Annotated in this window: 52 protein-coding genes, 4 tRNA genes and 2 pseudogenes (2 of these 58 only partly in view); 44 read left to right on the top strand and 14 right to left on the bottom strand. The window is 60.7% G+C overall.

The window, feature by feature from the left end:
* The 7 genes from AB4O40_RS27455 to AB4O40_RS27485 all read right to left on the bottom strand — a co-directional run.
* Positions 1-594 carry the start of a bifunctional alpha/beta hydrolase/class I SAM-dependent methyltransferase gene (locus AB4O40_RS27455; RefSeq protein ID WP_460057080.1) on the bottom strand. Its footprint begins 1,161 nt before the window's first position, so only the first 594 of its 1,755 coding nucleotides appear in the window; the start codon lies at positions 592-594; its stop codon lies off the left edge, out of view.
* A 10-nt stretch (positions 595-604) separates the two neighbouring features.
* Positions 605-1,228 (bottom strand): CDP-alcohol phosphatidyltransferase family protein, encoded by a 624-nt coding sequence (locus tag AB4O40_RS27460; RefSeq protein ID WP_460057073.1) that lies wholly within the window; start codon positions 1,226-1,228, stop codon positions 605-607.
* Between the two features lie 101 nt (positions 1,229-1,329).
* Positions 1,330-1,905 (bottom strand): hypothetical protein, encoded by a 576-nt coding sequence (locus tag AB4O40_RS27465; RefSeq protein ID WP_460057070.1) that lies wholly within the window; start codon positions 1,903-1,905, stop codon positions 1,330-1,332.
* Between the two features lie 35 nt (positions 1,906-1,940).
* Positions 1,941-2,555: a hypothetical protein gene (locus AB4O40_RS27470; protein ID WP_460057067.1), complete on the bottom strand. Its 615-nt coding sequence runs from the start codon at positions 2,553-2,555 to the stop codon at positions 1,941-1,943.
* Entirely contained in the window at positions 2,552-4,015 is a 1,464-nt protein-coding gene (locus tag AB4O40_RS27475) for a PAAR domain-containing protein (protein WP_460057064.1), read from the bottom strand. Before AB4O40_RS27475 ends, AB4O40_RS27470 begins: the two co-directional genes overlap by 4 nt.
* Before the next feature lie 292 nt (positions 4,016-4,307).
* Positions 4,308-7,586: a PAS domain S-box protein gene (locus AB4O40_RS27480; protein ID WP_223540980.1), complete on the bottom strand. Its 3,279-nt coding sequence runs from the start codon at positions 7,584-7,586 to the stop codon at positions 4,308-4,310.
* Positions 7,587-7,651: 65 nt separating this feature from the next.
* Entirely contained in the window at positions 7,652-8,542 is an 891-nt protein-coding gene (locus tag AB4O40_RS27485; RefSeq protein ID WP_056722165.1) for a LysR family transcriptional regulator, read from the bottom strand.
* Positions 8,543-8,689: 147 nt separating this feature from the next.
* Here AB4O40_RS27485 and leuC point away from each other — a divergent pair, with 147 nt between their 5' ends.
* From leuC to AB4O40_RS27645, 32 genes and pseudogenes are all read left to right on the top strand, one after another.
* Complete coding sequence (gene leuC / locus AB4O40_RS27490; protein WP_460057060.1) at positions 8,690-10,108, top strand: 3-isopropylmalate dehydratase large subunit; 1,419 nt, start codon at positions 8,690-8,692, stop codon at positions 10,106-10,108.
* Between the two features lie 11 nt (positions 10,109-10,119).
* Positions 10,120-10,764: a 3-isopropylmalate dehydratase small subunit gene (gene leuD / locus AB4O40_RS27495; RefSeq protein WP_056722170.1), complete on the top strand. Its 645-nt coding sequence runs from the start codon at positions 10,120-10,122 to the stop codon at positions 10,762-10,764.
* 144 nt (positions 10,765-10,908) lie between these two features.
* Complete coding sequence (locus AB4O40_RS27500; protein ID WP_056722172.1) at positions 10,909-11,676, top strand: class I SAM-dependent methyltransferase; 768 nt, start codon at positions 10,909-10,911, stop codon at positions 11,674-11,676.
* A 51-nt stretch (positions 11,677-11,727) separates the two neighbouring features.
* Positions 11,728-12,810, top strand: a complete 1,083-nt coding sequence (gene leuB / locus AB4O40_RS27505) for a 3-isopropylmalate dehydrogenase (RefSeq protein ID WP_056722174.1) — start codon at positions 11,728-11,730, stop codon at positions 12,808-12,810.
* A gap of 66 nt (positions 12,811-12,876) precedes the next feature.
* Positions 12,877-13,989 (top strand): aspartate-semialdehyde dehydrogenase, encoded by a 1,113-nt coding sequence (gene asd / locus AB4O40_RS27510; protein ID WP_007975660.1) that lies wholly within the window; start codon positions 12,877-12,879, stop codon positions 13,987-13,989.
* Between the two features lie 208 nt (positions 13,990-14,197).
* Positions 14,198-15,208 carry an aspartate-semialdehyde dehydrogenase gene (locus AB4O40_RS27515; RefSeq protein WP_056722177.1) on the top strand — a complete coding sequence of 337 codons (1,011 nt, stop codon included), beginning with the start codon at positions 14,198-14,200 and terminating at the stop codon, positions 15,206-15,208.
* Positions 15,209-15,414: 206 nt separating this feature from the next.
* Positions 15,415-18,036 carry a FimV/HubP family polar landmark protein gene (locus tag AB4O40_RS27520; RefSeq protein WP_056722179.1) on the top strand — a complete coding sequence of 874 codons (2,622 nt, stop codon included), beginning with the start codon at positions 15,415-15,417 and terminating at the stop codon, positions 18,034-18,036.
* A 276-nt stretch (positions 18,037-18,312) separates the two neighbouring features.
* Positions 18,313-19,137 (top strand): tRNA pseudouridine(38-40) synthase TruA, encoded by an 825-nt coding sequence (gene truA / locus AB4O40_RS27525; protein WP_056722181.1) that lies wholly within the window; start codon positions 18,313-18,315, stop codon positions 19,135-19,137.
* Positions 19,138-19,200: 63 nt separating this feature from the next.
* Positions 19,201-19,827 carry a phosphoribosylanthranilate isomerase gene (locus tag AB4O40_RS27530; RefSeq protein ID WP_056722182.1) on the top strand — a complete coding sequence of 209 codons (627 nt, stop codon included), beginning with the start codon at positions 19,201-19,203 and terminating at the stop codon, positions 19,825-19,827.
* A gap of 217 nt (positions 19,828-20,044) precedes the next feature.
* Positions 20,045-20,965: an acetyl-CoA carboxylase, carboxyltransferase subunit beta gene (gene accD / locus AB4O40_RS27535; protein WP_056722184.1), complete on the top strand. Its 921-nt coding sequence runs from the start codon at positions 20,045-20,047 to the stop codon at positions 20,963-20,965.
* Complete coding sequence (gene folC, locus AB4O40_RS27540) at positions 20,962-22,269, top strand: bifunctional tetrahydrofolate synthase/dihydrofolate synthase (RefSeq protein WP_223540983.1); 1,308 nt, start codon at positions 20,962-20,964, stop codon at positions 22,267-22,269. The genes accD and folC overlap by 4 nt, the downstream gene beginning before the upstream one ends.
* Entirely contained in the window at positions 22,253-22,906 is a 654-nt protein-coding gene (locus tag AB4O40_RS27545; protein WP_223540984.1) for an SPOR domain-containing protein, read from the top strand. The genes folC and AB4O40_RS27545 overlap by 17 nt, the downstream gene beginning before the upstream one ends.
* 98 nt (positions 22,907-23,004) lie before the next feature.
* Complete coding sequence (locus tag AB4O40_RS27550; protein WP_056722189.1) at positions 23,005-23,565, top strand: CvpA family protein; 561 nt, start codon at positions 23,005-23,007, stop codon at positions 23,563-23,565.
* A 41-nt stretch (positions 23,566-23,606) separates the two neighbouring features.
* A complete protein-coding gene (gene purF / locus AB4O40_RS27555; protein WP_056722191.1) occupies positions 23,607-25,112 on the top strand; it encodes an amidophosphoribosyltransferase in 1,506 nt (501 codons plus the stop codon).
* Positions 25,113-25,194: 82 nt separating this feature from the next.
* Positions 25,195-26,406, top strand: a complete 1,212-nt coding sequence (locus AB4O40_RS27560) for an O-succinylhomoserine sulfhydrylase (RefSeq protein ID WP_223540985.1) — start codon at positions 25,195-25,197, stop codon at positions 26,404-26,406.
* Complete coding sequence (locus AB4O40_RS27565) at positions 26,403-27,179, top strand: SDR family oxidoreductase (protein ID WP_056722195.1); 777 nt, start codon at positions 26,403-26,405, stop codon at positions 27,177-27,179. The genes AB4O40_RS27560 and AB4O40_RS27565 overlap by 4 nt, the downstream gene beginning before the upstream one ends.
* 184 nt (positions 27,180-27,363) lie before the next feature.
* A tRNA-Val gene (locus AB4O40_RS27570) sits at positions 27,364-27,439 on the top strand.
* 53 nt (positions 27,440-27,492) lie between these two features.
* Positions 27,493-27,569: transfer RNA gene (locus tag AB4O40_RS27575), tRNA-Asp, on the top strand.
* 94 nt (positions 27,570-27,663) lie between these two features.
* Positions 27,664-27,740, top strand: a tRNA-Asp gene (locus tag AB4O40_RS27580).
* 378 nt (positions 27,741-28,118) lie between these two features.
* Positions 28,119-28,628: a sigma-70 family RNA polymerase sigma factor gene (locus tag AB4O40_RS27585; protein ID WP_056722197.1), complete on the top strand. Its 510-nt coding sequence runs from the start codon at positions 28,119-28,121 to the stop codon at positions 28,626-28,628.
* Entirely contained in the window at positions 28,625-29,575 is a 951-nt protein-coding gene (locus AB4O40_RS27590) for a FecR domain-containing protein (RefSeq protein ID WP_223540986.1), read from the top strand. Before AB4O40_RS27585 ends, AB4O40_RS27590 begins: the two co-directional genes overlap by 4 nt.
* 67 nt (positions 29,576-29,642) lie before the next feature.
* Entirely contained in the window at positions 29,643-32,066 is a 2,424-nt protein-coding gene (locus tag AB4O40_RS27595; protein ID WP_460057047.1) for a TonB-dependent receptor, read from the top strand.
* Between the two features lie 78 nt (positions 32,067-32,144).
* Positions 32,145-33,086 (top strand): ABC transporter substrate-binding protein, encoded by a 942-nt coding sequence (locus tag AB4O40_RS27600; protein WP_223540988.1) that lies wholly within the window; start codon positions 32,145-32,147, stop codon positions 33,084-33,086.
* Positions 33,086-34,075: a FecCD family ABC transporter permease gene (locus AB4O40_RS27605; RefSeq protein WP_056722204.1), complete on the top strand. Its 990-nt coding sequence runs from the start codon at positions 33,086-33,088 to the stop codon at positions 34,073-34,075. The genes AB4O40_RS27600 and AB4O40_RS27605 overlap by 1 nt, the downstream gene beginning before the upstream one ends.
* Positions 34,068-35,099, top strand: coding sequence for a FecCD family ABC transporter permease (locus AB4O40_RS27610; protein ID WP_056722206.1), 1,032 nt, complete (start codon positions 34,068-34,070; stop codon positions 35,097-35,099). Before AB4O40_RS27605 ends, AB4O40_RS27610 begins: the two co-directional genes overlap by 8 nt.
* Positions 35,100-35,111: 12 nt before the next feature.
* Entirely contained in the window at positions 35,112-35,903 is a 792-nt protein-coding gene (locus AB4O40_RS27615; RefSeq protein WP_460057042.1) for an ABC transporter ATP-binding protein, read from the top strand.
* On the top strand, positions 35,900-36,682 hold the full coding sequence (locus tag AB4O40_RS27620; RefSeq protein WP_460057039.1) for an IucA/IucC family C-terminal-domain containing protein: 783 nt from the start codon (positions 35,900-35,902) through the stop codon (positions 36,680-36,682). The genes AB4O40_RS27615 and AB4O40_RS27620 overlap by 4 nt, the downstream gene beginning before the upstream one ends.
* Before the next feature lie 47 nt (positions 36,683-36,729).
* Positions 36,730-36,909 (top strand): annotated as a pseudogene (locus AB4O40_RS27625) (LysR family transcriptional regulator); the annotation flags it as partial.
* Positions 36,910-37,085: 176 nt separating this feature from the next.
* Positions 37,086-39,917 carry a xanthine dehydrogenase family protein molybdopterin-binding subunit gene (locus AB4O40_RS27630; protein WP_223540991.1) on the top strand — a complete coding sequence of 944 codons (2,832 nt, stop codon included), beginning with the start codon at positions 37,086-37,088 and terminating at the stop codon, positions 39,915-39,917.
* Positions 39,910-40,449 carry a (2Fe-2S)-binding protein gene (locus tag AB4O40_RS27635; protein WP_007982256.1) on the top strand — a complete coding sequence of 180 codons (540 nt, stop codon included), beginning with the start codon at positions 39,910-39,912 and terminating at the stop codon, positions 40,447-40,449. Before AB4O40_RS27630 ends, AB4O40_RS27635 begins: the two co-directional genes overlap by 8 nt.
* Positions 40,450-40,451: 2 nt before the next feature.
* Entirely contained in the window at positions 40,452-41,690 is a 1,239-nt protein-coding gene (locus AB4O40_RS27640) for a cytochrome c (RefSeq protein WP_223540993.1), read from the top strand.
* Position 41,691: 1 nt separating this feature from the next.
* Positions 41,692-42,663, top strand: coding sequence for an XdhC family protein (locus AB4O40_RS27645; protein ID WP_223540994.1), 972 nt, complete (start codon positions 41,692-41,694; stop codon positions 42,661-42,663).
* A gap of 132 nt (positions 42,664-42,795) precedes the next feature.
* Here AB4O40_RS27645 and AB4O40_RS27650 read toward each other — a convergent pair whose 3' ends face one another.
* Entirely contained in the window at positions 42,796-44,079 is a 1,284-nt protein-coding gene (locus AB4O40_RS27650; RefSeq protein WP_056722218.1) for an NAD(P)/FAD-dependent oxidoreductase, read from the bottom strand.
* Between the two features lie 184 nt (positions 44,080-44,263).
* Here AB4O40_RS27650 and AB4O40_RS27655 point away from each other — a divergent pair.
* Positions 44,264-44,340: transfer RNA gene (locus AB4O40_RS27655), tRNA-Val, on the top strand.
* Positions 44,341-44,655: 315 nt separating this feature from the next.
* On the opposite strand, the gene AB4O40_RS27660 is transcribed toward AB4O40_RS27655, so the two are convergent.
* Complete coding sequence (locus AB4O40_RS27660) at positions 44,656-44,862, bottom strand: hypothetical protein (protein WP_056722220.1); 207 nt, start codon at positions 44,860-44,862, stop codon at positions 44,656-44,658.
* 251 nt (positions 44,863-45,113) lie between these two features.
* Here AB4O40_RS27660 and AB4O40_RS27665 point away from each other — a divergent pair, with 251 nt between their 5' ends.
* Positions 45,114-45,308 carry a hypothetical protein gene (locus AB4O40_RS27665; RefSeq protein WP_056722222.1) on the top strand — a complete coding sequence of 65 codons (195 nt, stop codon included), beginning with the start codon at positions 45,114-45,116 and terminating at the stop codon, positions 45,306-45,308.
* Between the two features lie 75 nt (positions 45,309-45,383).
* Here the strand turns inward: AB4O40_RS27665 and AB4O40_RS27670 are convergent, their stop codons facing one another.
* Entirely contained in the window at positions 45,384-46,136 is a 753-nt protein-coding gene (locus AB4O40_RS27670; RefSeq protein ID WP_223540995.1) for a carbonic anhydrase, read from the bottom strand.
* A 203-nt stretch (positions 46,137-46,339) separates the two neighbouring features.
* On the opposite strand from AB4O40_RS27670, the gene AB4O40_RS27675 reads away from it, so the two are divergent.
* A complete protein-coding gene (locus AB4O40_RS27675) occupies positions 46,340-46,795 on the top strand; it encodes a DUF2214 family protein (RefSeq protein WP_056722226.1) in 456 nt (151 codons plus the stop codon).
* A gap of 184 nt (positions 46,796-46,979) precedes the next feature.
* On the opposite strand, the gene csrA is transcribed toward AB4O40_RS27675, so the two are convergent.
* Entirely contained in the window at positions 46,980-47,171 is a 192-nt protein-coding gene (gene csrA, locus AB4O40_RS27680; RefSeq protein WP_007975691.1) for a carbon storage regulator CsrA, read from the bottom strand.
* 250 nt (positions 47,172-47,421) lie between these two features.
* On the opposite strand from csrA, the gene AB4O40_RS27685 reads away from it, so the two are divergent.
* Complete coding sequence (locus tag AB4O40_RS27685) at positions 47,422-47,787, top strand: SPOR domain-containing protein (protein ID WP_056722228.1); 366 nt, start codon at positions 47,422-47,424, stop codon at positions 47,785-47,787.
* Between the two features lie 89 nt (positions 47,788-47,876).
* Here AB4O40_RS27685 and AB4O40_RS27690 read toward each other — a convergent pair whose 3' ends face one another.
* The 3 genes from AB4O40_RS27690 to AB4O40_RS27700 form a co-directional block, all read right to left on the bottom strand.
* The gene (locus tag AB4O40_RS27690) at positions 47,877-48,566 is read right to left on the bottom strand and encodes an endonuclease (protein ID WP_223540996.1); all 690 of its coding nucleotides are present in this window, start codon (positions 48,564-48,566) and stop codon (positions 47,877-47,879) included.
* A gap of 4 nt (positions 48,567-48,570) precedes the next feature.
* Positions 48,571-48,840: a DUF1654 domain-containing protein gene (locus AB4O40_RS27695; RefSeq protein WP_043302188.1), complete on the bottom strand. Its 270-nt coding sequence runs from the start codon at positions 48,838-48,840 to the stop codon at positions 48,571-48,573.
* A gap of 182 nt (positions 48,841-49,022) precedes the next feature.
* Positions 49,023-50,111, bottom strand: coding sequence for an asparaginase (locus AB4O40_RS27700; protein ID WP_056722233.1), 1,089 nt, complete (start codon positions 50,109-50,111; stop codon positions 49,023-49,025).
* A 351-nt stretch (positions 50,112-50,462) separates the two neighbouring features.
* Between AB4O40_RS27700 and AB4O40_RS27705 the strand changes: the two are divergent.
* The 8 genes and pseudogenes from AB4O40_RS27705 to AB4O40_RS27740 form a co-directional block, all read left to right on the top strand.
* Positions 50,463-50,923 (top strand): annotated as a pseudogene (locus tag AB4O40_RS27705) (hypothetical protein).
* Between the two features lie 193 nt (positions 50,924-51,116).
* Positions 51,117-52,073 carry a sugar ABC transporter substrate-binding protein gene (locus AB4O40_RS27710; RefSeq protein WP_056722237.1) on the top strand — a complete coding sequence of 319 codons (957 nt, stop codon included), beginning with the start codon at positions 51,117-51,119 and terminating at the stop codon, positions 52,071-52,073.
* A gap of 55 nt (positions 52,074-52,128) precedes the next feature.
* Positions 52,129-53,682 carry a sugar ABC transporter ATP-binding protein gene (locus tag AB4O40_RS27715; RefSeq protein WP_460057027.1) on the top strand — a complete coding sequence of 518 codons (1,554 nt, stop codon included), beginning with the start codon at positions 52,129-52,131 and terminating at the stop codon, positions 53,680-53,682.
* Positions 53,679-54,656 carry an ABC transporter permease gene (locus AB4O40_RS27720; RefSeq protein ID WP_056722241.1) on the top strand — a complete coding sequence of 326 codons (978 nt, stop codon included), beginning with the start codon at positions 53,679-53,681 and terminating at the stop codon, positions 54,654-54,656. The genes AB4O40_RS27715 and AB4O40_RS27720 overlap by 4 nt, the downstream gene beginning before the upstream one ends.
* 3 nt (positions 54,657-54,659) lie before the next feature.
* Positions 54,660-55,679, top strand: coding sequence for a LacI family DNA-binding transcriptional regulator (locus AB4O40_RS27725; protein WP_409079131.1), 1,020 nt, complete (start codon positions 54,660-54,662; stop codon positions 55,677-55,679).
* Positions 55,680-55,770: 91 nt separating this feature from the next.
* Positions 55,771-56,688, top strand: coding sequence for a ribokinase (gene rbsK / locus AB4O40_RS27730; protein WP_056722245.1), 918 nt, complete (start codon positions 55,771-55,773; stop codon positions 56,686-56,688).
* Complete coding sequence (gene rbsD, locus AB4O40_RS27735; RefSeq protein WP_056722246.1) at positions 56,685-57,089, top strand: D-ribose pyranase; 405 nt, start codon at positions 56,685-56,687, stop codon at positions 57,087-57,089. Before rbsK ends, rbsD begins: the two co-directional genes overlap by 4 nt.
* A gap of 94 nt (positions 57,090-57,183) precedes the next feature.
* Positions 57,184-57,212 carry the 5' end (the start) of a nucleoside hydrolase gene (locus AB4O40_RS27740; protein WP_223541000.1) on the top strand. 949 nt of this gene lie beyond the right edge of the window, so only the first 29 of its 978 coding nucleotides appear in the window; it begins with the start codon at positions 57,184-57,186; its stop codon lies beyond the right edge, outside the window.

Here is a 57,212-nt window from a genome sequence, read left to right on the forward strand (position 1 = left end):
ATTCACGGAAATGGCCTTGGTGATCAGCGGGTCATTGTCGTAGCTGGCGACGCGTTGCGGGTCATGACTGAGGAACCGCGCCTTGACGTAGCTGTTGACGAAAAAGTTGCCGCGCCACTTGCGCATCAGCGCCAGCCCCTGGCGGGCGAAAGGCACATAGAGCTTGACCCTGAACGCCGGCGACGCCAGCACCAGCGAGCGTATGCGTGGTGCGTAATCGTGGGCCCAGGTGGCGACGATCACCGCACCGACGCTTTGGGCGATCACCGTGAGATTTTCCTCGTCAATCTGGTAAGTCGCCTTCAGGTGCTCGCAGAAGGTCTGCACGTCGCGCACGCTGGTGGCAAAGCCCGGGCTGTCGCCACGGGCGCCCGGCGAGAGGCCATGGCCTCGGGCATCCCAGGCAAAGAAGTCGTAGCCGGGCAAGTCCAGTTCATCCACCAGGTGGGCAATGCGCCCCGAGTGTTCATGGCCGCGATGAAACAACAGCACGGCCTTGCGCGGTTCGTCCGGGGCCCGGGTGCCAGGCCAGTATCGGTAAAACAGTTCCACGCCATCATGGGTGGTGAATGTCTGCTGGCGAGCTTCGCGCATTGCCAATTCCTTAGGCTGAAGAGCCATCTTGTTGTGCTTCCTTGAGGCCCTGGCGGACCCGGTTTACCAGGGTGCAGAGCAACAGCGCCGCGATGATCGCGAACACCCCATTGATCCAGAAAGCGTTGATCCAGCCCACCGCGATGCCGGTGGCCACGACCCCCAGCACGAAAGCCCGGTCACTTTTACCCATGGGCCCGTCATAGCGCCGTGAGGCACCGACCATTGGCCCCAGCACGCCGCTGTACTCGCTGAACAAGGCGAGCAAGGTCGCCAGCAGCACCAGCCACAGGCTGACGTCCGGCAACAGGGCAAAAGGCAGGATCAGCGCACAGTCTGCGGCGATATCGCAAAGCTCATTGAGGTAGGCGCCCAGGCGCGACTGTTGGCCGAATTCCCGAGCCAGCATGCCGTCGATGGCGTTGAGCGCCATGCGCACGATCATCCAGACGGGAACCAGCACAAACACCCAGGGGTGATGCACGAACCCGGCGATCATCGCGCCCACCAGCACCGAGCCAATGCCCGCCAGCACTGTGATCTGGTTGGCGGTGGTGCCGTTGTCGAACAAGCGTCGGACCAGAGGGCGCAGGAGGTTTTGGAAGGCAGGTTTGATCTGGTAGATGCTGGGCACGTTGATGGGGTCTCAGCCAGTGGGGGTGACGGTGATTGAGTGTAGATGGCATCTTGCGAGACCGGGGCTGGGCGCTGTACCGATCAAGCGCAGCCGCAGGGTCAGGGATTCGTCCATGGCCTAGCCAGTGCCAGCGTGATGAGGTAGCGCTCTTGCGTGGGACGCTTTTTGTCCTTGAAGCGATGAACCACCAGCATCACTTGATATTTGTCTTGCGCATGCCAGTAGGAGGTACCGCCCTTGTTCACGTCGCGCAATCGGGCTCGCCATTCTGGTGTGTCGGCGAATGGTGGGTCTTCCTCGATTCGGATCGGAGTCCAGCCGGCTGCGCGCAATTGGTCTTGCAAATCCAGTACGACCTTGAGGGTGTCGTCGAGCAGTAGTGGCTCGATTTGTGGAGACATGCGGACATTGCCGACTCGCTCATCATCGAAACTTACGCTGAGGAAGCGCGCCAATGGGGTCACAAACCCGTATTGAGGGTCTATGAAACGCAGGCGAGCATCAGTACTGGGGATGTCGAACCAATAATGCCCAGGGATAGCTGGACCTATGGTTGCAGTGGAGCGCTGGCGCATATCTTCCCAAGGCTCGCCAATCATCAGGGCTATTTCCGCTTCATCCGACAGGACTTCAATCGCCGCCAACGTCAGGAGGACCGCGCCAGCCAGTGCCAACGCACCCCGTCGCTAGCCTATGCACTGCAGCAAACTCATTGCATGCCCCGTGATCGGTGGATTCCCAATGTGATGAGATAGCGTTCCTCGGTGGGACGCTTGCTGTCCCTGAAGCGACTGACCACCAGCATCAGTTGGTACTTGTCACCTGCTCGCCAATAGGCTGTACCGCCTTTGTTGACATCGCGAAGTTGGGCTCGCCATTGCGGGGTGTCGGCGAAGGATGGGAAGTTCTCGGTTCGGACAGGTATCCAACCAGCGTTGCGCCATTGCTCCTGCAAATCCAGCACGACTTTGAGGGTGTCGTCGAGCAGTAGTGGTTCGATTTGCGGGGACATGCGGACACTGTTTATCACCTCCTTGTTGTAAATAATCGTAAAAAAGCTGGCTAGCGGGGTTACGAAGCCGTACTCGGGATCCATGAAACGCAGACGGGCATCCGTCTTTGGAATGTTGAACGACACCTGCCCGGGAATAGCCGGACCGATGGCCGCGCTGGAGCGCTGACGCATAACCTCATAGGGCTCACCTAGGAGTAGAGCAATTTCCGGTTCATCCGACAGGACCTGAATCGCCGTTGCTGTCAGGAGGGCCGCGACTGCCAGCAACGAGAAGCTGCGGCGCCAGCCCAAACGATGCAACAGACTCATCGCACGCCACCACCGACGGCAATCTCCCGAATCGACTGCTCAATCCGATCGCGCTGGTCGCTATGCAGCAGATCGTCAAACTGCGCCGCGGCCTTGAGCACGAAGGCCATGCGCCGCTCGACGTCAGCCAGGTCGGCGAAGGGAAAGTTGCTAAACCCAACGGTGCGCCCGTCCTCGACGGGACGGCACTGACTGGCCAGGGTCAGTTCAATGGCCTGAGCAGCCCCGGAAGGAAGGTTGGTGACGTAGGAGAAATGGTTACCGCGCAGCAACCATTTCAGTCCAGTGTCGTCGTACATCGCCGGTTGCAGGATGTTGACCTGCTCGTGCGTGGCAAGAAACGCCACACTTTCCGCGATATTGCCAGCGTCAATCGCCTCGAAGGCCAGGAGGATTTCATCATGGTCAATCCCGAACTTCAGCGTTTCCTGTCCGACCGGCCACAGTACCGGATGCTCACCAGTGCCATAGATGTTCTTCCGTGAAGCCAGGCAAGCCTTCAACGCCTCCAACCCCCGCTCCGCATAAAACACATGCAACGGATACACATCCAGGAACAGCGTGGTATTGCCCATGGCCAGCATCTCGTGCACGAACCGGTACATCCGTTGCGCGAGGGGCAACGCACTGTCGACACCCCAATGGGTGAAGCCCCACACCGGGTTGTCGCGGTTGGCCTGTTCGTAGTCGCGCTGGCGCTGTTCAAACTCCCGAATCGTCGCCCGCTTTTCCCGCTCGCTGGGGCTGAGCAAACCCACCAGCCCTTGCCTGGCGCTGTCCCTCAACTGCTGCATCGTCTCTTCTTCAGTCTGCATCTTGTCGATCGACTCCGCCGCGTGCAGCAGGCCGCAGCCCACCTGCTTGGAGGCAAAGGCCGCCAGCCCCGCCCACTGGAAGCGCTGATCATGACGCCACAACTGCGCGTACGCTGCGTTGATTGCCTTGTTGCGCGCTTTCGGGTCGGTGATCAGCCTGCCACCCGGCGCCACGACGTTTTCGACCCGTTGCTGGTAGCCGCGCCAGAGGTTCTCGCAGGCCGTTCCCGGCCGTTCGCTGAAGGTCGGCGTGGCAGTCTTCGCTGCCGAAGCAGGCCCGGACTGGCGAGGCGCGACCGGATTGGCAGGGGCAGGAGGAGTCGCGGGTTGAGGGACGGCCCTGGCTGTGGGGGGCGCTGGAGTAGCCTGAGAGATATAGCTGGTTATCGTAATCGAATGCTGCAGCGTGGCTTTGCAGGGACAACTGCTGACACTGTCCAACGTGCCGGCTACGGGCCTGCCGTGACTATCAATGAACGAGACACCACCCTGGATTTGAAAGAATTCGCTGCTCTTGCCGCAAGACACCCGGTCCCCTTCGCGGGCATGGGCGAAGCCAAACATCGTGATGCGGGTATCGCCCTCCAGCACCTCGCCGCCGCAGCTGGTCTTATCGCCCTTGCGAATGAAATATCCCTTGGCCATTGCATCAACTCCTGTTTTTTCGCGACTTGAGCGAGCCGCCCCAAGGGCCCGCCAGCAAGCACATGGTGCCGGCTCCCGAGTGAAAATCGAGGCATGGCAACGTGCGGCGCACAGGGTCAGCGCCGGAGAAATAAACGTAAATAGGATGTTTCCGAGATGCGTGTAGGAAATGGGGATGAATGGCTTTTTTCAACGGTCGTACGACGATTAGGGTGATGGAGCCGCGTTTTTCCAATCAGCCCGCGTCATCGTTAGCGTGCATCGCAAGCAAGCTCGCTCCTACAAGGGGGTGTTATTTCAATAGTTTTTTAAACTCCTCCACCGGCAACGGCTGGCTGTGCAAGTACCCCTGATAGAAATGGCACTCCAGCCCCTGCAGGAACTCAAGCTGCTCCGCTGTTTCCACCCCTTCGGCAATTACCTTCAAATCCAGGCTGCGGGCCATGGCGACGATGGCGCGGATGATCTCGGCGTCGTTCGGGTCGCTGGTGGCGTCGCGGATAAACGACTTGTCGATTTTAAGGGTATCGACCGGCAAGCGCTTGAGGTAGGTCAGTGAGGAGTAGCCGGTGCCGAAGTCGTCCATGGCGAAGCTCACGCCGAGTTTTTTCAGGCGACGCATTTTGTTGATGGTGTCTTCCAGGTTCTGGATCACGATGCCTTCGGTGATTTCCAGCTTCAACAGGGAGCAGGGCAGGCCGTAGCTGGCCAGGCTTTGTTCAATTCGTTCAACGAAGTCGTTCTGGCGGAACTGGCGCGGGCTGATGTTCACGCACAGGCTGAATTTGTACGGATTCACCAGACCGTTGTCGATCAATTGCTTGAAGGCCTGGCAGGCTTCGTCGAGGATCCAGTTGCCGACTTCCAGAATCAGCCCGCTGTCTTCCAGCACCTTGATGAACTCGTTGGGTGACTGCGCGCCGAGCTCTGGATGACTCCAGCGCACCAGCGCCTCGGCACCGACGATGCGGTCGCCCCGGGCGTCGACCTGGGGTTGGTAATGCACGCGAAACTCGCCCCGGGAAAGCGCCAGGCGCAGGTCGGTTTCCATGCGCAGGCGTTCGCTCGCGGCCTTCTGCATGGTGTTGTGGTACATCTGCGCGGTATTGCGCCCCGAGTCCTTGGCGCGATAGAGCGCGATGTCGGCGCGCTTGAGCAGGTCGGTCGGAGTCGAGCCGTGATCGGGGATCAGGGCAATGCCGATGCTGGGCGTCACTTGCAGGCGCTGGCCGTCGAGGAACATCGGCTCGGACAGCAGCTCGCGGATGGTGTCGGCCACTTCGCGAACCTGATCGCTGACCTCGCTGCGCGAGCCTTCGAGGCCGCTGAGCAGGACCACGAATTCGTCACCGCCCAGGCGCGCAACGGTGTCCTCCATGCGCACGCTGGCCTCCAGGCGCGCGGTGATGATTTTCAGCACCGTATCGCCCACCGGGTGCCCGAGGGAGTCGTTGATGTGCTTGAAATGGTCGAGGTCGAGGAACATCAGTGCGCCGCGCAGGTTATGGCGTTTGAGCAGGGCGATCTGCTGGCTCAGGCGGTCCATCAGCAAGGCGCGGTTGGGCAGGTTGGTCAGTGGGTCGTGGTAGGCCAGGTGGCGGATCTGCGCTTCGGCGTTTTTCAACAGGCTGACGTCACGCGCGGTCAGCAGCAGGCAGGCGGTTTCGTTGAGGGTGATCGGTTCCACCGAGACTTCGACGGTGAGCAGTTCGCCGCGCTTGTTGCGCCCGAGCATTTCCTGGTGATGAACCCGGCCCTTGATCTGCAATTCGGCCAGTAGCGCCGAGCGTTGTTTTTCTTCGGCCCAGATCCCGACCTGATACACCGTGCGGCCCACCACTTCCTCGGCGCGGTAGCCGGTCAGGCGGCAGAAGCCGTCGTTGACCTCCAGATAGCGCCCGGTGTCGCGCTCGGTGATGGTGATGGCGTCGGGGCTGGAGTGGAAGGCCTTGGCGAATTTCTCTTCACTGGCCTTGAGCGCCGCTTCCGAGCGCTGTTGCTGGGTGATGTCGCGCAGCGTGGTGACGATGCAGGGCTGGTCGCCGACGCTGATCTGGCGGCTGGAAATCACGCAAGTCAGGGCCTGTCCGTCCTTGTGCTGGACCAGAATGGCCACGTTGTTCAGGCCTTGTTCGCGGATCACTTGTTCGATCCGTCGCAGGCTTTTCGCCGAAGCGTCCCACAGGCCGATTTCGTCGGCGCTGCGGCCGATCACATCGGCGGTGCTCCAGCCGAAGGTCTGGGTGAAGCTGGAGTTGATCTCAATGAACTGGCCGGAGTCCTGGCGGGTGACGCAGATCGGATCGGGGCTGACCTGGAACAGCGTGGCGAATTTTTCTTCGGAGGCCACCAGCCGTTGTTCACGCTCCACTTGGTCGGTGATGTCGAGCAATGTGCCGGCCATGCGCACCGGCACGCCGCTGTCATCACGGTAGAGGCGGGCACGGCTTTCCAGGTAGCGCGAACTGCCGTCGGGCAATTGCACGCGGTAGGTCAATTGATAGTTGCCGGCCGGGCCTTCACGCAGGCTACGGTAAGCGTCGCGCATGGTGTCGCGTTCTTCGCCGGGCACGCCTTCGAAGAACTCGTCGAAGGACTCGTGGAAAGGTTTGGCGTCCAGACCGTGCAGTTGGGCGGCCCGTGCCGATCCGTAGAGCATGCCGCTGGGAATGTGCCAGTCCCAGGTGCCCAGTTGCGCCGAGTCCAGGGCCAGGTCGAGGCGTTCCTGGCTGTCCTTGAGGGCTTGTTCGGCGACTTTGCGTTCGGTGGTGTCAAGGAAAGTGCTCAGTAGATAGGGCTGGCCTTCGAGCTCGACCTTTTGCGCACTGAGGATGCCGTCGTGGATCTGGCCATTGCTGGCGCGAAACTGCACTTCCATGCTGACCAGGTCGCCTTTGGCTTTGGTGGCCTTGACCAGTTCGTCCCGTTGCTCGGGGTGTACCCACAGGCCCAGCTCCAGGGTGGTGCGGCCGATTGCATTCTGTACCGGCCAGCCGAACAGGCTTTCGAAATACTGGTTGGCTTCGGTGATCAGGCCGTCTTCCTGGCGGGTCAGCAGGACCATGTTCGGGCACAGGTGGAACAGGGTGGCGAAGCGTTTTTCCGAGCTGCTCAACGCCTGTTCGCGCTGGCGCTGGTGGGTAATCTCGCGGATCACACCGATCATCCGTGGCCGGCCGTGCTTGTCGGGCAAGAGGCTGCCGCTGATTTCCAGCCAGTGCAGGCTGCCATCGGGCCAGCGGATGCGGTGGTGCATCATTTGCTCCAGCGGCGCGCCAGCGATGACCGCGTGGAACGCGCGAACGGTTTTCGCGCGATCTTCCGGGGGCAGCAGGTCGAGGTATTCCAGATCCGCTGGCAACGGTTTGCGGGGGTCGAAGCCAAACAACGCCTGCGTACCCCGGGACCAGCTGATCTGCCCGCGCTCGATATCCCAATACCAGGCACCCAGGCGCGCGCCGTTGAGCGCGGCCAACAGTTGCGAGGCACTTTCCCAGCTCTGTTCGGAGTTTTTCGGGTCAAGTGCCTGTATACGCGGCATAGGCGGAATACGATCAACAGATTTGGGCATTGGCAAGCCTTAGGCTGAATGGGCGTTTGGCACGGGAATTCGCGGCTCTATAGGAGTAGCACAACTTAGCCTTGAGTCCCTGGCGGATCGAGTTGAGCATCCAGCAGCGCCATGAAGGCCCGCGCGGCGTTCGACAGTGTCCTTTCCGTGTGCAGGATATAGCCTAGCTGGCGAGTGAGTTGTATGCCCGGCAAAGGTATGCGCGCCACCTGCTCATCGAGCATGGTGCGCGGCAAAACGCTCCAGGCCAGGCCGATCGAGACCATCATCTTGATGGTTTCCAGGTAATTGGTACTCATGGCGATGTTGGGCGTCAGGCCCTGGGCTTCAAACAGCCGCTGCACAATGTGGTGGGTGAAGGTGTTGCCGCCGGGGAAGACCGCCGGGTGTCGGGCGATGTCCGCCAGGCTGACCTTGCCGTTATTGAGCAACGAATGCTCCGGGGCAACCACGAAATCCAGCGGGTCGTCCCACACCGGGGTGGCCTGGACCAGTGCATGGGGTTCCGGTGCCAGGGTAATGACCGCCAGTTCGGCGCGGCCATGGAGAATTTCCTCGTAGGCCACTTCCGAATCGAGGAACTGAATATCCAGCGCCACCTGTGGGTAGCGTCGGGTGAACTCCCTTAATAAGGGCGGCAAACGGTGCAGGCCGATGTGGTGACTGGTGGCCAGGGTCAGACGGCCGGTCACTTCGCCCGTGAGGTTGGTCAGGGCACGGCGCGTATCATCGAGAACATTGAGAATCTGGTAGGCCCGCGGCAGCAGGGCGCGCCCGGCCTCGGTCAGGCTCACTTCACGCCCCAAACGATCGAACAGGCGCACCTTCAATTGCTGCTCCAGCCCGGCGATGCGTTTGCTGATCGCAGGCTGGGTCAGGTGCAGTCGTTCGCCGGCGCCGGAGAAGCTTCCGGTCTCGGCGATGGCAATAAAAGCATTGAGGTTGGCCAGGTCCATGGTTGTATTCCACTTGGTTATCCAAAGCATAAAAAATATGAATTTGAGTTATTTAATGTAACCCCATAGGATCAGCCTCACAAGCCAAAGGGTTATTGAGCACTTCAAGACCCGGGGCATAGAAACAAGCTGATGAGGAACCGTCTGATGGCCGGCAAAACGCTCTACGACAAGCTCTGGGATTCGCATTTGGTCAAGCAGCGCGACGATGGCTCCGCGCTGATCTACATCGATCGTCACATCATCCACGAAGTGACCTCGCCGCAAGCCTTCGAAGGCCTGCGTCTGGCCGGGCGCAAGCCATGGCGCATCGATGCCAACATCGCGACCCCGGACCACAACGTACCGACCACGCCGGAGCGCAAGGGCGGCATCGACACCATCGTTGACCAGGTCTCGCGCCTGCAAGTCCAGACCCTCGACGACAACTGCGATGAATACGGCATCGTCGAGTTCAAGATGAACGACGTTCGCCAGGGCATCGTCCACGTCATCGGCCCGGAGCAGGGCGCGACCTTGCCGGGCATGACCGTGGTCTGCGGCGACTCCCACACCTCGACCCACGGCGCGTTCGGCGCCCTGGCTCACGGTATCGGCACCTCCGAGGTCGAGCATGTGCTCGCCACCCAGTGCCTGGTCGCCAAGAAAATGAAGAACATGCGGGTAGTGGTCGAAGGCCAATTGCCGTTCGGCGTGACCGCCAAGGACATCGTGCTCGCCGTGATCGGCAAGATCGGCACCGCCGGCGGTAACGGCCACGCCATCGAATTCGCCGGCAGCGCGATTCGCGACCTGTCCGTTGAAGGCCGCATGACCATCTGCAACATGTCCATCGAAGCCGGCGCTCGCGTAGGCCTGGTGGCTGCGGACGAAAAGACCGTGGCTTACGTCAAGGGCCGTCCATTTGCTCCGAAAGGCGCGGAATGGGAACTGGCCGTTGAAGCCTGGAAAGACTTGGTGTCCGATGCCGATGCGGTGTTCGACACCGTCGTTGAGCTCGATGCGACCCAGATCAAGCCGCAAGTCAGCTGGGGCACTTCGCCTGAGATGGTGTTGGCGGTGGACCAGAACGTGCCGGATCCTGCGAAGGAAATGGACCTGGTCAAGCGCGGTTCCATCGAGCGCGCCTTGAAGTACATGGGTTTGACCGCCAACCAGGCGATCACCGACATTCAGCTCGACCGCGTGTTCATCGGTTCGTGCACCAACTCGCGGATCGAAGACCTGCGTGCCGCGGCGGTGATCGCCAAGGGCCGCAAAGTGGCCTCGACCATCAAGCAGGCCATCGTCGTGCCGGGCTCGGGTCTGGTCAAAGCCCAGGCGGAGTCGGAAGGCCTGGACAAGATTTTCCTCGAAGCCGGTTTCGAATGGCGCGAGCCGGGTTGCTCGATGTGCCTGGCGATGAACCCGGACCGTTTGGAGTCCGGCGAGCATTGCGCCTCGACCTCCAACCGTAACTTCGAAGGCCGTCAGGGCGCCGGTGGTCGTACCCACCTCGTCAGCCCGGCCATGGCCGCGGCCGCCGCTGTGAACGGTCGTTTCATCGACGTCCGTGAATTGATCTAAAGGAGCGCAGCATGAAAGCTTTTACCCAGCACACTGGTCTTGTCGCGCCTTTGGATCGTGCCAACGTCGACACCGACCAGATCATCCCGAAGCAGTTCTTGAAGTCGATCAAGCGCACGGGCTTCGGCCCGAACCTGTTCGATGAATGGCGCTACCTGGATGTGGGCCAGCCTTACCAGGACAACTCCAAGCGTCCGCTGAACAAGGACTTCGTCCTCAACGCCGAACGTTACCAGGGCGCCAGCGTGTTGCTGGCCCGTGAGAACTTCGGTTGCGGCTCCAGCCGCGAGCACGCGCCGTGGGCGCTGGAAGAGTACGGTTTCCGCAGCATCATCGCGCCGAGCTATGCCGACATCTTCTTCAACAACAGCTTCAAGAACGGCTTGCTGCCGATCATCTTGAGCGATGCCGAAGTCGATGAACTGTTCCAGCAGGTCGAGGCCAATCCGGGCTACCAGTTGCAGGTCGACCTGCAAGCCCAGACCGTGACCCGCCCTGACGGCAAGGTGTTGAGCTTCGAAATCGATGCGTTCCGCAAACACTGCCTGCTCAACGGCCTGGACGATATCGGCCTGACCTTGCAGGACGGCGATGCGATTGCGACGTTTGAAGCCAGGCATCGTGCGAGCCAGCCTTGGTTGTTTCGCGACGCTTGATTTTGCGTAAGGCGTAATGACGCCATCGCGAGCAAGCTCGCTCCCACACTGGATTGCGGCGTTCACAAAACCTGTGGGAGCGGGCTTGCTCGCGAAGACGGTAGCTCAGACGACATAAGGCTAAACCCCAAAAAGGAAGTCCCCATGACCAGCACCGCCCAGCACAGCCAGGTAGTCCAGAAGCAATTCGGTGAACAGGCTTCGGCCTACCTGAGCAGCGCCGTACACGCTCAAGGCACCGAGTTCGCGCTGCTACAGGCCGAACTGGCGGGGCGGGGCGATGCCCGGGTCCTGGACCTTGGGTGTGGTGCCGGTCACGTGAGTTTTCACGTAGCCTCATTGGTGAAAGAAGTGGTGGCCTACGACCTGTCCCGGCAGATGCTCGACGTGGTGACCGCTGCCGCTGTCGACCGTGGCTTGAGCAACGTGACCACGGTCAATGGTGCCGCTGAGCGCCTGCCGTTTGCCGATGGCGAATTCGATTTCGTCTTCAGCCGCTATTCGGCGCACCATTGGAGTGATCTGGGCGTGGCCCTGCGTGAGGTGCGTCGAGTCCTGAAGTCGGGCGGCGTGGCGGCGTTCGTCGACGTGTTGTCACCGGGTAGCCCACTGTTCGACACTTACCTGCAAAGCGTCGAAGTGCTGCGCGACACCAGTCATGTGCGCGATTATTCCGCCGGCGAGTGGTTGCGTCAGGTCAGCGAGGCGGGGCTGCACACCCGCAGTACCACTCGTCAGCGCCTGCGCCTGGAGTACAACAGCTGGGTCGAGCGCATGCGCACGCCTGAAGTGATGCGCGCGGCGATCCGCGAGTTGCAGCAGTCGATGGGCAATGAAGTGCGCGAATATTTCGAGATTGAGGCCGATGGTTCGTTCAGTACCGATGTACTGGTGCTGATGGCTGAACGATAGAATTTTTCCGGGTGCGTCCATGGGCGCACCGACTGATGACATGAGGAAAGCATGAGCAAGCAGATTCTGATTCTCCCAGGTGACGGTATTGGCCCGGAAATCATGGCCGAAGCGGTCAAGGTGCTGGAATTGGCCAGCGACAAGTTCGCCCTGGGTTTCGAGCTCAGTCATGACGTGATCGGCGGCGCAGCCATCGACAAGCATGGCGTGCCCTTGGCCGACGAAACCCTGGAACGTGCCCGCGCGGCTGACGCCGTATTGCTGGGCGCCGTTGGCGGTCCGAAATGGGATGCGATCGAGCGTGACATCCGCCCTGAGCGCGGCCTGCTGAAGATCCGTGCGCAACTGGGCCTGTTCGGCAACCTGCGTCCGGCGATCCTGTACCCGCAACTGGCCGAGGCTTCCAGCCTGAAGCCGGAAATCGTTTCCGGGCTGGACATCCTGATCGTTCGCGAATTGACCGGCGGCATCTACTTCGGTGCGCCACGCGGTACCCGTACCCTGGAAAACGGCGAGCGTCAGTCCTATGACACCCTGCCGTACAGCGAAAGCGAAATCCGCCGCATCGCCCGTGTCGGTTTCGACATGGCCATGGTCCGTGGCAAGAAGCTGTGCTCGGTGGACAAGGCCAACGTACTGGCCTCCAGCCAACTGTGGCGTGAAGTGGTCGAACAAGTGGCCAAGGATTATCCTGAAGTCGAACTGAGCCACATGTACGTCGACAACGCCGCGATGCAGCTGGTGCGCGCACCGAAGCAGTTCGACGTGATCGTCACCGACAACATGTTTGGCGACATCCTGTCCGACCAGGCCTCGATGCTCACCGGTTCCATCGGCATGCTGCCGTCGGCGTCCCTGGACACCAACAACAAGGGCATGTACGAGCCGTGCCACGGTTCGGCGCCGGACATCGCGGGCAAGGGCATTGCCAACCCGTTGGCGACCATTTTGTCGGTGTCGATGATGTTGCGTTACAGCTTCAACCAGCAGGCCGCGGCCGATGCCATCGAGAAAGCCGTCAGCCTGGTGCTGGATCAGGGCTTGCGCACCGGTGACATCTGGTCGGCCGGTTGCACTAAAGTCGGTACGCAGGAAATGGGTGACGCAGTAGTCGCCGCGCTGCGGAATCTGTAATCTCTCGGGCCCGCTGCCAAATTCAAGACAAGGTAGCGGTCCACATTTCAAGAAGGTGTAGTTGCGATGAAACGTGTAGGTCTGATCGGTTGGCGCGGCATGGTCGGTTCCGTGCTCATGCAGCGGATGCTGGAAGAGCAGGATTTCGATCTTATCGAGCCGGTGTTTTTCACCACTTCCAATGTCGGTGGCCAAGGCCCGTCCGTGGGCAAGGACATTGCTCCGCTCAAGGACGCTTACAGCATTGAAGAGCTGAAAACCCTCGACGTGATTCTGACCTGCCAGGGTGGCGACTACACCAGCGAAGTCTTCCCCAAGCTGCGTGAAGCCGGCTGGCAGGGTTACTGGATCGATGCCGCTTCCAGCCTGCGCATGCAGGATGACGCGGTGATCGTTCTGGATCCGGTGAACCGCAAGGTCATCGACCAGCAGCTGGATGCGGGCACCAAGAACTACATCGGCGGCAACTGCACCGTCAGCCTGATGCTGATGGGCCTTGGTGGCCTGTTCGAGGCTGGCCTGGTGGAGTGGATGAGCGCCATGACCTATCAGGCGGCATCCGGTGCCGGCGCGCAGAACATGCGTGAACTGATCAAGCAAATGGGCGCGACCCACGCCGCTGTTGCCGATCAACTGGCCGATCCGGCCAGCGCGATCCTCGACATCGACCGTCGTGTGGCTGAAGCCATGCGCAGTGACGCGTACCCGACTGAAAACTTCGGTGTACCGCTGGCCGGCAGCCTGATCCCATGGATCGACAAGGAACTGCCGAACGGTCAGAGCCGCGAAGAGTGGAAGGCCCAGGCCGAGACCAACAAGATCCTCGGTCGCTTCAAGAGCCCGATCCCGGTCGATGGCATCTGCGTGCGCATCGGCGCCATGCGCTGCCACAGCCAGGCGCTGACCATCAAGTTGAACAAAGACGTACCGATCGCTGATATCGAAGGACTGATCAGCCAGCACAACCCTTGGGTCAAGCTGGTGCCGAACAGCCGCGAAACCAGCATTCAGGAGCTGAGCCCGAACAAGGTCACCGGCACCCTGAACATCCCGGTTGGCCGTCTGCGCAAGCTGAACATGGGTTCGCAATTTGTCGGCGCGTTCACCGTCGGCGACCAGTTGCTGTGGGGCGCGGCCGAACCGCTGCGCCGCATGCTGCGGATCCTGCTCGAGCGTTGATCGTTTGATGCAATGAAAGAACCCGCGCCTTGAAAGAGGTGCGGGTTTTTTTATTGGCCGTTAAAAGATCGCAGCCTTCGGCAGCTCCTACAGGTGCTCGCATTCCTTTGTAGGAGCTGCCGAAGGCTGCGATCTTTTGTTCTAAATTGCCGAACCGCCAACCACCCGGTAAAGTGCCGCTCCCCCCGTTTCGCCAGAGGTAAAACCCATGAGCCAGACCATTGATATTGCCGTGATCGGCGCCACCGGTACTGTCGGCGAAACACTCGTGCAGATTCTCGAAGAGCGCGATTTCCCGATCGGCACCCTGCACCTGTTGGCCAGCAGCGAATCGGCCGGCAGTTCGGTACCGTTTCGCGGCAAGAACGTGCGGGTACGGGAAGTCGATGAGTTCGACTTCAGCAAGGTGCAATTAGCATTCTTTGCCGCCGGCCCGGCGGTTTCGTTGAGTTTCGCTTCCCGCGCCAGCGATGCCGGTTGCTCGGTGATCGATCTCTCCGGTGCCTTGCCGGCCGAAAAGGCGCCGCAGGTCGTGCCAGAGGCCAACGCCCAGGTGTTGGCCGGTTTGAAAAAGCCCTTTCAGGTCAGCAGCCCAAGCCCGTCGGCCACCACGCTGGCAGTGGTGCTCGCGCCACTGATGGATTTGCTCGATTTGCAGCGCATCAGCCTGACCGCGAGCCTTGCGGTATCGGCCCAGGGCCGTGAAGCCGTGAGCGAGCTCGCCCGGCAGACCGCTGAACTGCTGAATGTGCGGCCGCTGGAGCCGAAATTCTTTGATCGGCAGATGGCCTTCAACCTGTTGGCCCAGGTCGGCAAGCCGGATGAGCAAGGTCATACGTTGCTGGAAAAACGCCTGGTACGTGAGCTGCGTCAGGTCATGGCGCGGCCTTCATTGAAGATTTCCGTCACTTGCATTCAAGCCCCGGTGTTTTTTGGCGATAGCTATAGCGTGACCCTGCAGTCCGCGAGTGAAATCGACCTGGGGAAAGTCAATGCGGCCCTGGAAGATGCGCCCGGCATCGAGCTGGTGGAAGCCGGTGATTACCCGACCCCGGTGGGCGATGCAGTAGGGCAGGATGTGGTCTACGTTGGTCGGGTTCGTCATGGTATTGACGACACGTCGGAACTTAATCTGTGGCTGACGTCAGATAACGTACGCAAAGGCGCGGCGCTCAACGCTGTGCAACTGGCCGAGTTGTTGATTAAAGACCTGCTGTAAAAGATACTTTGCAACAATTTGTCGAATGATTCCTCGCGAGCCTATGCTTGCCGGAGTACTGAAGGCAGAGCCACTCTGCGGGGCTTTGCCGGGCATCAATGAAATGATCGCGCGCGACGACCCTCGCCGTTGCGCGCAATGCCTTACGGCAGCGACTATCAATACCTTCTCGCTGGCCGAGGAATGTTCAAACTAAGGATGAGCTAATGGTTCAAGTTCGCAAACTGGTGTTAGCAATAGCGGCCGCCTCGGCGCTGTCCTCCGGTATGGCGCATGCCCTCGGGCTCGGGGAGTTGACCCTGAAATCGACGCTCAACCAGCCGTTGGTGGCAGAAATCGAGCTGCTCGATGTCAAGGATCTCACCGCTGCCGAAGTGGTGCCGAGCCTGGCTTCACCAGAGGATTTCGCCAAGGCCGGTGTCGACCGCCAGGCATTTCTCAACGACTTGACCTTCACCCCGGTGCTCAACGCCAGCGGCAAAAGCATCCTGCGCGTGACCTCCAGCAAGCCTCTGTCCGAACCCATGGTGAAGTTCCTGGTTCAGGTCATGTGGCCGAACGGCCGTTTGCTGCGCGACTACAGTGTGCTGCTCGATCCGTCCAAGTTCTCGCCGCAAACCGCTGAAGCGGCTGCGCAGCCGACGTCAACGGTTGCTGCGCCCGTCACCGGTGCGACCAAGCCGTCGCAATACACCACCACGCCGCGCGATACCCTGTGGGAAATCGCCGCGAAGGCGCGTAATGGCGGTTCGATCCAGCAAACCATGCTGGCCATCCAGGCGTTGAACCCGGATGCCTTTATCGACGGCAACATCAACCGCCTGAAAACCGGCCAGGTGCTGCGCATGCCGGACCAGGCACAGAGCACGGGCCTGCCGCAAGCCAAGGCCATTGCTGAAGTGGCCGCGCAGAACAAGGCCTGGCGCCAGGGCCGCCGCTATGTGGCGAAACCCGGGGCAGGGCAGCAACAGCTCGACGCTACCAATCGCGCTCGCACCGAGGGTGCTCCCGCGCAGTCGGCCACCGACAAGCTGAGCCTGGTGTCTGCAGAATCCGGCAAGAACCCTGGTAAAGGGGCGGCGGGAGATGCCAAGGCCCTCAGCAACAAGCTGGCGGTGACCCAGGAAAGCCTCGACACCAGTCGTCGTGATAACGCCGAACTGAAAAGCCGCATGGCCGACCTGCAAAGCCAGGTGGACAAGCTGCAACGCTTGATCGAGCTGAAGAACAATCAATTGGCCAAGTTGCAAACCGAGGGTGCTGCGACTGCACCAGCGGCTGCGACCGCGCCGGCAATGTCGGCCGAGCTGGCTGCCAACCCGGCCACGGCACCTGCTCCGGCTGAAACTGCACCGGTTGCGCCTGCGCCCGAGGCAACTCCGGCGCCGACCGAGAAGCCTGTCGAGGCGGCACCGGCGGCATCCGACGATCAGAAATTCAATGAATTGCTGACCAATCCGGTGCTGCTGGGCCTGGTCGGTGGCGGTGCGGTGATTCTGCTACTCCTGCTGCTGTTGCTGGCGCGTCGCCGCAAAGCCCAGCAAGAAGCTGAAAAACATCTGCGCATGGCCCGTGCCCTGGCCGAAGAACAGCCGTTCTCGGCCGATCTCGACTTGCCGGAAAGTAGCTTCGATGGCCTGGAAGTTCCACCGCCGAGCGTGAAGCTGGCGACTGCTCCGACGCCAGCTCCCACGCCCGCGCCGGTGGTTGCACCGGTGGTGATGACCACGCCGATCGCCGCGCCACTGGTGGCGCCGGCTGCCGAACGTTCCAGCGACGTGCTGGGCCAGGCTCAGTCGCACATCAATGCCGGTCGCCTGAACCAGGCTGCCGCGTTGCTGGAGGACGGTGTCAAGCAAGAGCCCAAGCGCAGCGACTTGCGCCTGAAGCTGATGGAAGTCTATGGCCAGCAAGGCGACCGCGATGCGTTCGTCGGCCAGGAGCGTCAGTTGGTGGCCAATGGCGACAACTTCGCCCAGGTTGAAAAGCTCAAAAACCGCTTCCCGGCCATGGTGCTGGTGGCTGCCGGTGGCATCGCTGCAGCCGCCGTTGCTGCGGAGCTGGACGCGCAATACGTCAAGGACCTGTTGCTTGATGAGCCGCAAGCACCGGCGTCAGAGCCAGAGCCAACACCGTTCGAAGATGACCTCGACAGCGCCTTCGACCTGAGCCTGGATGATCTGGACGCGATTACACCTGTGACGCCTGTGCCTGCACCGGAGCCTGAGGTGGCAGCACCAGCGGACCTGGACGAGTTCCCGCTGGACGACGATCTGAGTTTTGAGTCGGTGTTGCAGCAGCAGACTGAAATCAAGGAAAACCTCGACGATCTGTCGGACTTCGACCTCGACCTGGATCTCGGTGCGCAACCGTCGCCGGCGATGCTGGCAGAAGACGATTTCCTGCTGGATCTGGATGAGGGTGTGAAGGATTTTCCGGTTGCCGAAACCCCGGCTGTTCCTGAGGTCGCGCTGGATGACCTGGAATTGCCGGCCGATTTCGATCTGTCGCTGGCCGACGAACTGGACGAACTGGGCACGCCGGATGCGTTCGCGGCAGAGCTGGATGTTGTCAACGCCGAGCTTGAGAGCCTGTCCAGCAGCATCGGCGAGCCGACCTTTACCGAAGCGGATGCCGCACTGGATAGCGATGATGACTTCGACTTCCTCTCGGGCACTGACGAAGCCGCTACCAAGCTCGATCTGGCTCAGGCCTATATCGACATGGGCGACAGTGACGGTGCTCGCGACATCCTCAATGAGGTAGTAAGCGAAGGCAGTGCCGAGCAGAAGAGTGAAGCCGAGGAAATGCTTTCGCGCCTGGCTTGAGTGATCGGCAGGTTGTAAAAAAAGCGGCAGCCCATTGAGGCTGCCGTTTTTGTTTGACCGATGAGTTGATGTCGTTTGCTGTGGCGCCTTCGCGGGCAAGCCCCACAGGTTTTGTGAACGCCACAGAACCCTGTGGGAGCGGGCTTGCCCGCGAAGGCGCCGGAACAGTCAATGGAGATCCCTCTGGCATCCCCGCCCGGCGGCCTTATAATGCCCACCTTTGGTACATCATCAGGCTGTCCCTCCTTGGCAAATATAGATAACCCGGCCGCCGAAATGGCAGCCGACGGCTTTTTCCGGATCGCGCTGGGCGTCGAATACAAAGGCTCGCGCTACCGCGGCTGGCAACGCCAGGCGTCCGGGGTGCTTACCGTGCAGGAAACCCTCGAAAACGCCTTGTCCAAAGTCGCCGACTCACCCGTTTCGCTGATGTGCGCCGGGCGTACCGACGCCGGGGTGCATGCCTGCGGGCAGGTGGTGCATTTTGACACCCGGGTCGAGCGTTCGATGAAGGCCTGGACCATGGGCGCCAACATCAACCTGCCCCACGATGTCAGTGTCAGTTGGGCCAAGGTCATGCCGGCGCACTTCCATGCGCGGTTCAAGGCCATTGCCCGGCGTTATCGCTACGTGATCTACAACGATCAGATTCGCCCGGCGCACCTGAACGAAGAAGTGACCTGGAACCACCGTCCGCTGGACGTCGAACGCATGGCGGAGGCCGCCCAGTACCTGCTCGGCACCCATGATTTCAGTGCTTTTCGCGCCGGTCAGTGCCAGGCCAAGTCGCCGATCAAGGAGTTGCATCACCTGCGCGTCACCCGTCACGGCAAGATGATCGTGCTGGATATTCGCGCCAGCGCGTTCCTGCATCACATGGTGCGCAACATTGCCGGCGTGCTGATGACCATTGGCGCTGGAGAACGCCCCGTGGAGTGGATGAAAGAGGTGCTGGAGAGCCGGATTCGACGGACCGGTGGCGTGACCGCGCATCCATTCGGTTTGTATCTGGTGCAGGTCGAGTACCGTGACGAGTTCGAGTTGCCCGAGCGTTACATTGGTCCACACTTTCTGACCGGCTTCTCGGAACTTGGCGGCTGACGCCCTCGAATGCTTTTGTTACCATCCGGGACTTTCCCGGATTTGTCTTGGAGTTGTGTCGACATGTCAGCCGTTCGCAGCAAGATCTGTGGGATTACCCGCATAGAGGATGCGCTGGCAGCCGTCGAGGCCGGGGCGGACGCCATCGGATTCGTGTTCTACGCCAAAAGCCCCCGTGCGGTGACGTTCCAGCAGGCGCGCTCGATCATCAAGGCGCTACCGCCGTTCGTGACCACCGTGGGCTTGTTCGTCAATGCAAGCCGGTGCGAATTGGGCGAGCTGCTCGATGCGGTGCCCCTGGACCTGCTGCAATTTCACGGCGATGAAAGCGTGGCCGAGTGCGAAGGCTGGCACCGCCCGTACATCAAGGCGCTGCGGGTCAAGGCGGGTGATGACATCGCCGCGGCCTGCGATGCTTATGCCAGTGCCAGCGGAATTCTGCTCGACACCTATGTCGAAGGCGTTCCCGGAGGAACCGGCGAGGCATTTGACTGGTCATTGATACCGCAAGGCTTGAGCAAGCCGATCATTCTGGCGGGTGGTCTGACGCCGGATAACGTCGCCGAAGCGATTGCGCGCGTGCGGCCTTATGCCGTGGATGTCAGCGGCGGGGTAGAGGCGAGCAAGGGCATCAAGGATCACGCAAAGATCCAGGCATTTATCAAAGCGGTACGCGGTAGCACCTGTTGATGTGACGGCTGGCAGACTGCCGCCGTCCACTGCACTGTACAAAGCGGATGCACTGCACACAGCAGGCAGATCCGAGGGTTTTTGGTTGCACGCAGGTCATGTTTCGCGCTGACCGTGGCAGTCCATCGACCCTCTTCGCACACATGAATTTAGCGCTAGGGCATACACGGGGCCGCGAACCAGAGCGTTCGGGCCGCCGGTACTGGAGAAAGAAAGCATGAGCAACTGGTTAGTAGACAAACTGATCCCTTCGATCATGCGTTCCGAGGTCAAGAAGAGCTCGGTGCCTGAAGGTCTTTGGCACAAATGCCCGTCTTGCGAGGCTGTGCTGTATCGTCCGGAGCTGGAAAAGACCCTGGACGTTTGCCCCAAGTGCAACCATCACATGCGTATCGGCGCCCGTGCCCGTATCGACATCTTCCTCGATGTTGAAGGCCGTGCCGAGCTGGGTGCGGACCTTGAGCCGGTTGACCGTCTGAAATTCCGCGACGGCAAGAAATACAAGGACCGCCTGACCGCTGCACAAAAGCAGACCGGCGAAAAAGATGCGCTGGTTTCCATGAGCGGTACTTTGCTGGGCATGCCGGTGGTGGTTTCGGCGTTCGAGTTTTCCTTCATGGGCGGTTCGATGGGCGCCATCGTCGGCGAGCGTTTCGTGCGCGCCGCCAACTACGCCCTGGAAAAACGTTGCCCGATGATCTGCTTCGCCGCTTCCGGCGGTGCGCGGATGCAGGAAGCGCTGATTTCCCTGATGCAGATGGCCAAGACCTCCGCGGTGCTGGCTCGTCTTCGCGAAGAAGGCATCCCGTTCATCTCCGTGTTGACCGATCCGGTCTACGGCGGCGTTTCCGCCAGTCTGGCGATGCTGGGCGACGTGATTGTCGGCGAGCCGAAGGCATTGATCGGTTTTGCCGGTCCGCGCGTGATCGAGCAGACCGTGCGTGAAAAACTGCCGGAAGGCTTCCAGCGCAGCGAGTTCCTGCTGGAGCACGGCGCCATCGACATGATCATCGACCGTCAGGAACTGCGTCCGCGCCTGGGCAACCTGCTGGCGCAAATGATGGGCCTGCCGACGCCGAAGTTCGTGGCTACACCCATCGAGCCGATCGTGGTTCCACCGGTACCTGCCAACCTATGACCCAACGTACCCTTGGCGAATGGCTCGCCTACCTTGAACAGTTGCACCCTTCGGCCATCGACATGGGCCTGGAGCGGTCGCAGCAGGTAGCGTCCCGCATGGGATTGGGCAAGCCGGCGCCTCGGGTGATCACGGTCACCGGGACCAACGGCAAGGGTTCCACCTGTGCGTTCGTGGCGTCCTTGCTGCGGGCCCAGGGCTTGAAAGTGGGGGTCTACAACTCCCCGCACCTGCTGCGGTACAACGAGCGGGTAACGGTCAATGGCATCGAAGCCACGGACACCGAGCTGTGCGAAGCCTTTGCCGCGGTAGAGGCCGGGCGCGGCGACACTTCCCTGACCTACTTCGAAATGGGCACCCTGGCGGCATTCTGGCTATTCCAGCGCTCCGGGCTCGATGCAGTGGTGCTGGAAGTCGGACTGGGCGGTCGTCTGGACACGGTCAACGTGGTGGATGCCGACATGGCGCTGGTCACCAGTATCGGCGTCGATCATGCGGATTACCTGGGTGATACCCGGGAGTCCGTGGCCTTCGAGAAGGCCGGTATTTTCCGTCAGGGCGCGCCTGCGCTCTGCGGCGATCTGAATCCTCCACAACCTCTGCTGGACAAGGCGCGCGAGCTCAGTTGCCCGTTTTTCCTGCGGGGGCGCGATTTTGACCTCGGTGTGACCGATCACAACTGGCAGTGGCGCGGTGTCGATGGGCAAGGGCGCGCGGTTGAACTGCGCGACCTGCCACTGCTCGATCTGCCGATGGAAAACGCTGCGCTGGCGTTGCAGGCGTTCCTGCTGCTCGGCTTGCCTTGGGTGGATGCGCAGATTATCGAGGCGCTGCGGGCAACGAAGGTGGTCGGTCGTCTGGATCGCCGTGAGTTCGAGTGGCAAGGCAAGCGCTTGAATCTATTGCTGGATGTGGGGCATAACCCCCATGCGGCGGAGTATCTGGCTCGTCGCCTGGCCAGTCGCCCGCCGGTCGGCAAGCGTCTGGCGGTGTTCGGGCTGCTGGCGGACAAAGACCTGGGTGGTGTTGTCGGCGAATTGAGTGCTAGTGTCCAGCACTGGGCCGTTGCACCGCTGGATTCGCCTCGGGCGCGTCCGGTTGCGGATCTGCACGCCGCGCTGCAAGGTCTTGGTGCGTCGGTCACGTCATACGGCAGCGTCGCGGCCGCCCTGGAAGGGCAGTGCGCGCAGGCCACGAACGACGACGAAATCCTGTTGTTCGGATCATTTTATTGTGTCGCCGAGGCCCTTGAATGGCTGGCCCGGCGCTCCACGGAGGAAGCGGCAAATGGCATTGCTGGATAAGGCATACAAACAGCGCATGGTTGGCGCCCTGGTGTTGGTCGCGCTGGCGGTGATTTTTCTGCCGATGCTGTTTTCCCGCCAGGACGAACAACGCCAGGTGACGGTCGAAGCGCCTGCGGCTCCGCAGGCGCCGGCGATGCCCCAGGTGCAGGTCGAGCCCGTGGTGGTGCCTGAGCCGCAATCTTTACCTCAGGAGCCCGTGCCGAGCGATGACGAAATCGCCCAGCAGGAATTGGCGGTGCCAGCTGTTCCGGTCGCTCCAGCGCCAGCAGCCAAGCCGGCTGTGCCCGCGCCGGTCCCGGCATTGGCGGCCAAGCCTGCAACAGCGCCGGCCCAGCCGATCACCGCGGCACCGGGCAAGCCGGACACCACGCAAAGCCGTATCGATGCCAATGGCTTGTCCGTCAGTTGGTCGGTGCAACTGGCCAGCCTGTCGAACCGTGAAAGCGCAGAGAAACTTCAGAAAACCCTGCGCAGCCAGGGCTACAACGCCTACATCCGTACCGCCGACGGCAAAAACCGGGTGTTTGTCGGGCCGTTGATCGAACGCGCTGAAGCCGATCGGCTGCGTGACTTGCTGAACCGCCAGCAGAACCTCAAGGGGTTTGTGGTGCGCTTTCAGCCGGAACGTGGCTAAAACTATCGCCTCGATATGAAATGCACTGACAATCGCAGCTTACCGATAAGCATGGGCTCTGCTAAAATGCGCCGCCTTATCCGTCTGTAGGCTGCACTGTGCCATTTACCTGGGTTGACTGGGCGATCGTAGCAATCGTCGCCATCTCCGCATTGATCAGTCTGAGCCGCGGCTTCGTCAAAGAAGCTCTGTCGCTGCTGACCTGGATCATCGCAGGAGTCGTAGCCTGGATGTTCGGTGGCTCACTGTCCGAGTACCTCGGCGGGTACATTCAAACGCCATCGGCACGTATAATCACGGGCTGTGCCATCATGTTTGTCGCCACTTTAATCGTAGGCGCAATGATCAATTATCTTATCGGCGAACTGGTTCGCGTCACCGGGCTCTCCGGGACCGACCGATTCCTCGGCATGGCCTTCGGCGCCGCGCGTGGCGGGTTGCTGGTGGTCATCGCCGTCGGGCTGTTGAGCCTGGGGCCGGTACAGCAGGACGGGTGGTGGAAAGAGTCACAGCTCGTGCCAAAATTTCTATTGGTTGCAGACTGGTCCAAAAACCTGATCCTCGGGTGGAGCAGTCAGTGGCTTGCCAGCGGAATCAGCGTACCCGCTGATATTCCGTTCAAGGAGCAACTCTTGCCGACGGCCAAAACGCCTCAGTGAGTAGTGCTCAGTTCAGATCCATTAAGTAGGGGTTGCGTCGCATGTGTGGCATCGTCGGTATCGTCGGTAAGTCGAACGTCAATCAGGCGCTGTATGACGCGCTAACCGTCCTCCAGCACCGCGGCCAGGACGCTGCCGGTATCGTGACCAGCCATGATGGCCGGTTATTCCTGCGCAAGGACAACGGCCTGGTGCGTGACGTGTTCCAGCAACGTCACATGCAGCGCCTGGTCGGTCACATGGGCATTGGCCATGTGCGTTATCCAACCGCGGGCAGCTCGACTTCGGCTGAAGCTCAACCGTTTTACGTCAACTCGCCTTACGGCATCACCCTGGCGCACAACGGTAACCTGACCAACGTTGAACAACTGGCCAAGGAGATTTACGAATCTGACTTGCGCCACGTCAACACCAGTTCCGATTCGGAAGTGCTGCTCAACGTGTTCGCGCACGAACTGGCCCAGCGCGGCAAGTTGCAGCCGACCGAAGAAGACGTATTCGCCGCCGTCACCGACGTGCACAACCGTTGCGTCGGTGGTTATGCCGTTGTAGCGATGATCACCGGCTACGGCATCGTCGGCTTCCGCGACCCGCACGGCATCCGCCCGATCGTGTTCGGCCAGCGTCACACCGACGAAGGCGTCGAGTACATGATCGCCTCGGAAAGCGTTTCCCTGGACGTGCTGGGCTTCACCCTGATTCGCGACCTGGCACCGGGCGAAGCGGTCTACATCACTGAAGAGGGCAAGCTGTACACCCGTCAGTGCGCGACCAACCCGTCCCTGACGCCGTGCATCTTCGAGCACGTCTACCTGGCACGTCCGGACTCGATCATCGACGGCGTATCGGTCTACAAGGCCCGCCTGCGCATGGGTGAGAAACTGGCCGAGAAGATCCAGCGCGAGCGTCCGGATCACGACATCGACGTGGTCATCCCGATTCCGGACACCAGCCGCACCGCCGCGCTGGAGCTGGCGAACCACCTGGGCGTGAAGTTCCGCGAAGGCTTTGTGAAGAACCGCTACATCGGCCGGACCTTCATCATGCCGGGCCAGGCCGCACGGAAAAAATCCGTACGCCAGAAGCTCAACGCCATCGAGCTGGAATTCCGCGGCAAGAACGTGATGCTGGTGGATGACTCCATCGTTCGCGGCACCACGTGCAAGCAGATCATCCAGATGGCCCGCGAAGCTGGCGCCAAGAACGTCTACTTCTGCTCCGCGGCACCAGCGGTTCGCTACCCGAACGTCTACGGCATCGACATGCCGAGCGCTCACGAGCTGATCGCCCACAACCGTACGACCCAGGACGTGGCTGACCTGATTGGCGCTGATTGGCTGATCTATCAGGACCTGCCTGACTTGATCGAAGCGGTCGGTGGCGGCAAGATCAAGATCGACAAGTTCGATTGCGCGGTGTTCGACGGCCAGTACGTCACCGGCGACGTCGACGAGGCTTACCTGAACAAGATCGAGCAGGCACGCAACGATGCCTCCAAGGTCAAGACGCAGGCAGTCAGTGCGATCATCGATCTGTACAACAACTGAGTTTCTACCGGCCCTGAGGGGCCGGTTTTGTATCTGGCAAAAAATACTTTCATCTATCAAGAGCAGGGCAAGGAGTGACAGCATGAGTCAGGAATGGGATGCCGGTCGGCTGGACAGCGACCTCGAAGGTGCAGCGTTCGATACCCTGGCCGTACGCGCCGGTCAGCACCGCACGCCGGAAGGCGAACACGGTGATCCGATGTTCTTCACTTCCAGCTACGTGTTCCGTACCGCTGCCGACGCCGCTGCGCGTTTCGCTGGCGAAGTGCCGGGCAACGTTTATTCGCGTTATACCAACCCGACCGTACGCGCCTTCGAAGAGCGCATTGCCGCGCTGGAAAGCGCCGAGCAGGCCGTGGCCACCGCCACCGGTATGGCCGCGATCATGGCCGTGGTGATGAGCCTGTGCAGCGCTGGTGATCATGTACTGGTGTCGCGCAGCGTATTCGGCTCGACCATCAGCCTGTTCGAGAAGTACTTCAAGCGTTTCGGTATCGAAGTCGATTACGTGGCCCTGGCGGACTTGTCCGGTTGGGATGCGGCGATCAAGGCCAATACCAAATTGCTGTTCGTCGAGTCGCCGTCCAATCCGCTGGCCGAATTGGTCGACATCGCCGAGCTGTCGAAAATCGCCCACGCCAAAGGAGCGATGCTGGTAGTCGACAATTGCTTCTGCACTCCGGCGTTGCAGCAGCCGCTGAAAATGGGCGCGGACATCGTCGTGCACTCGGCCACCAAGTTCATCGATGGCCAAGGCCGTTGCATGGGGGGCGTGGTTGCCGGTCGCAGCGATCAGATGAAAGAAGTGGTGGGCTTCCTGCGTACCGCCGGGCCGACCCTGAGCCCGTTCAACGCCTGGATCTTCCTCAAGGGCCTGGAAACCCTGAACCTGCGGATGAAGGCGCATTGCGCCAACGCCCAGCAACTGGCCGAGTGGCTGGAGCAGCAGGACGGCATCGAGAAAGTCCATTACGCCGGCCTCAAAAGCCATCCGCAGCACGAACTGGCGCTGCGCCAGCAGAAGGGTTTCGGTGCGGTCGTCAGTTTTGAAGTGAAGGGCGGCAAAGAGGGCGCCTGGCGCTTTATCGATGCCACGCGCCTGATTTCGATCACCGCCAACCTGGGTGACAGCAAAACCACCATCACCCATCCGAGCACCACTTCCCATGGTCGCCTGGCGCCTCAGGAGCGTGAAGCGGCGGGCATTCGTGACAGCCTGATCCGCGTTGCGGTCGGCCTGGAAGACGTGGCGGACCTGCAAGCCGATCTGGCGCGCGGCCTGGCTGCGTTGTGATCGAGTTGTCTACACCGACCACTGGCTCAAATGGCCGCGTAGCGCTGGTGACCGGAGCTGCGCGGGGTATTGGCCTGGGGATCTCGGCCTGGCTGATCAGCGAAGGCTGGCAAGTCGTGCTGACGGACCTGGACCGCGAGCGCGGTTCGAAAGTGGCGAAAGTGCTGGGCGACAACGCCTGGTTCATCGCCATGGATGTCTCGAATGAAGGGCAAGTCGCGCTGGGCGTGGCCGAGGTGCTCGGCCAGTTCGGGCGCCTGGATGCGCTGGTATGCAACGCAGCGGTTGCCGATCCGCACAACATCACCCTGGAAAGCCTCGATCTGTCTCACTGGAATCGGGTGTTGGCGGTGAACCTCAGTGGGCCGATGTTGCTGGCCAAGCACTGTGCGCCGTACCTGCGCGCTCACAGCGGCGCCATCGTCAATCTGGCTTCGACCCGCGCCGGGCAGTCGGAACCCGACACAGAGGCCTATGCGGCGAGCAAGGGCGGTCTGTTGGCCCTGACGCATGCGTTGGCCATCAGCCTTGGTCCGGAGATCCGGGTCAATGCGGTCAGCCCTGGCTGGATCGACGCGCGCGATCCTTCGGTACGGCGTGCCGAACCGTTGAGCGAAGCCGATCATGCCCAGCATCCGGCGGGCAGGGTGGGCACGGTTGAGGATGTGGCGGCGATGGTGGCCTGGTTGTTGTCGAGAAACGCCGGGTTTGTCACCGGCCAGGAATTCGTGGTCGATGGCGGCATGACCAAGAAGATGATTTACAGCGAGTGATACTGGCGTTGAATGTATCGCCCTCATCGCGAGCAGGCTCCGGGCGGCGTTCCGACGATAGCGGACTGATGGTTGCCGACACTGGCCGGAATGAAATGATTTTGTCTTTTTCAGAAAAACTTCAATCCTGCTATTGACTTAGGTTCGCTACCTGCGTAAATTTCGCGGCCTCGGAGATGCAAACGGGTGATTAGCTCAGCTGGGAGAGCGTCTGCCTTACAAGCAGAATGTCGGCGGTTCGATCCCGTCATCACCCACCACTTCCGAGATACTTGCGAAAGCAAGAGGTAGGCTGAAATGCCTCCACCGACGCGCAGCGGTAGTTCAGTCGGTTAGAATACCGGCCTGTCACGCCGGGGGTCGCGGGTTCGAGTCCCGTCCGCTGCGCCATATTTTCCGAGTCAGGCATGTTCTGATTCGAGATTGAAAAGCTACTGAGTTTTCAATCAGACCGAGTTACTTGGGCGCAAGTCCAAAGCGATACGCAGCGGTAGTTCAGTCGGTTAGAATACCGGCCTGTCACGCCGGGGGTCGCGGGTTCGAGTCCCGTCCGCTGCGCCATATCTGCCCCGAGGCCCACTGAACGCCTTGGAGCTACGAAGAAACCATTGGTTACTTCGAGTCGATAGCAAAGACCCTGGTCGAAAGACCGGGGTTTTTTGTTTCTGCGATTTGGCTTTTTCTCCTTCCTCATGACCCTCACGGTTTCGCATCCGCCGACCACGCGCGGATGGCCAGTGAATTCCGTTGTCTCTTGAAAACTCCCCTCAATAATCCACAGCCTCGATAAACCGGCGCCGCGCGGCCGATATCTCGGCCTGTCATCAAATTATTCAAGTATTTACCGGGTGCGATTTGCACAAAGGACTTGGTTTGAGTTATCAACACTAATTAGAATGAGTCGCATTTATAATATTTCTTCGCGCAGGGTTCCTTTAGATGAGTGATGCAGCGTTGCCGCCGGAGCAAACCTTCCACGACCTGTACCGCGATCACCGGAGCTGGCTCGAAGGATGGTTGAGACGACGCATGGGCAACGGCAGCGACGCTGCGGATCTGAGCCAGGACACCTTCGTTCGTTTGCTCGCCAGCTCTCAGCGCATCGCCGACCTGCAAGAGCCTCGCGCCTACCTGGCGACAGTCGGCAAGCGGCTGCTGGCCAACTTCTACAAGCGCCGCAGCCTGGAGCAAGCCTATCTCGATGCATTGGCGTTGCTGCCCGAGGACTGCGTGCCGTCCCCCGAGCAACGCTGGATCCTGCTGGAAACCCTGCAGGCCCTGGACGAATTGCTCGATGGATTGCCGGGCCCGGTACGCCGAGCGTTTCTCTTGAGTCAGCTGGAAGGCCTGGGCTATCAAGAGATTGCCGAGCGCCTGCAAGTATCGGAACGCACGATCAAGCGCTACATGGCTCAAGCCTACGAACATTGCCTGCTGGTGGACATGTGAACGGTTCGGCACCTTCGGCCCAGGCCCGGCAAGTCGTGCGGGCCGCCGCGCAGTGGCTGGCCCTCATGGAATCCGGCTGCGCCAATGAGCAGGATCGGGCGCAGTTGCAGAGCTGGCGCGATAGCCATTCCAGTCACGAGCAGGCCTGGCAGAAAGCGCAACTCTTGCGCCAACGCTTTGCCGACCTGCCACCGGCCCTTGCCATGGCCAGTCTGGGCCGGCCACAAGCCAGTCGACGTACGGTGCTCAAGCGCGCTGTCGGGGCGGTGGCTTTGCTGCCGACTGCCTGGCTGATCAGTCGACAGTTGCCTCTGGATGCCTGGAGTGCCGACCTGCGGACCGCCACCGGGGAAAGCAAAAAGGTCCGGTTGGCCGACGGCAGCTCTGTGCAACTGAACACTGCCAGTGCCGTCGATATCGACCTCAAGCACAGGCGCCTGACCCTCGTGGAAGGTGAAATGGCACTGAATGTGCCCGGGATCTCGCCGCTGACGATTCTCACGCACTTCGGGCAAGTGGTCGTCAGTCAGGGCGAGGTGTGTGTTCGTCAGGGGCAGACGGGCTGCAAGGTGCAAGCGCTCAAAGGCACGGTGCAGTTGCAGCCTCTGCACGGACCGGTCTTTTCGTTGCGCGGTGGCCAGCAAGTCAGCCTTCAAGCGGCGGGTGTCGGTGCCGTGGAGCCATTTGACGTGCTGGCCCCGGGCTGGCGTGAGGGTGTGCTGATGGCGCAGAACCAGCCCTTGGGGGATTTTCTGCGCGAACTCGGCACCTATCGTCTGGGCGTGTTGCGTTGGGAGCCCGAGCTGGAATCGCTGCGCATCACCGGCAGTTTTCGCCTTGAAGACACCGATCGCATTCTGGCTCTGCTCGCGGCCAGCCTGCCGCTGGAAGTGCATTCGCGTACGCGTTACTGGGTAACGCTGGTGCAGCGCAAAAATAGTGTTTAAAGCGTGTCCCCTTTTTTCGCCTCGCTTGTCATTCAAGGTAAGCGAAACGAAATCAGAGAGATTCACAATGCCCGCAGTGATGTCTTGCAGTATGCGTCCGGCTCCATCCAGGTTGCGCCCGTTGTTGCACTTGAGTCTGTTGTTGAGCCTGAGTGCCTGTCCGTTGTTCATCTCTGCCGGTTGGGCCGAAGACGCGCCGCGCCGCAGCTATCAGGTGCCAGCCGGAGGTCTCGACGCTGCGCTGACCCGTTTCGCCGGGCTGGCCGGGGTCAATCTGTCAGTGGACCCGGCACTGGTGAGCGGGCGAACCAGCCCCGGTCTTTCCGGTGACTTCGCGGTGGAGGAGGGCTTCGCCCAACTGCTGCAGGGTTCCGGTCTGCAACTGCTTCCAGTGGGCGAACAGGCGTACATGCTGACCCCGGTGCCAACAGGAAGCAGCCTGCAATTGGGCGCTACTTCTATTTACGCGACGGCAGACACGGCGCACGGTGATCCATATGCCGGCGGGCAGGTCGCACGCCGTGGGTCGCAAGGCTTGCTGGGCTCGAAAGATTTCATGGAGACGCCGTTCAGCGAGACCACCTACACCAGTGAGTTGGTGAAAAACCTTCAGGCGCGTACCTTGGGCGACCTCGTGGCCAGCGATCCCTCGGTTCGCGCCACCAACCCGGCGGGTGGGCGGTATGAGCAGTTCACCATTCGTGGAATGAGCCTGTTCAACAGTGATGTCTCCTACAACGGTCTCTACGGCATCCTGCCGACTTACTCCATTGACATGGAGATGGCTGACCGCGTCGACATCCTCAAAGGCCCGAGCCAGCTGATCAATGGCATCTCGCCGCGGGGCAGCGTGGGTGGCGGGATCAACGTGGTGCCCAAGCGCGCAACCGACGTGCCCATTACGTCGTTTACCGGCAACTATGCTTCCGACAGCCAGGTCGGCGGGGCCGTGGACATCGGTCGGCGCTTTGGTGAGGGAGACATGTTCGGTGTTCGTTTCAACGGCGTGAAGCAGTCCGGCGACACCGAATGGGATCACCAGAGCGTTGACCGCGAGATGGCTGTGCTGGGCCTGGATTTTCGCGGTGAACGCCTGCGGCTCTCGACGGACATCGGACATAACGAGCGGGACACCGATGCCCCGCAGGAACGCGTGCAGGTGGGTGCCAACGCACAGGTTCCGCACGCCAGCGATGTTCGCCACAACTATGCGCAGCCGTGGAGCAAGGCGCGGACCAAGGACACCTTCGGTACGGTGACCGGCGAGTACGATGTCAGCGATTCTGTCATGGTGTACGCCGGCGCGGGCGCGCGTAAAAGTAATCATGACTTCCTCCGGCACGCCGTAGCGGTCACCAACGACGCGGGTAATTTCAGCGTTCTGCCACGTGACTTCACCCGTGACGAAAATGTCCGGACGGCCAACGCCGGGGTGCGCAACTGGTTCCATACCGGTCCGGTGAGCCATGAAATCAACCTGGCTGCCAGCTATTTCTACATGGACTTCGAAAACGGCGGCGCCCGTTATGCCGCTGCCCCGAGCAACATCTACAACCCGGTGCAAACACCGACGCCTGTCACTCCCACGCGCCTTGATTCCGAGGTGTATACCGAGAACCGTTCCAGCAGCGTGGCGTTGTCCGACACATTGGGTTTCTTCGATGACCGAGTGCTGCTGACCATCGGCGCCCGCTGGCAGCGAGTGCAGGTTGACGACTGGGCGGATAATGTCAAAGGCGATACGGGCTACGATGAAGAAAAGGTTTCGCCCTCGGGCGGCATCCTGTTCAAGGCCACCGACAAGCTCTCGTTGTATGCCAACTACATGGAAGGCCTCAGCCAGGGCAAGATCGCGCCGTCAACCTCGGTGAACGAGGACGAGATCTTCCCGCCGTTCATCAGTCGGCAGGTCGAGGTCGGTGCCAAATATGATGCGGGTGCGTTCGCCATTACCACCGCGGTATTCCGGATCAAGCAGCCAGCTTATGAAACCAACGCCACGACGCGGGTTTTCGGCCCGAACGGCAAACGCGAAAACACCGGTGTGGAAGTCAGTGTGTTCGGTGAGCCGCTCAACGGTTTCCGCCTGCTCGGCGGCGTGATGTACATCGACAGCGAGTTGACCAACACCACCAATGGTACCTTTGACGGCAACCGCGCTCCTGCCACGCCGGAGTACAACGTCAACCTGGGGGCCGAGTGGGACGTGCCAAGTGTACAAGGCCTGACCCTGATCAGCCGCGGCATGTATTCCAGCTCTCAGTATCTGGACCAGTCCAATAACAAGGAAATCGACGCCTGGACGCGTTTCGACGTGGGCGCTCGCTACGCCTTCAAGGTCGAGGAAAAGAACATCACCCTGCGGGCCAATGTCGAGAACGTGGCTGACAAGCGCTACTGGAGTTCCGCCGGGGCCTCGGATGACAGCGAGCCAGGATTGACGCTCGCGACGCCACGAACCTACCTCCTTTCGGCAACCGTCGACTTCTGAATCGATTCAACCGTGCGTTGCGCCACAGGGAAGGGCGCCGCCGAGTTGTGTCATGCATCGATTGCAGAGGACCAGAGCATGCCCAGTCTCACTAACCCACTCAAGAACGAACAGGTCAAAACGCCCTCCAGGCGCACGCTGCTGCGCCTGTCCCTGGGCGTGCTTGCACTGAGGTTTACCCCATCGGCGTGGGCTCTGGCCGACGCCGCGCCGCTGCGGGTGATCACCCTGTTTCAGGGCGCCACCGACAGCGCCGTGGCGTTGGGCATCACACCCTGCGGCATCGTCGATTCCTGGAGTGAAAAGCCCACCTATCGCTATCTGCGCTCGGCGCTGGAGCCGGTGCCCCATGTCGGCCTGGAAACCCAGCCGAGCCTTGAGGACATCGCGCTGCTCAAGCCGGACGTGATCATCGCCTCGCGCTTTCGCCATGAGCGCATCGCACCCTTGCTCAAGCAGATCGCCCCGGTGGTGATGCTGGAGGAGGTGTTCGAATTCAAGAAGACCCTGGCACTGATGGGCCTGGCCTTGCACCGCCAGCAGCGGGCCGACGAGGTGTTGGCCCGCTGGCAGTTGCGCACGGCACAACTGCGCCAGCAACTGCAGCACACATTCGCCGGGCGCTGGCCACCCACGGTGTCGATTCTGGATGTCCGTGAAGACCATATCCGCAGTTATTTGCCGGCCAGTTTTCCCGGTTCGGTGATCACCGAGCTGGGGTTTGGCTGGAGTGAGGCCAGTCAGGCGGCGAGCGGAGTATCGATCAAGCTCACCAGCAAGGAGAGTCTGGCGGTGGTCAATGCCGACATCTTCTTTGTCTTCTTGCGCGCGGAGAAACCGGCAGTGCAGCGAAACTATGAAAGCCTGGTGCAGCATCCGCTGTGGCAGCAAATGCGTGCACCGCAACAGGGGCAGGTATGGCGCGTCGACGGGGTGGCCTGGAGCCTGTCGGGCGGGATGCTCGGGGCGAACCTGATGCTCGATGATGTGGCGCGGCTGGTCACGGCGGATGCGGCCTGATGAGCAATGGTTTGAAACTGTGCTGTGCCGGGGTCGTGTTGCTCCTCAGCAGTGTGCTGAGCCTGGCAGTCGGAGCGACCTGGATTCCGCTTTCGCAAATTGCCGCTGCCTTCGTGCATCCCGACCCGCTCAGCGTCAGCCATGTACTGGTGACCACCACACGCCTGTCGCGCACCTTGATGGCGATGGCCGTGGGCGCGAGCCTGGCAGTGGCGGGGGCCTTGATGCAGGCGCTGACGCGCAATCCGCTGGCGTCCCCCGGCTTGTTCGGGATCAATGCCGGCGCGACTTTTTTTATCATCCTGTGTTCCTCGCTGTTTTCCCTGTCATCCCCGGATGCCTGGCTGTGGTGCGCGTTCATCGGCGCGGCCGTGGCCGGCAGCCTGGTGTGGCTGATCGGCAACATGGGGCAGGGCAGTCTCAGTCCGTTGCGCATCGTGCTGGCGGGGGCGGCGATGGCCGCGTTGTTCTCCGCATTCAGCCAGGCGTTGCTGGTGGCCAATCAGGATGGCCTGGACACGGTGCTGTTCTGGCTGGCGGGCTCGTTGACCGAGCGTAGCCTGTCGGTCGCCGCGCCAATGCTGATCTGTGGCGTACTCGGGCTGTTCGGCGCGATGTTGTTGGCGGGGCAGGTTAACGTACTTAACGCAGGCGAGGAGATCGCCACCGGCCTGGGTCAGCGAACCGGATTGATCCGGCTGCTGATGAGCGTGCTGGTGATCTGTCTGGCGGGCAGTGCCGTGGCATTGGCCGGCAGCATCGGGTTTATCGGCTTGCTGGTGCCGCACATGGTGCGCAAGGGCTTGTCCATCGATCATCGCTGGTCGCTGCCGGGGTGCGCGCTGCTTGGGGCGATAGTCCTGCTACTGGCGGATACCTTGTCGCGGGTGTTGATCCTGCCGCAGGAGGTGCCGGTGGGCGTGATGACGGCGTTGTTCGGCGCACCGTTTTTCATTCTGCTGGCCCGGCGTGGAGGCCGTTATGGATAAGGTCCTGACCTGGCGCCGTAGCGGGTTTTCCCGGCGGATCAATGTCGCCACGTTGTGGCGGTTGCTGGCGGCGTTGATGGTCACGGCGCTGATCATGCTCGGCTCACTGTCATTGGGCAAAGTCATGCTGTCGCCGTTGGAGGTTCTGCGGATTCTGCTGTCGAGCCAGGACCCCAGCCTGACGTTCATCGTCGAGCAACTGCGCTTTCCGCGCGTGCTGCTGGCGGCGTTGGTAGGGGCGGCGTTGTCGGTGTCGGGGCTGATTCTGCAAAGCATCATCCGCAACCCGCTGGCGTCGCCCGACCTGCTGGGTATCACCAGTGGTGCCAGTGCGGCGGCGGTGTTGTATCTGTCGTTTTTCTCCGTCGCACTGGGCCAACAGTATCTGCCGCTGGCGGCGATGTCCGGCGCGGGGCTGGCGGCATTGGCGATCTATCTGCTGGCCTGGAAACAGGGGGCTTCACCGCTGCGCCTGGTGTTGATCGGGGTCGGTATCAGCGCGATGTTGACCGCCGCGACCACCTTCATTCTGGTCTTCAGTCCGCTGACTACGACCCTGTCGGCTTATGTCTGGCTGACCGGCAGCGTGTACGGCGCCAGTTGGCCGGAACCGCTGGCGCTGGGTCGCTGGTTGTTGGGTATTTGCCCGCTGCTGGTGCTGCTGGCCCGGCAGGTGATGGTGCAACAACTGGATGACCAACTGGCCCAAGGCATTGGCGTTCGCGTGCAGTGGTTGCGCGCCGGTTTGTTGCTGGTGAGCGTGGCATTGGCCGGTGCGGCGATTGCCTGGGGCGGGGCAATAGCCTTTGTCGGGCTGATTGCACCGCACATTGCCAAGCGTCTGGTGGCCCCGGGGTTCGGCGGTCAGGCGGTGATGGCTGCGCTGGTCGGGGCGAACCTCGTGGTGCTGGCCGACCTCGCCGGGCGTGTGCTGTTTTTGCCGCTGGATCTGCCGGCCGGGATTTTTGTCGCCGTGCTGGGTACACCCTTTTTTCTCTATTTGTTGATCAAACAGCGTCATTGAGGAATTCAACGTATGACGTCGATTGCAAGTCGCGGCCTGACCCTGAGTTATCAGCGCCAGGTGATTATTGACGCGCTGGACATGCAACTGCCCCAGGGCAGGATTTCGGTACTGATTGGCAGCAACGGCTGCGGCAAAAGCACCTTGCTCAAATCCTTCGCCCGACTGCTCAAGCCGCAGCAGGGCTCGGTGATTCTCAACGGTGTGGATATCCAGCAAAAGTCCACGGCTACCGTGGCCCGTGAGTTGGCCATTTTGCCCCAGACCCCCAGCGCGCCGGAGGGCATCACCGTCAGGCAGTTGGTGGCGCTGGGGCGTTATCCATATCAGAGCTGGATGCAACAGTGGTCGGCGCAAGACGAAGCCATGGTCAACCGCGCACTGGCGCAAACCAGTCTGCAGGCCCTGGCGGACCGGCCGGTGGACGCGTTGTCCGGTGGCCAGCGCCAGCGTGCGTGGATTGCCATGACCCTGGCCCAGGACACTGGCATCGTGCTGCTTGATGAACCCACCACCTTTCTCGACCTGGCGCATCAGATCGAAGTGCTGGACCTGTTGCGCGACCTTAACCGGCTCGAAAACAAAACCATCATCATGGTGCTGCACGACCTCAACCTGGCCTGTCGTTACGCCGACCACATGGTTGCGGTGCACAACCGGACAGCCTTTGCCCAGGGGCGGCCCGACGAGGTGTTGACCGAGACCCTGGTCAAGACCGTGTTCGACCTCAATTGCCGGATCATTCCCGATCCGTTCTTCGGGACGCCGTTGTGCATTCCGTTTGGCCGGGAGTTGCCGCAATGAATCTGGCCTGTCATTTCACTGCGTCGGAGTGGGCGCTGTTGTCCGGTGGCTTGCGGCTCAAGGACCGCGACGAGCGCGACCCGTTGCGTTCGCTGATGGCCCGGGACTTGTTGCAGGAAGACGTGTGCGAGCAACTGCTGGATGCGCTGGGCCCGGTGATCGGCTCGCCAACCCGGGCGATCACGGCCTCGCTGCTGGGCAAGCGCTTGTCGTTTCTGGCGACTGGCGCCTGTTTGTATGCGATGTCGGTGTATGACAAAGGCCTTTTACTGACACCTGACAACACAGTGATCGAATACGGTCACGATGAGGGGCTGTGGACGTCTTCAATGCCGGTGCATCACGGTCAGCCGCTGACCTATGGCCTCAATGAGCGCGAGGCCTGGCGGGAAGCCTTGGTGCAGGGACTGTTCGCCGGACTGCTGAAACCGCTGTGGCAAACCTTCAATCGTGTCACCGGAGTTTCCCGGCGCATCCTCTGGGAAAACACCGCCGTGCGCGTTTATTCGCTGTATGAAAAACGCATGGCGAAAATCGACGACCCATCGATACGCGAGCGCTGTGAAGCGGATTTCAATTGGCTGCTGACACAAGCCGAGCCTGCGTTGTTCGGTCTGGATTACAACCCGCTGAGCCATTTCCGCCGACCGCCGACGCTGGTGGACGACGGGCAGCGCAGCATTCGCTTTCGCCGAACCTGTTGCTTTTATTACCTGGCCACCGAACCCGCAGACTACTGTTCGACCTGTCCGTTGCTACGTCCGGGGAAATGCCGATGAGTGACCGGATCGACCCTCGCCAGCAAAGGAATAGCCGCTGTTCAACGACCGACGCGATCATGATGCTGTCGGAAACTGCATTGCGCGACTATCTTGAAATGGGCTTGGTGATGGCGCTGGATGTCTAGATGAAGCCCTTCGGGTTGTTGTTGCGCAGGGGCGAGCACATCAGCCGGGAGTTGGGGTTGTTCATCGATCTGCTGCGTCGAAAAGTCGCGGTTTTTTGATTCCTTGGTCAGTTTTTGGTTTTCCGCGAAGGCATAAGCCTATAAACTTAACCTTTCGGTCAGCTTTGCACTGTCAACAACAGCCCTTTGCATCGTCGAAAAGGGCTTCTGCAAGACTCGAGATTTCCAGAACATAACCAGAAGGGCGGACCCCATAACCGCCCAGAGGATGATCCATGTCCAACCGTGATATATCCCGGCGCTCGTTCCTTCAGGGCGGGCTGGTAGCGGGTGTGAGCGTGACGCTCACACCATTGAGCAGCCAGGCGCTGGCCGCCTTGATGGAGAGCAGCGTGACCGTGCCGTCCGAGCAGTGGCTCGGCAACAATGGCAAGGCGCGCGCCCGTAACGATGCCTTGTCCAAGGTCTGCGGCAGCAAGGTCTTTGCCCGCGACATTCGCGCCAAGGACATGCCGGGTTGGCCGCAGCAGCAAGGCCACGCCATGCTGCTCAAAACCATCAAGGCCGACTACATCTTTGCAGGCATCGACCTGTCGTGGCTCGGTACCGAGTTGCAACCGGACCGCATCGTCACCGCCGAAGACCTGGTCAAGGACGGAATCGTGTTCCCTGAGGAGCACGCCCCGGATCCGCTGTTGCCGGCCGGCAAGGTGCCGATGTTTATCGGGCACCCGGTGGCGATCCTGATCTGGAACGATTTCGAGCGCTTCCGTCAGGCCAAGAACCAACTCAAATTCAATGACAAGGCAATCCGCTACGGCGAGAAAGCGCCGTTCTACGAAGGCGATCCTTACGGCAGCTTCCGCTACGTGCGCGTCGGCGGTGCGACCTCGGCGGACGAAGACGAGTTCGCCAGCCTCAAGGATTCGATCCTGTTCCCGATGCTGAAAAACCGTCGTCCGGTGTGGAACTCCCAGCCGAACCTGCACGGCAACCTGACCGAGCGCGGGTTGTTCTACGCCGACCGCATGAAGCAGCAGATCGATACGCCGCCGGACAACTGGCTGGTATTCGACGAGCGCTACAAGACCCCGTCGATCGAACCGGCCGCCCTGGAGCCGGACAACGGCAACGGCTGGTACGACCCGGCGACCAAGACCCTGCATTTCGTGGTGGCGACACAGTGCCCGCTGGAAACCGCGACCGAGACCGCGAAGATGATCGCGCCGTCGCGTTTCGGCCTGGCCAACCTGAACATGCACCCGGGTTACACCGTCGGTTATGGCTCCAAAGACCACAACATTTTCGTCTACTACGCAGCGCTGGCGGCGTTGTACGGCGCCGGTGTGCCGGTACGCCTGGCCAACGACCGCTACGAGCAGTTCCAGAGCGGCATCAAGCGTCACCCGTTCGACATCCGCTACCAATTGGCGGTGGACAAGAACGACCACAGCTTCAAGATTTTTCGCTCCGAGATGAGCGTCGACGGTGGCGGGCGGATCAACTACAGCCCGTCGGTGGCGGCGGTGGGCGCCACGGCGGCACAGTCGATCTACTACATGCCGCAGAACGATCTGCAGGTCACGGCCTATCACTCCCGCGCCGTTGAAGCCGGGTCGATGCGTGGCTACGGCACCCTGCAGAGCATGGCGGCGACCGAGATGATGGTCGACGAAATCGCCGGTCGCCTCGGTGTCGATGCCATCGAGTTGCGCCGCAAGAACGCACTGCGCTCGGGTATGAAGAACACCCAGGGCGCGATCCCGGCCGGTGCCTTGCGCCTGCACGAGATTCTCGACAAGGCGGCGGTCCACGACACCTGGAAAAACCGCGACGCGATCAAGAAGCAACGCGAAGCCGCCGATCCGGACAACTGGTACGGGGTGGGTTTCGCCATCTGCCAGAAGGACTTCGGTACCGGTTCCGAAGCGCCGATGGCCAGCATTGAATTCACTGCCGAAGGTCGCATCAGCCTGCGCCACATCGGTATCGAAATCGGTACTGGCATGTCCACCTCCCAGGCCATGGTCGTGGCCGATTTCCTCGGTATTGCGGCGCACGAAGTGAAGACCGGCGAAACCGAATGGAAAGAGTTGCAGCTGGTCAGTGGCGGCAACCCGTACATCATGAGCCAGGCCGAGCAGGACAATTTCCTGCGCAACCCACGTTGGGTCGGCAAGGTGGCTTCGGCTTCGTCGGCGACCAACTCGGCGTACTACTTCAGTCACGCCACCCGTGAAGCGGCGCGCGTGCTGTTCAACCACGGTTTGTGGCCAGCGGCGATGGAGATCTGGCGCCAAGGCCCTTACGGCGGCCAGGCCAACCCTTACGTGGTGCGCCGCGAAGACGCCCATTGGGTCGACGGCAAGCTCACGGCCAACGGTATGGAGCCACTGCCATTCGCCATGCTCGCCAAGCGCGTTCACGAACGTGGCCTGGTGAGCGGCGCCACCGTGCACGGTTTCAACCGCTGGAGCTGGGCCGAGGCCGAGTTCAGCATCGACGGCGTGCGTGAGCGCTTGCCGCTCGACGGCCTGGCCGTGAAGTACGGCGACGGTGCACCGAAGGCGAAGAAGGCGCAGATGAGCAGCGCCGGTTTCCATCTGCTGGATCGGCAGGGTATCGCCTACCCGGCAACCCAGTTGAACAACGCGGCGGTGACTTACTACAGCCCGGTCGCGACGTTGGTGGAAGTGAAGGTCAACAAGGGTTCGAACGAAGTGTCGGTACTCAACCATCACTCGTGGGTCGAGTGCGGTCGGGTGTTGGTCGAAGAACTGGTCAGGGGCCAGCTCGAAGGCGGGATCGCCATGGGCATCGGTCACGCGCTGATGGAAGAGATGCCGTTGTACGAAGGCGGGCCGGGGGAGGGGGACTGGAACTTCAACCGTTACCGCCTGCCGATGGCGCGTCACGTTGCGGTGTGGAAACAGACGGCGGACATCCTGCCGCCACTGTCGCCGAGCGACCCGTCCAAGGGCATCGCCGAGGTGGTGATGATCCCGGTGGTCGGCGCCATCGGTAACGCCGTGGCCCATGCCATCGGTAAACGTGTCCGCGACCTGCCTATCACTTCTGCACGCATCAAGGAGGCCCTCAATGGCTAACCGTCCGCTTCAACTGACCCTCAACGGTCAATCCGTCGGCCCGGTGGACATCCCTGATGACCTGCCGATGATCGACTACCTGCACGAATACAAGAACCTCACCGGTTCGCGCCTGGGCTGCGGCCAGGGCATCTGCCACGCCTGCGTGGTGATCGTCGACAACCCGGACGGCACCAGTGAAGAAGTGCGCACCTGCATCACCGGCGCACACTATTTCGAAGGCAAGAAAGTGCGGACCATCGAAGGCCATGCGACCCGCGACGAGCAGGGCAAGGTCACCGAGCTGAACCCGATCCAGCAGCGCTTCGTCGATGAATTCGCCTTCCAGTGCAGCTACTGCGCGCCGGGCTTCGTCAATGCCGCGACCGTGCTGGTGGAAAAGCTGCAGCGTCAGCCGATCGTCAAAAGCCAGCTGGAAAAAGTCATCGAGGACAGCCTCGGTCATCACATCTGCCGTTGCACCGGGTACGTGCGCTACTACAGCGCCACCCGCAACGTGCTGACCGATCTCGGCCTGGTCAAGGAGGGTTAAGCATGAAGCTTCTACTTAGCCGCCTGGCGTTGGCGGTTGGTCTGGCTGCGCCTGTGATGGCAGCTCACGCCGATGATGCGCAGATCAAGCAAGGCGAGTACCTCGCCCGCGCCGCCGACTGCATGGCGTGCCACACCGCGCCGGGTGGCGCGCCCTATGCGGGCGGCCTGCCGATCGTGTCGCCGTTCGGCACGATCTACGGCACCAACATCACTCCGAGCAAAGAGCACGGCATCGGCCTGTACAACGATGACGAGTTCTTCGCCGCGTTGACCGAAGGCAAGCGCCGCGACGGGGCGAACCTGTATCCGGCGATGCCCTACACCTCGTATCACCTGATCCCGCGTGCGGATTCCGATGCGATTCATGCCTACCTGAAAACCGTCGAGCCGATCGAGCGTGCCGCGCCAGTCACCAGCCTGAGCTTCCCGTTCAACGTGCGCCCGGGCCTGATGGGCTGGAACATGATGTACGGCAAGGACGTGAAGCTGGAGCCGGCTGAAGGCAAGAGCGAAGCCTGGAAGCGCGGCCAGTACATGGTCGACGTGCTGGGTCACTGTGGCGAGTGCCATACCCCACGCGGCCTGCCCGGTGCGATGCAGATGGACAAACGCATGACCGGCGGCATTCTCAATGGCTATCTGGCGCCGAGCCTGCTGGCCACTGACCTGGCGGCCCGTGGCTGGAATCATCAGGACCTGAGCTCGTTCCTCAAGCACGGCATGAGCGCCCAGGGCACGATGTTCAACGAGATGTTCCCGGTGTTCCACAACAGCACCCAGGGCCTCACTGATCCTGACTTGGCGGCGATGGCGACCTTCCTGCTCGGCGATCAGCCACCGGCGGCGAAGGTGCTCACCGAAGTGCCTTTGGACAAGCTGAGCCCAAGTGCCCAGCGCGGCCGTCAGGAATATTTGAATGTCTGCGCCGGTTGCCATGCACCGGGCGGTGAGGGCAAGCCGCACATCGCCGTGGCCATGCGCGGCAACACCACGCTGCGCCTGGAAGATCCGCGTAACCTGGTGCGGGTGATCGACGACGGTATTGGTGAGCAAAAGTTCTCCGGTTTCGAACACATGCAACCGATGCCGGGGTTCGCCGCGAAATTGAGCGACGAACAGCTCACGGACCTGCTGAACTACCTGCGACAAGGCTGGGGCGGTCAGCCGAATGATCTGGCTGTAAACGACGTGCAGAAGTTGCGGGCCGATGCGCCGCCGCTCGAGCACAAGGCCCACTGATATGCAGCATCTGGATCTGCAAGTGGTGCGCCGGGCGCTGGAGTGGTCGGCGGCCGGTCAGCGCATCTGGCTGTGTACGGTGCTGGCCACTTACGGCTCGGCACCGCGCGCACCGGGTTCGCTGCTGGCGGTAAACACGCAGGGGCACTGGATTGGCTCGTTGTCCGGTGGCTGTGTCGAGGAAGACTTTCTCGAGCGAGTCGCCGAGGGCGCGTTTCTGGAGCCGGTCAGCGTTGTTCGTTATGGCGAAGGCGACGACCCACGCTCGCGCGTCAGCCTGCCCTGTGGCGGGGTGCTGGATGTGCTGGTCGAGAAGCTTGAGGCCGATTGCGAGGTGCAAGCGCATCTGCGGGAGCTGGAGTCGGCGCTGTTGGGCCGGCGTCGGTTGATCCGCGAAGTCGATCTGCAAAGCGGTGCGCGCAGTCTGTTCGATGATCGTGAACAGGGTGTGCGTATCGAGCGTGAAATCGACCGGGTGCGCGTGCGCGTCGGCGCAGCCCAGCGCTTGCTGCTGGCGGGGTATTCCAGTGTCGCCCAGGCCTGTGCGGAGTTTGCCGTGGGGCTTGGGTTCGAGGTGATTCTATGTGACCCGCGGGACGAAGTGCTCGAAGGCGTCGTGCTGGAAAACGTGGAGATTCGTCGCCAACTGCCTTCGGTGTTCATTGCCGACGGCGGGTGCCACAGCGACACGGCGGTGGTGGCGTTGACCCACGATCCACGTATCGATGACCTGGCGATGATGGAGGCCGTTCGCACCGAGGCGTTTTACATCGGTGTGATGGGCTCCATGCAGACTTCGCAAAAGCGCTTCGAGCGGTTGCGGCGTATTGGTGGACTGGGGGATGTCGAGTTGGGGCGGATTCATGCGCCAATCGGCTTGAACCTGGGCAGCAAGACGCCAGCCGAGATTGCCCTGGCGGTACTGGCGGACATCCTGCGGATTCGCAGCGGTATCCCACGGGACCGGCTTTAAGATCAGAAGATCGCAGCCTGCGGCAGCTCCTACGCAGAACGCATTCCCATGTAGGAGCTGCCGCAGGCTGCGATCTTTCGATGTTGATCTAAACAAAAGGCCCGCATCGCAGCGGGCCTTTTGTTTTAGCAGTCAGTACCCGAATCTATCCCGCAATCCGTAATACCACGCACCCAATGCCGCAAACGGTGTGCGCAGCAACTGGCCGCCCGGGAACGGGTAATGGGGCAGGTCGGCAAACGCATCAAAACGTTCTGCCTGGCCGCGCAACGCTTCAGCCAGCACCTTGCCCGCCAAATGCGTGTAGGTCACGCCATGACCGCTGCAACCCTGGGAATAGTAAATGTTGTCGCCCAGCCGTCCGACCTGAGGCAGGCGCGACAACGTCAGCAGGAAATTGCCCGTCCACGCGTAATCGATCTTCACGTCCTTGAGTTGCGGGAAGGCCTTGAGCATCTTCGGCCGGATGATCGCTTCGATGTTCGCCGGATCCCGCGCGCCGTACACCACGCCACCACCGAAAATCAGACGCTTGTCGCCACTGAGGCGGTAGTAGTCGAGCAAGTAATTGCAATCTTCGACACAGTAATCCTGAGGCAGCAGGGTCTTCGCCAGTTCTTCACCCAGGGGCTCGGTGGTAATCACCTGCGTGCCGCAAGGCATCGACTTGGCGGCCAGTTCCGGCACCAGGTTGCCCAGATAAGCGTTACCGGCGACGATGATGAATTTCGCCCGGACCTTACCCTGCGGCGTGTGCACTACCGGATTCACGCCGCGCTCGATGCGCACCGCCGGCGACTGCTCGTAAATCGTCCCGCCCAGGGACTCGACCGCGGCCGCTTCACCCAGCGCCAGGTTAAGCGGATGGATGTGGCCGCCACTCATGTCGAGCATCCCGCCGACGTACTGATCACAGGCGACCACCTCGCGGATGCGACGTTGATCCATCAACTCGAGCTGGGTGTGCCCGAAACGCTCCCACAGGCGCTTCTGGGATTCGAGATGACCCATTTGCTTGGAGGTCATCGCGGCGAACACGCCACCGTCCTTCAAGTCGCACTGAATGTCGTACCTGGCGACCCGTTCACGAATGATTCGCCCACCCTCGAACGCCATCTGGCCCAGCAACTGGGCCTGCTTGGGACCGACCGTGCGTTCGATGACATCGATATCGCGGCTATAGCTGTTAACGATCTGGCCGCCATTACGCCCGGACGCCCCGAAACCTACCCTGGCGGCTTCGAGCACCGTGACCTTGAAACCGTTCTCCAGCAGAAACAAGGCAGAGGATAGCCCTGTGTAACCGGCGCCAATCACACAGACATCGGTCTCCACGTCATCCTGCAACGCCGGGCGCGGCGGAACCGCATTGGCCGATGCGGCGTAGTAGGACTCGGGGTAGGGAGTGTTAGCCATCCGGCAGCCTCTGTTTAATATATTTTACGAGTGCGTTGATCCTACCCGAGTTGAAAATCCCCCGCCAGCCACCCGGAAAATCTTCTTTGTAGCGGCAAAATTAAATATTTTGCATATTCATAGGGTTAGCGCGAAAAAAGGTGTTGACACCCCTCCGGAATTCCGTAGAATGCCGCCTCACAGCAGGCACGTAGCTCAGTTGGTTAGAGCACCACCTTGACATGGTGGGGGTCGTTGGTTCGAGTCCAATCGCGCCTACCAAACAAAATCCGCTCTGCTGGGCGGTCTGGAAGGGCTCACCGAAAGGTGGGCCCTTTTTTGTTGTCCAAAGAATCGTTACCGATCTTTGGGGAAGCGGACTGTGGAGTTATGTCTAGTTCATGGATTTTCAATCCACAAGTCATTGCGTGTTTTTGCTGAACATTGCATTCGGCTGGCAATCACTTCGCGGTATTTGAAAGATGAGATGCCCGGATCAGAAAAGTAGTGCCGGGCCATCAAGGCGCGACGATTGCTGAGCGGATGCCGGATGATTGCCGGGTAAACCGTTCAGATCGTCGCCAGCCTCAGTAGGTGTCAGAGGGCAAAGGTAGCTGCAAGGCCATGGTGGCCTTCCTGGGCTCCCGCGATCAGGTGCAGTGGGATGTTCTGTTGTACTTCAATGGACGGTACTTCGAAGCTCCCTACGATCTGGAGGTGGCGCTCGCTCAGTTCGGTCGACTTTCCTGCTTGTTCCTTGGCCATTCTCGCGTGGTTCATTGCGATTTCGTTGAGCGTTGACACGTTACATCTCCCGGTGACTGACCAAGCGTATCGCTGGCGTCCTTAAGCATTGATTGAATGGCTGCGGCGTCAGAATCCTGTCATTGCGGCGCTGCTACGGGCGATCTTAGCAAGCCTCAAGCCATGGATAGGGGCGAATTCCTCGTTGTGTTCTGGCAGGCGACGAATGGCAGGTGACTGTGAATGATGGTCCGGATTTTTTGTCATTCAGGCGTAAACTGGCAATGCGACCTTATCAAAAGGAGCCGCCTATGAACGCCGATCAAATGAGCAAGCAGGCACCTGTGGACACGGCTGTCTGGGATCGATATTTCTGCGCTGCATTGATTGCCGAAAGCAATCTGACTGCCCCGATTGTGGGCGAGGCTACTCATGAGGACAGGCAGAACCTGTTGATCGAGAGGGCCAGGGTCCTCGCGGATAAAATGATGCAAAACCGAAGATAATCAGAGCCCAGCCGTCGCGCTGGGCTCTTTGCATGCGGGCTTATGCACCGATGCTGACGCTGTGCGCGTTGCGGTTCAGGCGATCAACTCTACCTTGCCGCTCGCCAGGCGATAGATGCCGCCCACGATCTTCAGCGCGCCTTTGCTCTGCGCATCAGTCAGCAATGGCGAGGCCTGTTTCAGGCTGTTGACCGAATTCTTGACGTTTTGCGCGGTGGCGTTTTCCATCAGGTTCCCGGGCTGATTGAGTACTGCCTCGACTGCTGACTTGAGTGCGTCAGTCAGTTTCGGGATATGGCCGGGGAAAATCGTCTGGTCCTTGACCGCCTTGATACCGGCCTCGATGGCGCCGCAGCTCTCATGCCCGAGTACGAGAATCAGCGGGGCGCCCAGTACGGCAACGCCGTATTCAAGACTGGCCAGGCCTTCCGGCGTAACGAAGTTGCCCGCGACGCGGATGGAGAAAAGATCGCCGCGCGCAGTGTCGAACGCATATTCCGGGGCGATCCTCGAGTCGGAGCAGCTCAGCACGGCCACGAATGGATTCTGGCCGGACACCAGGGCCTCTCGCTCTGCCTTGAAGTCGTGGGTTGTGGAAGTGCCGCCTACATATCGTGCATTGCCCTCCATCAGTCTTTTCAACGCCATGTCGGGACTGATTACGTTTTGTGGTTTGGGTGGGGCTGTCGCTTTTTCGGCTGCCAGGATGATCTTGCCGGGCAGTGTGCCGGTCAGCAGCAGGGCGCCTGCGCTCAATCCGGCAAATTGAAGAAAACGACGACGGCCTGTTGTGTTTGAAGCAGAGCTTGAATCACATGATTCACACATGATTTTGTTTACTCAGTTCAACGCGGTGGGAGTGAGTTGCTGTTGGGGCGGGTACCGTCGCGGACGCTCAATACCAGCGCAGTGGAGTCTAGTTGGTCTGTCGTATTGTGCTCCGGGCATTGTCCCTGGATGCCGTGCACGCAGCCATTTCATGGGCTACTACTGACAGGCTCATACAACTTCGACCTGGCAGGGGTTTCTCTATGCTGACTCACTGGTTTCTGGCGGCGGTTCATCTTCTGGCATTTGCCTTGGGATTCTGGGCGGTGCTGGTTCGAGGCACGGCTTTTCGGCGCTTGGCCGATGGGGCTGCGGAGGTGCGCAGTGTTCTGATGGCGGACAATATCTGGGGTATTTCAGCTGTCGTTTTATTGATCAGTGGCGGGATGCGAGCGTTTGGCGGGTACGAGAAGGGCACGGACTATTACCTGCATCAGCCGTTGTTTCATCTGAAGATGTCGCTGTTCGTCCTGATCTTGCTACTGGAAATCGCGCCTATGGTGACACTGATCAAGTGGCGGATAGCGCTTGCCCGTAAAGTGTCGATCGATACCGGCCGTGCGAAGCTGTTTGCACGGATCAGTCATATAGAGGCGCTGCTGGTGCTGCTGATGGTGGTAGCGGCGACGGGCATGGCGCGAGGCGTGATGCTTGGTTGACCGCGCAGTGAACGCATCCTTCCCTGGGGCAAACCAGAAAAGTCTGACAGCAATAGAGTAAAACTTGCCGCTAGTATCGACCCCTGGGGTTTGAGTGTGGCGAATGAGCAGGGCGATGGGGTGCTGAATCTTTAGCCAGCCGTGATTCCGGACTGAACGGGCTGGCTACTGACTGCAACAGGATTCAGGATTGCGGCTTTTCCGGGGCGGTCAGGCCGGCCTGAATGCGCTGGTAAATTTCTTCACGATGCACTGCAACGTCCTTCGGAGCGTTGATGCCGATCCTGACTTGCTGGCCGCTTACGCCGAGGATGGTGATCGTAATGTCATCACCTATGTTTATGCTTTCACCGACTTTGCGGGTGAGTATCAGCATGGTCTTCTCCTTGATTGCTTTGTGGGGCACCTGATTCGGACAGTGCAGAGGTCGGTGTTATGTATAGATTAGTGCGAAGTCTCGCGGTTTGGGTGCCTCTTTCTGACGCGCAGATGCGGCATTAATTCCCAAGGCGTAACTATACAGAGGCCGCAACCATCATTCTCGTTGTTTTAAGCCCATTTTGCGGCACTCGCGAAGTATTCATGGGTGTTAAAATCGCCGCTTTATGCATTTGGAGGGAAGCGTCGTGCGCAAAATGGTTTTGGTCATCGCGATATTGGCATTGGCGGGATGTGGCGAGGGCAGCACTGTGGATGCGCCGAAGCCCAAGCCAGCCATGGCGGCCGTACCCGCGCCGGTATCCGGCCCCCAATGGGATCTTGAGGTGCGAGGTGAAACCCCTCAGGCGGTCAGCGATTTGAGTGGCTGGCTGATCGAGCACAGTTTCATGTCCAGCGTCGTCAAGGAGAATGGCAATACCCGAGTCCTGATGGGGCCGTTCAATTCGAAAGCCGAGGCTGAAGCCAAGCAGGATGAAGTCCGCGCGGCGCTTACTCGCGCGAAGAAGCAGAACATCGAATTGCTGGTGCTTGAGCGTCCGGTCGCTCAATAACGTTCTGTACCGCAGGCGTTGAAGAAACAAAAAAGGCCTCGGGTGTTTAACCTCGAGGCCTTTGTCGTTTCAGGTGTCCCGTTCCGGATTCAACCGCAGGCCTTCATGTCTACCGGGCCGACGAACTCGTTGCCGCGCCCCATGACGCACCCCACGCTCTGGTTGCGTTGGCGTTCCCAGGCCTGTACCGGATAGGTCTTGTCCCAGGCTTCGTACAGTTGCCGATCCTGTTTCGACAGGCGCAAGCCGTACTGCTTGCTCATGTAGAAGTAGGTCCGGGCGATCATGCCGCGAATGGAAGGGCGGGGCATGACTTTCTTGGCCTTGAAGTCGATCTGGGTCAGGCATGAACCATATTGCCCCGACTGCTCGGGCAGCCAGCCAAAGCTGAAGTTGCTGCGATCGCCATTGACCTCGCCAATGCTGGGCACCAGGTTGTGCAAGTCAGCCTCGGCCTTCTGGTAAATCGGGTCGTAGCGGGTGCAGTTCTTGCGACCGCCCGCTTGCCAGCACTGGCGTTGATGACCGATTTGCCAGGCCGGAACAATATGCTCCCACTCGATGCGGGATGCGCGTTTGGCATTTTTACGCGGCACGTAACCGCAGGCGGCAAGGTTCACCCGGTTACCGGTGTACTTGCAGCCACAGTAAAACTCGGTGGACTGGGGCGCGTAGAGCTTCCAGGCGACCTTTTTCGCTTCGGTGAAGGTGCGCGGCGCGTCGGCTTGCGCACCCATGACAACAAACAGAAACAGCAAGGCAAACCAGCGGACACTCATCGACTCAATCTTCCTTCGGCACAACCCAGAAGATCTGCACGCCGCCATCGTCGCGATAGGCGAGGGTGACGTTGTCGTTCTCGTCGATTTCTTCCAGCAAGCGTTCCCATTCATCCACCGGTTCGTCAGGCAGGCGGAAGATCAATGCTGCCCTGGCCTTTTGTGCGGTGGGAGAGTTGATGATTTTCTGAACGCGCAGGCCCATGCGTACATAGGTGTCAGGAGAGGTAGAGGTGGTGTCCACGGAATTATCCTTATTAAGCTGTACGTGCATACAGTATTTAACTGTAGGCCATTTCGCAACTGCTTAAAAACCAAGAAAATCCTCTGACAGCGATTTGTTCCGTTTGGCGTAAGGCGAAGGGAGTTTTTTTGTAAGATCCAGCGGCAGCCACTCGCCAAAACTGGCGAATGGCGCACGGGGTGCCCGACCGGATCCGGTCGGGCGAGGGCAAATCAGTATTCCCAGAACATCCGTTGCAGTTCTTTGCTGTCGTTGGTCTTGGTCAGTGCGACCATCGCCAGGATCCGGGCCTTCTGCGGGTTCAGGTCGTGGGCAACGACCCAGTCGTATTTATCGTCAGGCTGTTCGGCGTTGCGCAATACAAAGCCACCGGCGTTGACATGGGAGGAACGAATGATCTGCACGCCGTCCTTGCGCAGGGCTTGCAGGGTAGGGACTACCCGCGAGGATACCGAGCCATTGCCGGTGCCAGCGTGGATGATGGCTTTGGCGCCCGATTGAGCCAGGGCCTTGTAGGCGGTATCGCTGACGTTGCCGTAGGAATAGGCGATCTCGACGTCAGGCAGGCTCTTGATGTTCTTGATGTCGAACTCGGAATCCATGGTGTGGCGCTTGGCTGGCAAGCGGAACCAGTAGGATTTGCCTTCGACCACCATGCCCAGCGGACCCCAGGCGCTTTTAAACGCTTCGGTCTTGATGTTGATCATTTTGCTGACGTCGCGACCCGACTGGATTTCATCGTTCATGGTCACCAGCACGCCTTTGCCCCGCGCGTCTTTGCTGCTGGCCACGGCCACCGCGTTGTACAGGTTCAGCATGCCATCGGCGGACATCGCGGTACCTGGGCGCATGGAGCCCACGACGATGATCGGCTTCTCGGTTTTTTCCACCAGGTTCAGGAAGTACGCCGTTTCTTCAAGGGTGTCGGTGCCGTGGGTGATCACGATGCCATCGACGTCTTTGCTGTCGGCCAGTTCGGCTACGCGACGACCCAGTTGCAGCAGGTTTTCGTTGGTGATGCTTTCGGAGGCGATTTGCATGACCTGTTCGCCGCGAACGTTAGCCAGTTGGCTCAGTTCTGGGACGCCGGCGATCAACTGTTCAATGCCGACTTTCGCCGCTTGATAGGTCGCGCTGTTGGCGGCGCTGGCGCCCGCACCGGCAATGGTGCCGCCCGTGGCCAGGATTACCACGTTGGCCAGTTTCTGTTGGGTTTCGGCTTCTTTGGCCTGAAGGGCAGTGGGCAGAAGCAGCAGGAGGGCCAAGGCGCCCGGAACAAAGGTCTTAAGTGCAGATGTCATTATTTTTCTCTTCTAGTTGTGAGACGGTGCAGATGCAAGTTCATCTAGATACGCCCCAGACGAACCTGAACGCTGGGGGTGTGAGGGAAAAGCAGGATCTGTACCAGTAATACTCAGAATCGAAAAAACACGCTTAAGTTAATGATTTGTAATGGTATTGCTGTTTGTGTCAGGTGTGGTTTTGAGTCTGGATGTTCGGATTGCCGAACATATGCAGATTTTGCGTTCGGCTCTCCGAAACGGATTGCAGTTCTGTTTAAGATTTCAACGCGTCAAATCATCAGTGACCATTAAAGAAACAGCCGCGTCGGTCGATGCTCCTTCAAGGGATCTTTTTCTTCAGGAGTTCACATGTCGTTATCTGTTGGCATTCCCAATGCCGCCGGCATCACCATCGGTGGCAAATCGGCCACTACCCTTCGTGCCTTGAGCGACGCGACAGCTGATGCGGCTGCTCAAGCGCCGGGTGCAAAAAAAGCGACGGCAATCAGGTCAAGACGGGCCCGGTTGGTCTGGGGGGGAGTGCCGGCGCACAGGCCGAATCGCAAACCAGCGATAACACCAGCGTGGCGGTGAAGGTCTTGCTCAAACGCCTCAAGGAATTGCAGCAGCAATTGCGTGAGCAACAACAGCAGCTGGCGCAAGCCCAGGCGGCGTCCTATCCGAGTCCGGAAGTCAAGACCACCGCGGTAGCGGCCATTCAGGGGCAGGTTGCCGACACCAACGGCGCCATCCTGCAAGTGAGTGCGAGCCTGATCAAGGAGCTGGCCAAGGGTTCCGGCACGGGATCGGTGGTCAACACCACGGCATGAGTTGAATGCCGTTTTTTCGCCACGCATCTCTGAAAGCATTTTTCAGGTCGTTGACAAAATCCGGCAGGGTTCGCATAGTTTGGTTCACGCAAACGTTTGCGCGGCTCCAATGATGGCTTTTCATCGCGGTGGGCCGTGAAGCTTACGCCAGCGCAAGCGTTGCTCACAATAATCATAAGATCGGAGTGAACCCATGAAGCTGCCATTCGCTGGACGTCTTCTCGCTGTCGCTATGCTGGCTGCCGCATCCGCTGCATTGCCTGTCTCTTCGGCTTTTGCTGAAACCGCTGAAAAGCCGAAAGTCGCACTGGTCATGAAATCCCTGGCCAACGAATTCTTCCTGACAATGGAAGATGGCGCCAAGGCGTACCAGAAAGATCACTCCGGCGAATTCGAGCTCATCTCCAACGGCATCAAGGATGAAACCGACACCGCAGGCCAGACGCGCATCGTCGAGCAGATGATCCTGGCCAGGGTCAATGCACTGGTGATTGCACCGGCAGACTCCAAGGCCATGGTCCCGGTGATCAAGAAAGCCATCGATGCCGGTATCACCGTGATCAACATCGACAACCAACTGGACCCCGCCGTCGTCAAAAGCAAAAACATCAATGTTCCGTTCGTAGGCCCGGACAACCGCAAGGGCGCACGGCTGGTGGGGGATTACCTGGCCAAACAGCTCAAGGCCGGTGACGAAGTCGGCATCATCGAAGGTGTGTCCACGACCACCAATGCCCAGCAGCGGACCGCGGGTTTCAAAGATGCGATGGAGGCGGCGCAGATCAAGGTCGTGTCCCTGCAATCCGGTGACTGGGAAATCGACAAGGGCAACAAGGTCGCCGCGTCGATTCTCAGCGAATACCCGCAAACCAAGGCCCTGTTGGCCGGCAACGACAGCATGGCGGTCGGCGCGGTATCCGCGGTGCGCGCCGCGGGCAAGGCCGGCAAGGTGCAAGTGGTCGGCTACGACAACATCAATGCCATCCAGCCAATGCTCAAGGACGGTCGCGTGCTGGCCACCGCGGACCAGTTCGCGGCCAGACAGGCGGTGTTCGGCATCGAGACTGCATTGAAGATTCTCAAGGGCGAGAAGGTCGAAGGCGGCGCCAATGGCGTGATCGAAACGCCGGTAGAGCTGGTCACCAAGTAACCTTCTGGCAACGCAACGGCGCTCGTCCAGCCGGACGGGCGCATGGAGAGTTTTTATGTCAGTTTGCGCTCCGGACGCTGTCCTCTCGGTCAGCGGTATCGGCAAGACCTACGCCCAGCCGGTTCTTACCGGCATCGACCTGACGCTCATGCGCGGGGAAGTGCTGGCGTTGACCGGCGAGAACGGTGCAGGCAAAAGCACGCTTTCGAAGATTATTGGCGGGCTGGTCACGCCGACCACCGGCCAGATGCGGTTTCAGGGGCAGGACTATCGTCCGGGTAGCCGGGCTCAGGCTGAAGCGCTGGGTATCCGCATGGTCATGCAGGAGCTCAATCTGCTGCCGACCTTGTCGGTGGCGGAAAACCTGTTTCTCGACAACCTGCCCAGCAAAGGCGGCTGGATCAGTCGCAAGCAGTTGCGCAAGGCGGCCATCGAGGCCATGGCTCATGTCGGGCTCGACGCCATTGACCCGGACACCCTGGTCGACGAACTGGGCATCGGCCATCAGCAAATGGTCGAGATCGCCCGCAACCTGATTGGCGATTGTCATGTGCTGATTCTCGATGAGCCGACGGCAATGCTCACTGCCCGCGAAGTCGAAATGCTGTTCGAGCAGATAACCCGCCTGCAGGCGCGCGGCGTATCGATCATCTATATCTCCCATCGCCTTGAAGAGCTGGCGCGGGTCGCGCAGCGCATTGCCGTGCTGCGCGACGGCAACCTGGTCTGTGTCGAGCCGATGGCCAACTACAACAGCGAGCAACTGGTCACGCTGATGGTTGGTCGCGAGCTCGGCGAACACATCGATATGGGGGCGCGCAAGATCGGCGCTCCGATGTTGACGGTCAAGGGCCTGAGCCGTGCCGACAAGGTTCGCGACGTGTCGTTCGAAGTCCGTGCCGGAGAGATTTTCGGGATATCCGGTTTGATTGGCGCAGGGCGCACCGAGTTGCTGCGCCTGATCTTCGGTGCCGATATCGCCGACAGCGGCACGGTTGCCCTGGGGGCGCCGGCGCAGGTCATCAATGTGCGTTCGCCAGTGGATGCGGTCGGGCATGGCATCGCGTTGATCACCGAAGATCGCAAGGGCGAAGGCCTTTTGTTGACGCAATCGATCGGCGCCAATATCGCCTTGGGCAACATGCCCGGCATCTCCTGCGCGGGCGTTGTCGACAACGATGGCGAGAACGCCCTGGCCCAGCGTCAGATCGACGCCATGCGCATTCGCAGTTCCGGTCCGGCACAGTTGGTGTCCGAGTTGTCCGGCGGCAATCAGCAGAAGGTCGTCATCGGCCGTTGGCTGGAGCGCGATTGCTCGGTGCTGCTGTTCGACGAGCCGACCCGCGGCATCGACGTCGGCGCCAAGTTCGATATCTATAACCTGCTCGGCGAGTTGACTCGCCAAGGCAAGGCGCTGGTGGTGGTCTCCAGCGACTTGCGCGAGCTGATGCTGATCTGCGACCGGATCGGCGTGCTGTCGGCCGGGCGCCTGATCGATACCTTCGATCGCGACAGCTGGACCCAGGATGAATTGCTCGCCGCTGCTTTCGCCGGCTACCAAAAACGTGATGCGCAGCTCGTTGAAGCCGCGCCTAGGGATCTTCCATGAATACCGTTTCTTCCGCCGGCAAACGCAGTGGCAACTTCTACGGCCTGGGCACCTATCTGGGCCTGGCGGGTGCCTTGTTGGCGATGATCGTGCTGTTCTCGGTGCTGAGCAGTCATTTTCTGTCCTACGATACTTTCAGCACCCTGGCCAACCAGATTCCGGACCTGATGGTGCTGGCGGTCGGCATGACCTTTGTGTTGATCATCGGTGGCATCGACCTGTCGGTAGGCTCGGTGCTGGCGCTGGCGGCCTCGACCGTGAGCGTGGCGATTCTCGGCTGGGGCTGGGGCGTACTGCCGGCGGCGCTGCTGGGCATGGCCGTCGCGGCGCTCGCCGGTACCGTCACCGGCTCGATCACGGTGGCGTGGCGGATTCCGTCGTTCATCGTGTCCCTGGGCGTGCTGGAAATGGCTCGCGGGGTGGCGTACCAGATGACCGGTTCGCGTACGGCCTACATCGGCGATGCGTTCGCCTGGTTGTCCAATCCGATCGCCTTCGGCATTTCGCCGTCGTTCATCATTGCGTTGCTGATCATTTTCGTCGCCCAGGCCGTATTGACCCGCACGGTGTTCGGTCGTTACCTGATCGGGATCGGTACCAACGAAGAGGCCGTACGGCTGGCGGGGATCAACCCCAAGCCATACAAGATCCTGGTCTTCAGCCTGATGGGGTTGCTGGCCGGTATTGCCGCGTTGTTCCAGATTTCTCGCCTGGAAGCCGCCGACCCGAATGCCGGCTCCGGTCTTGAGTTGCAGGTGATCGCGGCCGTCGTGATCGGCGGGACCAGCCTGATGGGCGGGCGCGGTTCGGTGATCAGCACGTTTTTTGGCGTCCTGATCATTTCCGTGCTGGCCGCGGGGCTGGCGCAGATCGGGGCAACCGAGCCGACCAAGCGCATCATTACCGGTGCGGTGATCGTGGTGGCGGTGGTGCTGGATACTTATCGCAGTCAACGCGCAAGCCGGCGGACCTGAGTCATGGCGACTATCAAAGATGTGGCAGCCCTTGCCGGCATTTCCTACACCACGGTTTCCCATGTGGTGAACAGGACCCGCCCGGTCAGTGAAGAAGTCCGGATCAAGGTCGAGGCGGCAATCCAGACCCTCGACTACGTCCCCAGCGCCGTGGCCCGTTCGCTCAAGGCCAAGACCACGGCGACCATCGGCCTGTTGGTGCCCAACAGCCTGAACCCGTATTTCGCCGAACTGGCCCGGGGTATCGAGGATTACTGCGAGCGAAACGGTTACTGCGTCATCCTGTGCAACTCCGACGACAATCCGGACAAGCAGCGCAGCTACCTGCGCGTGCTGCTGGAAAAACGCATCGACGGCCTGATTGTCGCCTCAGCCGGTGGCGACAGTGGCCTGGTACAAGGCCTGAAAGGCGTCCGCACGCCCATGGTGATCGTCGACCGCGGACTGGACGGTGTCGATGCGGACCTGGTGCGTATCGATCATGAATACGGCGCCTATCTGGCGACCCGACATCTGCTGGAGTTGGGGCACCGGGATATCGCCACCATCAGCGGGCCGGAAAACACCAGCGTGGCGCAGATGCGACTGGCGGGTTATCGCCGGGCCTTGAAGGAGGCGGGCATCGAAGTCTCGTCCGGGCGCATGCTGGAAAGCGATTTCACCAGCACCGGCGGCTACAGCGCCGCCGCGATTCTGCTGGAAAGCAATCCGCCTAGCGCCATTTTTGCCGCCAACGACATGATCGGCATCGGCGTGCTGCGGGCCGCCGCCGAGCGCAATATTCGCGTGCCGAGCGAGTTGTCGGTGATCGGCTTCGACGATATCCAGATGAGTCGCTATGTCTACCCGTCGTTGACCACGGTCGGGCAATCGATCCTGCAGCTCGGCGAAATGGCTGCCGAAGTGCTTTTACGGCGGATCGCCACGCCGGGCCTGGCGACCGATCAGCGGATCGTGACGCCGAGTATCGTCATACGTGAATCGACGGCGCCGCTGGCTGGCGTGTTTGCCCAGTGCCGTTGAAAACAGAAAGTCGTTGAAACAAAAAGCCATTGAAAACAGAAAGCCGCTGAACCCACAGCGCCGCCGAAACAGAATCGATGAGTAGCAATGTATGCCAGCAAAAGTAGTGGTGATAGGCAGTTTGAACATGGACCTGGTGACCCGGGCGCCACGCTTGCCCAAGGGCGGTGAAACGCTGATTGGGCAGTCGTTTACCACCGTCTCCGGCGGCAAGGGCGCCAATCAGGCCGTGGCTGCGGCGCGGCTGGGGGGCCAGGTGTCGATGATCGGCTGCGTGGGCAATGACGCTTATGGTGAGGTGCTGCGCGGGGCGCTGTTGGCCGAGCAGATCGATTGCCAGGCGGTGAGCATCGTTGATGGTTCCAGTGGGGTGGCGTTGATAGTGGTCGACGACAGCAGTCAGAACACCATCGTGATCGTCCCCGGCGCCAACGGGGCATTGACCTCTGAAGCCATCGACCGTTTTGATTCGGTGATACAGGCGGCGGACGTGCTCATCTGTCAGCTGGAAGTGCCCGATGCTTCCGTTGGCCATGCGCTCAAGCGCGGTCGCGAACTGGGCAAGACAGTCATCCTCAACCCGGCACCGGTCAGCCGCCCGCTGCCGTCGGACTGGTACGCGTCCATCGATTACCTGATTCCAAACGAAAGCGAAGCGTCGGCACTGAGCGGTGTGTCGGTGGACTCCCTCGAAACTGCGCAAGCCGCGGCGACCCGCCTGATTGCCCTGGGCGCCGGCAAAGTGATCATCACCCTCGGTGCGCAAGGTTCGCTGTTTGCCGATGGCCATCGCTTCGAACATTTCCCCGCGCCCGTAGTAAAGGCTGTCGATACCACGGCGGCCGGCGACACGTTTGTCGGCGGTTTCGCTGCGGCACTGGCCGCGGGTCAAGATGAGGCGCAGGCGATCCGCTTCGGACAGGTGGCCGCGGCGCTGTCGGTCACCCGTGCTGGCGCGCAACCTTCGATTCCCGTCTTGAGCGATGTACAGGCGTTTAAAACCCCATGAAAAAGACACCTCTGCTCAACATTGCGCTATCGCGGCTGATCGCTTCATTGGGGCATGGCGACCTGGTCGTCATCGGTGATGCCGGGCTGCCGGTTCCACCGGGCGTTGAATTGATCGACCTGGCCCTGACCCATGGCATTCCGGATTTTGTCAGCACCTTGAAGGTGGTGCTCAGTGAGATGCAGGTCGAAAGCCATGTGCTGGCTGAGGAAATCCTGGATAAAAAGCCGTCGGCCCTGGTCGCGCTGCAAGAGCTGGACGGCGAAGGTGCGTTGGGGCGGCGCGAGTTGCTCACTCATGAACAATTCAAGGTCCTGAGCCGACAAGCCAGGGCGATTGTTCGTACAGGCGAATGCCAGCCGTACTGCAACATTGTGCTGGTCGCCGGGGTTACGTTTTGACGGGCTGTCCGCGTTTTGATGTCCCTGGCACAAGGCGTGCGCCCCGTATCGCTATGCTCAGAAACTGCACCCACTGCTCCGGAGCCTGCTGCTTTTGACCTTGAAGACCGCAACCAACGCCCA

The organism is Pseudomonas sp. S2_F07 (genome assembly GCF_054668325.1).

What these genes read in the sequence shown, in the direction of transcription:
- AB4O40_RS27470 (WP_460057067.1), bottom strand. Translation starts at nt 2,555, where the DNA reads ATGAGTCTGTTGCATCGTTTGGGCTGGCGCCGCAGCTTCTCGTTGCTG.
- AB4O40_RS27475 (WP_460057064.1), bottom strand. Translation starts at nt 4,015, where the DNA reads ATGGCCAAGGGATATTTCATTCGCAAGGGCGATAAGACCAGCTGCGGC.
- AB4O40_RS27480 (WP_223540980.1), bottom strand. Translation starts at nt 7,586, where the DNA reads ATGCCCAAATCTGTTGATCGTATTCCGCCTATGCCGCGTATACAGGCA.
- AB4O40_RS27485 (WP_056722165.1), bottom strand. Translation starts at nt 8,542, where the DNA reads ATGGACCTGGCCAACCTCAATGCTTTTATTGCCATCGCCGAGACCGGA.
- leuC (WP_460057060.1), top strand. Translation starts at nt 8,690, where the DNA reads ATGGCCGGCAAAACGCTCTACGACAAGCTCTGGGATTCGCATTTGGTC.
- leuD (WP_056722170.1), top strand. Translation starts at nt 10,120, where the DNA reads ATGAAAGCTTTTACCCAGCACACTGGTCTTGTCGCGCCTTTGGATCGT.
- AB4O40_RS27500 (WP_056722172.1), top strand. Translation starts at nt 10,909, where the DNA reads ATGACCAGCACCGCCCAGCACAGCCAGGTAGTCCAGAAGCAATTCGGT.
- leuB (WP_056722174.1), top strand. Translation starts at nt 11,728, where the DNA reads ATGAGCAAGCAGATTCTGATTCTCCCAGGTGACGGTATTGGCCCGGAA.
- asd (WP_007975660.1), top strand. Translation starts at nt 12,877, where the DNA reads ATGAAACGTGTAGGTCTGATCGGTTGGCGCGGCATGGTCGGTTCCGTG.
- AB4O40_RS27515 (WP_056722177.1), top strand. Translation starts at nt 14,198, where the DNA reads ATGAGCCAGACCATTGATATTGCCGTGATCGGCGCCACCGGTACTGTC.
- AB4O40_RS27520 (WP_056722179.1), top strand. Translation starts at nt 15,415, where the DNA reads ATGGTTCAAGTTCGCAAACTGGTGTTAGCAATAGCGGCCGCCTCGGCG.
- truA (WP_056722181.1), top strand. Translation starts at nt 18,313, where the DNA reads ATGGCAGCCGACGGCTTTTTCCGGATCGCGCTGGGCGTCGAATACAAA.
- AB4O40_RS27530 (WP_056722182.1), top strand. Translation starts at nt 19,201, where the DNA reads ATGTCAGCCGTTCGCAGCAAGATCTGTGGGATTACCCGCATAGAGGAT.
- accD (WP_056722184.1), top strand. Translation starts at nt 20,045, where the DNA reads ATGAGCAACTGGTTAGTAGACAAACTGATCCCTTCGATCATGCGTTCC.
- folC (WP_223540983.1), top strand. Translation starts at nt 20,962, where the DNA reads ATGACCCAACGTACCCTTGGCGAATGGCTCGCCTACCTTGAACAGTTG.
- AB4O40_RS27545 (WP_223540984.1), top strand. Translation starts at nt 22,253, where the DNA reads ATGGCATTGCTGGATAAGGCATACAAACAGCGCATGGTTGGCGCCCTG.
- purF (WP_056722191.1), top strand. Translation starts at nt 23,607, where the DNA reads ATGTGTGGCATCGTCGGTATCGTCGGTAAGTCGAACGTCAATCAGGCG.
- AB4O40_RS27560 (WP_223540985.1), top strand. Translation starts at nt 25,195, where the DNA reads ATGAGTCAGGAATGGGATGCCGGTCGGCTGGACAGCGACCTCGAAGGT.
- AB4O40_RS27585 (WP_056722197.1), top strand. Translation starts at nt 28,119, where the DNA reads ATGAGTGATGCAGCGTTGCCGCCGGAGCAAACCTTCCACGACCTGTAC.
- AB4O40_RS27595 (WP_460057047.1), top strand. Translation starts at nt 29,643, where the DNA reads ATGCCCGCAGTGATGTCTTGCAGTATGCGTCCGGCTCCATCCAGGTTG.
- AB4O40_RS27600 (WP_223540988.1), top strand. Translation starts at nt 32,145, where the DNA reads ATGCCCAGTCTCACTAACCCACTCAAGAACGAACAGGTCAAAACGCCC.
- AB4O40_RS27605 (WP_056722204.1), top strand. Translation starts at nt 33,086, where the DNA reads ATGAGCAATGGTTTGAAACTGTGCTGTGCCGGGGTCGTGTTGCTCCTC.
- AB4O40_RS27610 (WP_056722206.1), top strand. Translation starts at nt 34,068, where the DNA reads ATGGATAAGGTCCTGACCTGGCGCCGTAGCGGGTTTTCCCGGCGGATC.
- AB4O40_RS27615 (WP_460057042.1), top strand. Translation starts at nt 35,112, where the DNA reads ATGACGTCGATTGCAAGTCGCGGCCTGACCCTGAGTTATCAGCGCCAG.
- AB4O40_RS27620 (WP_460057039.1), top strand. Translation starts at nt 35,900, where the DNA reads ATGAATCTGGCCTGTCATTTCACTGCGTCGGAGTGGGCGCTGTTGTCC.
- AB4O40_RS27630 (WP_223540991.1), top strand. Translation starts at nt 37,086, where the DNA reads ATGTCCAACCGTGATATATCCCGGCGCTCGTTCCTTCAGGGCGGGCTG.
- AB4O40_RS27635 (WP_007982256.1), top strand. Translation starts at nt 39,910, where the DNA reads ATGGCTAACCGTCCGCTTCAACTGACCCTCAACGGTCAATCCGTCGGC.
- AB4O40_RS27640 (WP_223540993.1), top strand. Translation starts at nt 40,452, where the DNA reads ATGAAGCTTCTACTTAGCCGCCTGGCGTTGGCGGTTGGTCTGGCTGCG.
- AB4O40_RS27645 (WP_223540994.1), top strand. Translation starts at nt 41,692, where the DNA reads ATGCAGCATCTGGATCTGCAAGTGGTGCGCCGGGCGCTGGAGTGGTCG.
- AB4O40_RS27650 (WP_056722218.1), bottom strand. Translation starts at nt 44,079, where the DNA reads ATGGCTAACACTCCCTACCCCGAGTCCTACTACGCCGCATCGGCCAAT.
- AB4O40_RS27665 (WP_056722222.1), top strand. Translation starts at nt 45,114, where the DNA reads ATGAACGCCGATCAAATGAGCAAGCAGGCACCTGTGGACACGGCTGTC.
- AB4O40_RS27670 (WP_223540995.1), bottom strand. Translation starts at nt 46,136, where the DNA reads ATGTGTGAATCATGTGATTCAAGCTCTGCTTCAAACACAACAGGCCGT.
- AB4O40_RS27675 (WP_056722226.1), top strand. Translation starts at nt 46,340, where the DNA reads ATGCTGACTCACTGGTTTCTGGCGGCGGTTCATCTTCTGGCATTTGCC.
- csrA (WP_007975691.1), bottom strand. Translation starts at nt 47,171, where the DNA reads ATGCTGATACTCACCCGCAAAGTCGGTGAAAGCATAAACATAGGTGAT.
- AB4O40_RS27690 (WP_223540996.1), bottom strand. Translation starts at nt 48,566, where the DNA reads ATGAGTGTCCGCTGGTTTGCCTTGCTGTTTCTGTTTGTTGTCATGGGT.
- AB4O40_RS27695 (WP_043302188.1), bottom strand. Translation starts at nt 48,840, where the DNA reads ATGCACGTACAGCTTAATAAGGATAATTCCGTGGACACCACCTCTACC.
- AB4O40_RS27700 (WP_056722233.1), bottom strand. Translation starts at nt 50,111, where the DNA reads ATGACATCTGCACTTAAGACCTTTGTTCCGGGCGCCTTGGCCCTCCTG.
- AB4O40_RS27710 (WP_056722237.1), top strand. Translation starts at nt 51,117, where the DNA reads ATGAAGCTGCCATTCGCTGGACGTCTTCTCGCTGTCGCTATGCTGGCT.
- AB4O40_RS27715 (WP_460057027.1), top strand. Translation starts at nt 52,129, where the DNA reads ATGTCAGTTTGCGCTCCGGACGCTGTCCTCTCGGTCAGCGGTATCGGC.
- AB4O40_RS27720 (WP_056722241.1), top strand. Translation starts at nt 53,679, where the DNA reads ATGAATACCGTTTCTTCCGCCGGCAAACGCAGTGGCAACTTCTACGGC.
- AB4O40_RS27725 (WP_409079131.1), top strand. Translation starts at nt 54,660, where the DNA reads ATGGCGACTATCAAAGATGTGGCAGCCCTTGCCGGCATTTCCTACACC.
- rbsK (WP_056722245.1), top strand. Translation starts at nt 55,771, where the DNA reads ATGCCAGCAAAAGTAGTGGTGATAGGCAGTTTGAACATGGACCTGGTG.
- rbsD (WP_056722246.1), top strand. Translation starts at nt 56,685, where the DNA reads ATGAAAAAGACACCTCTGCTCAACATTGCGCTATCGCGGCTGATCGCT.